Source organism: Sphingobacterium micropteri (assembly GCF_014692515.1).
Lineage (GTDB): Bacteria > Bacteroidota > Bacteroidia > Sphingobacteriales > Sphingobacteriaceae > Sphingobacterium > Sphingobacterium micropteri.
The window spans coordinates 346,028-403,698 of record NZ_JACOIK010000001.1; the positions used below are offsets into that span (position 1 = coordinate 346,028).

Annotated in this window: 57 protein-coding genes and 1 tRNA gene (2 of these 58 running past the window's edge); 32 read left to right on the forward strand and 26 right to left on the reverse strand. The window is 40.4% G+C overall.

Annotation, left to right across the window (positions count from 1 at the left end):
- The 9 genes from H8B06_RS01455 to H8B06_RS01495 form a co-directional block, all read left to right on the forward strand.
- Positions 1–41 carry the 3' end of a sigma-70 family RNA polymerase sigma factor gene (locus H8B06_RS01455; protein WP_190992494.1) on the forward strand. 808 nt of this gene lie to the left of the window's left edge, so only the last 41 of its 849 coding nucleotides appear in the window; its start codon lies off the left edge, out of view; it ends in the stop codon at positions 39–41.
- Positions 42–71: 30 nt separating this feature from the next.
- The gene (locus H8B06_RS01460; protein WP_190992495.1) at positions 72–653 is read left to right on the forward strand and encodes an FMN-dependent NADH-azoreductase; all 582 of its coding nucleotides are present in this window, start codon (positions 72–74) and stop codon (positions 651–653) included.
- A gap of 2 nt (positions 654–655) precedes the next feature.
- Positions 656–1,012: a nuclear transport factor 2 family protein gene (locus H8B06_RS01465; RefSeq protein WP_190992496.1), complete on the forward strand. Its 357-nt coding sequence runs from the start codon at positions 656–658 to the stop codon at positions 1,010–1,012.
- A 251-nt stretch (positions 1,013–1,263) separates the two neighbouring features.
- Complete coding sequence (locus H8B06_RS01470) at positions 1,264–1,626, forward strand: hypothetical protein (RefSeq protein ID WP_190992497.1); 363 nt, start codon at positions 1,264–1,266, stop codon at positions 1,624–1,626.
- An 82-nt stretch (positions 1,627–1,708) separates the two neighbouring features.
- Entirely contained in the window at positions 1,709–2,083 is a 375-nt protein-coding gene (locus H8B06_RS01475; RefSeq protein ID WP_190992498.1) for a VOC family protein, read from the forward strand.
- Positions 2,084–2,105: 22 nt separating this feature from the next.
- Entirely contained in the window at positions 2,106–2,513 is a 408-nt protein-coding gene (locus H8B06_RS01480) for a VOC family protein (RefSeq protein WP_190992499.1), read from the forward strand.
- 10 nt (positions 2,514–2,523) lie between these two features.
- Positions 2,524–2,829, forward strand: a complete 306-nt coding sequence (locus H8B06_RS01485; RefSeq protein ID WP_190992500.1) for a hypothetical protein — start codon at positions 2,524–2,526, stop codon at positions 2,827–2,829.
- 98 nt (positions 2,830–2,927) lie between these two features.
- Positions 2,928–3,734, forward strand: a complete 807-nt coding sequence (locus H8B06_RS01490; RefSeq protein ID WP_223857406.1) for an alpha/beta fold hydrolase — start codon at positions 2,928–2,930, stop codon at positions 3,732–3,734.
- 42 nt (positions 3,735–3,776) lie between these two features.
- Positions 3,777–4,439, forward strand: a complete 663-nt coding sequence (locus tag H8B06_RS01495; RefSeq protein ID WP_190992502.1) for a DUF998 domain-containing protein — start codon at positions 3,777–3,779, stop codon at positions 4,437–4,439.
- Positions 4,440–4,625: 186 nt separating this feature from the next.
- On the opposite strand, the gene H8B06_RS01500 is transcribed toward H8B06_RS01495, so the two are convergent.
- Together H8B06_RS01500 and prmC are read right to left on the reverse strand one after the other, a co-directional pair.
- Positions 4,626–4,698, reverse strand: a tRNA-Lys gene (locus H8B06_RS01500).
- A 103-nt stretch (positions 4,699–4,801) separates the two neighbouring features.
- Entirely contained in the window at positions 4,802–5,674 is an 873-nt protein-coding gene (gene prmC, locus H8B06_RS01505; protein WP_190992503.1) for a peptide chain release factor N(5)-glutamine methyltransferase, read from the reverse strand.
- 98 nt (positions 5,675–5,772) lie between these two features.
- Here prmC and ribD point away from each other — a divergent pair, with 98 nt between their 5' ends.
- On the forward strand, positions 5,773–6,834 hold the full coding sequence (gene ribD, locus H8B06_RS01510) for a bifunctional diaminohydroxyphosphoribosylaminopyrimidine deaminase/5-amino-6-(5-phosphoribosylamino)uracil reductase RibD (protein WP_190992504.1): 1,062 nt from the start codon (positions 5,773–5,775) through the stop codon (positions 6,832–6,834).
- Here the strand turns inward: ribD and H8B06_RS01515 are convergent.
- Positions 6,831–7,211, reverse strand: coding sequence for a hypothetical protein (locus H8B06_RS01515; RefSeq protein ID WP_190992505.1), 381 nt, complete (start codon positions 7,209–7,211; stop codon positions 6,831–6,833). The two genes, ribD and H8B06_RS01515, sit on opposite strands and share 4 nt — an antisense overlap.
- 120 nt (positions 7,212–7,331) lie before the next feature.
- On the opposite strand from H8B06_RS01515, the gene H8B06_RS01520 reads away from it, so the two are divergent.
- Complete coding sequence (locus H8B06_RS01520) at positions 7,332–8,609, forward strand: DUF2851 family protein (protein WP_190992506.1); 1,278 nt, start codon at positions 7,332–7,334, stop codon at positions 8,607–8,609.
- Here the strand turns inward: H8B06_RS01520 and H8B06_RS01525 are convergent.
- The 4 genes from H8B06_RS01525 to H8B06_RS01540 form a co-directional block, all read right to left on the reverse strand.
- Positions 8,606–9,259 (reverse strand): ankyrin repeat domain-containing protein, encoded by a 654-nt coding sequence (locus H8B06_RS01525; RefSeq protein ID WP_190992507.1) that lies wholly within the window; start codon positions 9,257–9,259, stop codon positions 8,606–8,608. The two genes, H8B06_RS01520 and H8B06_RS01525, sit on opposite strands and share 4 nt — an antisense overlap.
- 291 nt (positions 9,260–9,550) lie before the next feature.
- Positions 9,551–10,144, reverse strand: coding sequence for a Crp/Fnr family transcriptional regulator (locus H8B06_RS01530; RefSeq protein WP_190992508.1), 594 nt, complete (start codon positions 10,142–10,144; stop codon positions 9,551–9,553).
- Between the two features lie 52 nt (positions 10,145–10,196).
- The gene (locus H8B06_RS01535) at positions 10,197–12,800 is read right to left on the reverse strand and encodes a DUF5686 and carboxypeptidase-like regulatory domain-containing protein (protein ID WP_190992509.1); all 2,604 of its coding nucleotides are present in this window, start codon (positions 12,798–12,800) and stop codon (positions 10,197–10,199) included.
- Between the two features lie 167 nt (positions 12,801–12,967).
- Positions 12,968–14,653: an RluA family pseudouridine synthase gene (locus H8B06_RS01540; RefSeq protein WP_190992510.1), complete on the reverse strand. Its 1,686-nt coding sequence runs from the start codon at positions 14,651–14,653 to the stop codon at positions 12,968–12,970.
- A 104-nt stretch (positions 14,654–14,757) separates the two neighbouring features.
- On the opposite strand from H8B06_RS01540, the gene H8B06_RS01545 reads away from it, so the two are divergent.
- The gene (locus H8B06_RS01545; RefSeq protein ID WP_190992511.1) at positions 14,758–15,285 is read left to right on the forward strand and encodes a Dps family protein; all 528 of its coding nucleotides are present in this window, start codon (positions 14,758–14,760) and stop codon (positions 15,283–15,285) included.
- Between the two features lie 96 nt (positions 15,286–15,381).
- Complete coding sequence (locus tag H8B06_RS01550; protein WP_190992512.1) at positions 15,382–15,801, forward strand: DoxX family protein; 420 nt, start codon at positions 15,382–15,384, stop codon at positions 15,799–15,801.
- Positions 15,802–15,834: 33 nt separating this feature from the next.
- Here H8B06_RS01550 and H8B06_RS01555 read toward each other — a convergent pair whose 3' ends face one another.
- The 3 genes from H8B06_RS01555 to H8B06_RS01565 form a co-directional block, all read right to left on the reverse strand.
- Positions 15,835–17,064, reverse strand: coding sequence for a DEAD/DEAH box helicase (locus H8B06_RS01555; RefSeq protein ID WP_190992513.1), 1,230 nt, complete (start codon positions 17,062–17,064; stop codon positions 15,835–15,837).
- Positions 17,065–17,438: 374 nt separating this feature from the next.
- Positions 17,439–17,753 (reverse strand): hypothetical protein, encoded by a 315-nt coding sequence (locus tag H8B06_RS01560; protein WP_190992514.1) that lies wholly within the window; start codon positions 17,751–17,753, stop codon positions 17,439–17,441.
- A 53-nt stretch (positions 17,754–17,806) separates the two neighbouring features.
- On the reverse strand, positions 17,807–18,925 hold the full coding sequence (locus tag H8B06_RS01565) for a Gfo/Idh/MocA family protein (RefSeq protein ID WP_190992515.1): 1,119 nt from the start codon (positions 18,923–18,925) through the stop codon (positions 17,807–17,809).
- A gap of 198 nt (positions 18,926–19,123) precedes the next feature.
- On the opposite strand from H8B06_RS01565, the gene H8B06_RS01570 reads away from it, so the two are divergent.
- The 5 genes from H8B06_RS01570 to H8B06_RS01590 all read left to right on the forward strand — a co-directional run bounded on the left by H8B06_RS01570 (position 19,124) and on the right by H8B06_RS01590 (position 25,970).
- Positions 19,124–20,842, forward strand: a complete 1,719-nt coding sequence (locus H8B06_RS01570; RefSeq protein WP_223857407.1) for an AsmA family protein — start codon at positions 19,124–19,126, stop codon at positions 20,840–20,842.
- A gap of 45 nt (positions 20,843–20,887) precedes the next feature.
- Positions 20,888–22,048, forward strand: coding sequence for a BaiN/RdsA family NAD(P)/FAD-dependent oxidoreductase (locus tag H8B06_RS01575; protein ID WP_190992517.1), 1,161 nt, complete (start codon positions 20,888–20,890; stop codon positions 22,046–22,048).
- A gap of 56 nt (positions 22,049–22,104) precedes the next feature.
- Positions 22,105–22,611 carry a pyridoxamine 5'-phosphate oxidase family protein gene (locus tag H8B06_RS01580; RefSeq protein ID WP_190992518.1) on the forward strand — a complete coding sequence of 169 codons (507 nt, stop codon included), beginning with the start codon at positions 22,105–22,107 and terminating at the stop codon, positions 22,609–22,611.
- An 87-nt stretch (positions 22,612–22,698) separates the two neighbouring features.
- Positions 22,699–23,814 carry a glycosyltransferase family 4 protein gene (locus tag H8B06_RS01585; RefSeq protein WP_190992519.1) on the forward strand — a complete coding sequence of 372 codons (1,116 nt, stop codon included), beginning with the start codon at positions 22,699–22,701 and terminating at the stop codon, positions 23,812–23,814.
- Positions 23,811–25,970 (forward strand): amylo-alpha-1,6-glucosidase, encoded by a 2,160-nt coding sequence (locus tag H8B06_RS01590; protein WP_190992520.1) that lies wholly within the window; start codon positions 23,811–23,813, stop codon positions 25,968–25,970. Before H8B06_RS01585 ends, H8B06_RS01590 begins: the two co-directional genes overlap by 4 nt.
- Positions 25,971–25,983: 13 nt before the next feature.
- Here H8B06_RS01590 and H8B06_RS01595 read toward each other — a convergent pair whose 3' ends face one another.
- The 4 genes from H8B06_RS01595 to H8B06_RS01610 all read right to left on the reverse strand — a co-directional run bounded on the left by H8B06_RS01595 (position 25,984) and on the right by H8B06_RS01610 (position 29,311).
- On the reverse strand, positions 25,984–27,126 hold the full coding sequence (locus H8B06_RS01595; RefSeq protein WP_190992521.1) for a glutathionylspermidine synthase family protein: 1,143 nt from the start codon (positions 27,124–27,126) through the stop codon (positions 25,984–25,986).
- Entirely contained in the window at positions 27,126–27,497 is a 372-nt protein-coding gene (locus tag H8B06_RS01600; RefSeq protein WP_190992522.1) for a hypothetical protein, read from the reverse strand. The genes H8B06_RS01595 and H8B06_RS01600 overlap by 1 nt, the downstream gene beginning before the upstream one ends.
- Positions 27,497–27,790: a hypothetical protein gene (locus tag H8B06_RS01605; protein WP_190992523.1), complete on the reverse strand. Its 294-nt coding sequence runs from the start codon at positions 27,788–27,790 to the stop codon at positions 27,497–27,499. Before H8B06_RS01605 ends, H8B06_RS01600 begins: the two co-directional genes overlap by 1 nt.
- A gap of 153 nt (positions 27,791–27,943) precedes the next feature.
- Positions 27,944–29,311: a PQQ-dependent sugar dehydrogenase gene (locus tag H8B06_RS01610; protein ID WP_223857408.1), complete on the reverse strand. Its 1,368-nt coding sequence runs from the start codon at positions 29,309–29,311 to the stop codon at positions 27,944–27,946.
- Between the two features lie 198 nt (positions 29,312–29,509).
- Between H8B06_RS01610 and H8B06_RS01615 the strand changes: the two genes are divergently transcribed.
- Positions 29,510–30,418, forward strand: a complete 909-nt coding sequence (locus H8B06_RS01615; RefSeq protein WP_190992524.1) for an NAD(P)/FAD-dependent oxidoreductase — start codon at positions 29,510–29,512, stop codon at positions 30,416–30,418.
- Between the two features lie 85 nt (positions 30,419–30,503).
- On the opposite strand, the gene H8B06_RS01620 is transcribed toward H8B06_RS01615, so the two are convergent.
- Positions 30,504–30,965, reverse strand: a complete 462-nt coding sequence (locus H8B06_RS01620; RefSeq protein ID WP_130140840.1) for an Lrp/AsnC family transcriptional regulator — start codon at positions 30,963–30,965, stop codon at positions 30,504–30,506.
- Positions 30,966–31,168: 203 nt separating this feature from the next.
- Between H8B06_RS01620 and H8B06_RS01625 the strand changes: the two genes are divergently transcribed.
- Both H8B06_RS01625 and H8B06_RS01630 read left to right on the forward strand, forming a co-directional pair.
- Positions 31,169–32,182, forward strand: coding sequence for an NAD-dependent epimerase/dehydratase family protein (locus H8B06_RS01625; protein WP_190992525.1), 1,014 nt, complete (start codon positions 31,169–31,171; stop codon positions 32,180–32,182).
- Between the two features lie 50 nt (positions 32,183–32,232).
- Positions 32,233–33,222 (forward strand): cobalamin-independent methionine synthase II family protein, encoded by a 990-nt coding sequence (locus tag H8B06_RS01630; RefSeq protein ID WP_190992526.1) that lies wholly within the window; start codon positions 32,233–32,235, stop codon positions 33,220–33,222.
- A 38-nt stretch (positions 33,223–33,260) separates the two neighbouring features.
- Here the strand turns inward: H8B06_RS01630 and H8B06_RS01635 are convergent, their stop codons facing one another.
- Together H8B06_RS01635 and H8B06_RS01640 are read right to left on the reverse strand one after the other, a co-directional pair.
- Positions 33,261–33,875, reverse strand: coding sequence for an alpha/beta hydrolase (locus tag H8B06_RS01635; protein ID WP_190992527.1), 615 nt, complete (start codon positions 33,873–33,875; stop codon positions 33,261–33,263).
- Positions 33,876–33,905: 30 nt separating this feature from the next.
- Positions 33,906–34,838: a ring-cleaving dioxygenase gene (locus H8B06_RS01640; RefSeq protein WP_190992528.1), complete on the reverse strand. Its 933-nt coding sequence runs from the start codon at positions 34,836–34,838 to the stop codon at positions 33,906–33,908.
- Between the two features lie 215 nt (positions 34,839–35,053).
- On the opposite strand from H8B06_RS01640, the gene H8B06_RS01645 reads away from it, so the two are divergent.
- From H8B06_RS01645 to H8B06_RS20775, 3 genes are all read left to right on the forward strand, one after another.
- The gene (locus H8B06_RS01645; protein ID WP_223857409.1) at positions 35,054–35,518 is read left to right on the forward strand and encodes a PPC domain-containing DNA-binding protein; all 465 of its coding nucleotides are present in this window, start codon (positions 35,054–35,056) and stop codon (positions 35,516–35,518) included.
- Positions 35,519–35,599: 81 nt separating this feature from the next.
- Positions 35,600–36,199, forward strand: coding sequence for a class I SAM-dependent methyltransferase (locus H8B06_RS01650; RefSeq protein WP_190992529.1), 600 nt, complete (start codon positions 35,600–35,602; stop codon positions 36,197–36,199).
- A gap of 60 nt (positions 36,200–36,259) precedes the next feature.
- Positions 36,260–36,442 (forward strand): SMP-30/gluconolactonase/LRE family protein, encoded by a 183-nt coding sequence (locus tag H8B06_RS20775; protein WP_190992717.1) that lies wholly within the window; start codon positions 36,260–36,262, stop codon positions 36,440–36,442.
- Position 36,443: 1 nt separating this feature from the next.
- On the opposite strand, the gene H8B06_RS01660 is transcribed toward H8B06_RS20775, so the two are convergent.
- Positions 36,444–37,673, reverse strand: a complete 1,230-nt coding sequence (locus H8B06_RS01660) for a DEAD/DEAH box helicase (RefSeq protein ID WP_223857410.1) — start codon at positions 37,671–37,673, stop codon at positions 36,444–36,446.
- Positions 37,674–37,810: 137 nt separating this feature from the next.
- Here H8B06_RS01660 and pepF point away from each other — a divergent pair, with 137 nt between their 5' ends.
- Positions 37,811–39,685, forward strand: coding sequence for an oligoendopeptidase F (gene pepF, locus H8B06_RS01665; RefSeq protein ID WP_190992531.1), 1,875 nt, complete (start codon positions 37,811–37,813; stop codon positions 39,683–39,685).
- Positions 39,686–39,717: 32 nt separating this feature from the next.
- Here the strand turns inward: pepF and H8B06_RS01670 are convergent, their stop codons facing one another.
- Entirely contained in the window at positions 39,718–40,761 is a 1,044-nt protein-coding gene (locus H8B06_RS01670) for a Gfo/Idh/MocA family oxidoreductase (RefSeq protein WP_190992532.1), read from the reverse strand.
- Positions 40,762–40,966: 205 nt separating this feature from the next.
- Between H8B06_RS01670 and H8B06_RS01675 the strand changes: the two genes are divergently transcribed.
- Both H8B06_RS01675 and H8B06_RS01680 read left to right on the forward strand, forming a co-directional pair.
- Entirely contained in the window at positions 40,967–43,093 is a 2,127-nt protein-coding gene (locus H8B06_RS01675) for a catalase (protein WP_190992533.1), read from the forward strand.
- Between the two features lie 125 nt (positions 43,094–43,218).
- Positions 43,219–44,397, forward strand: coding sequence for a sialidase family protein (locus H8B06_RS01680; protein ID WP_190992534.1), 1,179 nt, complete (start codon positions 43,219–43,221; stop codon positions 44,395–44,397).
- A 12-nt stretch (positions 44,398–44,409) separates the two neighbouring features.
- On the opposite strand, the gene H8B06_RS01685 is transcribed toward H8B06_RS01680, so the two are convergent.
- The gene (locus H8B06_RS01685; RefSeq protein WP_317170821.1) at positions 44,410–45,132 is read right to left on the reverse strand and encodes an SDR family NAD(P)-dependent oxidoreductase; all 723 of its coding nucleotides are present in this window, start codon (positions 45,130–45,132) and stop codon (positions 44,410–44,412) included.
- Positions 45,133–45,190: 58 nt separating this feature from the next.
- A complete protein-coding gene (locus H8B06_RS01690; RefSeq protein ID WP_190992536.1) occupies positions 45,191–46,264 on the reverse strand; it encodes a mandelate racemase/muconate lactonizing enzyme family protein in 1,074 nt (357 codons plus the stop codon).
- Positions 46,265–46,441: 177 nt separating this feature from the next.
- Here H8B06_RS01690 and H8B06_RS01695 point away from each other — a divergent pair, with 177 nt between their 5' ends.
- A complete protein-coding gene (locus tag H8B06_RS01695) occupies positions 46,442–47,116 on the forward strand; it encodes a DUF2490 domain-containing protein (RefSeq protein WP_190992537.1) in 675 nt (224 codons plus the stop codon).
- Between the two features lie 126 nt (positions 47,117–47,242).
- On the opposite strand, the gene H8B06_RS01700 is transcribed toward H8B06_RS01695, so the two are convergent.
- The 4 genes from H8B06_RS01700 to H8B06_RS01715 all read right to left on the reverse strand — a co-directional run bounded on the left by H8B06_RS01700 (position 47,243) and on the right by H8B06_RS01715 (position 53,902).
- Positions 47,243–48,661, reverse strand: a complete 1,419-nt coding sequence (locus H8B06_RS01700) for an efflux transporter outer membrane subunit (protein WP_190992538.1) — start codon at positions 48,659–48,661, stop codon at positions 47,243–47,245.
- Between the two features lie 54 nt (positions 48,662–48,715).
- Entirely contained in the window at positions 48,716–51,913 is a 3,198-nt protein-coding gene (locus H8B06_RS01705) for an efflux RND transporter permease subunit (RefSeq protein ID WP_190992539.1), read from the reverse strand.
- Positions 51,914–51,934: 21 nt separating this feature from the next.
- The gene (locus H8B06_RS01710) at positions 51,935–53,023 is read right to left on the reverse strand and encodes an efflux RND transporter periplasmic adaptor subunit (RefSeq protein ID WP_317170822.1); all 1,089 of its coding nucleotides are present in this window, start codon (positions 53,021–53,023) and stop codon (positions 51,935–51,937) included.
- A gap of 279 nt (positions 53,024–53,302) precedes the next feature.
- Entirely contained in the window at positions 53,303–53,902 is a 600-nt protein-coding gene (locus tag H8B06_RS01715) for a TetR/AcrR family transcriptional regulator (RefSeq protein ID WP_130140822.1), read from the reverse strand.
- A 385-nt stretch (positions 53,903–54,287) separates the two neighbouring features.
- On the opposite strand from H8B06_RS01715, the gene H8B06_RS01720 reads away from it, so the two are divergent.
- Entirely contained in the window at positions 54,288–54,695 is a 408-nt protein-coding gene (locus H8B06_RS01720) for a VOC family protein (protein WP_190992541.1), read from the forward strand.
- 61 nt (positions 54,696–54,756) lie between these two features.
- On the opposite strand, the gene H8B06_RS01725 is transcribed toward H8B06_RS01720, so the two are convergent.
- Positions 54,757–56,292 carry a family 43 glycosylhydrolase gene (locus H8B06_RS01725; RefSeq protein WP_190992542.1) on the reverse strand — a complete coding sequence of 512 codons (1,536 nt, stop codon included), beginning with the start codon at positions 56,290–56,292 and terminating at the stop codon, positions 54,757–54,759.
- Between the two features lie 164 nt (positions 56,293–56,456).
- Between H8B06_RS01725 and H8B06_RS01730 the strand changes: the two genes are divergently transcribed.
- From H8B06_RS01730 to H8B06_RS01740, 3 genes are all read left to right on the forward strand, one after another.
- On the forward strand, positions 56,457–56,909 hold the full coding sequence (locus H8B06_RS01730) for a GNAT family N-acetyltransferase (RefSeq protein ID WP_190992543.1): 453 nt from the start codon (positions 56,457–56,459) through the stop codon (positions 56,907–56,909).
- An 86-nt stretch (positions 56,910–56,995) separates the two neighbouring features.
- On the forward strand, positions 56,996–57,307 hold the full coding sequence (locus tag H8B06_RS01735) for a hypothetical protein (RefSeq protein WP_130140818.1): 312 nt from the start codon (positions 56,996–56,998) through the stop codon (positions 57,305–57,307).
- A protein-coding gene (locus H8B06_RS01740) for an ATP-binding cassette domain-containing protein (protein ID WP_190992544.1) crosses the window boundary here: on the forward strand, positions 57,295–57,671 show its 5' portion. The gene runs 307 nt beyond the window's last position; the window shows 377 of its 684 coding nt (coding positions 1–377); its start codon is at positions 57,295–57,297; its stop codon lies off the right edge, out of view. The genes H8B06_RS01735 and H8B06_RS01740 overlap by 13 nt, the downstream gene beginning before the upstream one ends.

Genomic DNA, 57,671 nt, shown 5'->3' on the forward strand with positions numbered 1-57,671 from the left:
CCGAAAAACTAAAAAATATTAGCAAGCTGTCACATATTTAATGTTGAAAGTGTCTTCCATAAAAAGAATAAATGAAGACACTATTGAGAATTGACAGCAGCTTTCGCCTTAACAATTCCTATTCCCGAATAGCCGGTGATACCTTTGTGAAGGAATGGGAAATTCTAAATCCTATCGGAATAATCAAAAACCGAGAAATAGGTTTCTTTCACGTCCCGCATCTCGACCAAGCATTATATGACGAATTCTATCAGACTCAAAACCCCTCAGATGGATTAAGGCTTTCTGATGAGCTGATAGCAGAGCTCATTGACTGTGATGAAATCCTTATTACGGTTCCTATGTACAATTTTGGTATCCCTTCATCACTGAAAGCTTATTTTGACTTGGTGGTACGAACAGGTAAGACCTTTGTATATCAGGATCAACCTATCGGCTTGCTGCAAAATAAAAAAGCATACATTCTGTCATCGATGGGCGATTTTAAATCAGACTCACCGAATCTCGTAGAAATGCATCTGCAGCGAATATTAAATTTTATGGGCGTTACGGATATTTCCTATTATTCGTTAGATGGTACAGCAGATAAGAATCATGTAAATCAACAATTAAGAAATCAAAAAAAATCGATTAGAAACATTTTAAATCAGTAACCATGGAACAGGTAAAAGCAGCCATTGAGGCATTTGTAAAAGCAGGCGACAACCGGGATATAGTAGCTCTGGAAGAGATCTTACATACTAACTTTCAAAACATACAAGATGTGTTCTTTGATGAGGATAGAATTTGTGTGTTCTCGAAGGATGACTATATCGAACTCATCCGTACAGAGAAGTTTGGAGGAAGTCCAAGAAGCATTGACTTCCATTCTATCGAACACACGGGTAATATTGCTATTGTACGGGCCAAATTAGAAAGTCAGTATTTAATCTTCCATTCATTGATTGTATGTGTGCATGATAATGGGCATTGGAAAATAATAAATAACACACCTGCGATAGAAGCAAAATAACAGGCGTTGGTGGCGGATTTTTCTTCCGCCATCTTAAATCATTATGGAAGATTTTTTTTCAAATCATGAAAGTCTTATAGTGTTGCAAATTGATTTACTACAACACATGTATAAAAATGAGATGATGCGACTGCTTTGATAGATAGAGGGCGTGATTGCAGGAAAGCGTAAAAATACTAATTTGCCTTTGCCCGTGAAAATGAACAGGATACCTACTTTCTAACAAAATAGTTGAAGACGGCAACGACAATGTGAAGCAGATAGTTGAAGCTAATTACAGGCAGATTAAGGCAGACGTTGTTCAGATTGTTGAAAGCGAAATGGAGGGTTCATCAATTATTTGGAAAGATACGGAGGGTAATCTTGGTGCGAACGGAATTATAGAAATTCATCAGCCCCAAGAATATTTGCAATTGCATTATTACGATGATCTGGAGCCAAAACCCGAAGCTACGTTAGGTGATTACTACGAAAAAATCAGGCTGGTACCTGATGATAACGAAAACATACTTTCCATTGAAATTGGCAAAATAGCGAAAAGCGATATACCTATGTTTGAAGAAATGTGGGATAAGGCAATAAACATCATCAAGGAACGCTCAGAAAAAGAATAAAATAAAAATTCAAATCTTGCCATAGGGTAAGTATCTTGATTCACCGATTTAATTACTTTGTATGTCTTATTGAAAGACAAATATGAACCAAAAATTTAAAGCAGGCATTAACATCGCTATCAAGATTCCCAGGAGTAAATATGATGAAACAATAGCATTTTATAGGGATATTTTAAAGTTGGATGTGGAAGAAAAACCAATAAATAACCCAACTGTTTCCCGAACCCATGAAGTAAAGTTTGGTAACAATATTATTTGGCTAGACTGTGTGGACAATTATACCCATTCCGAAACCTGGTTGCAGCTTACCGTTCCTGATGTGGAAGAAGCGACGAAATATTTGCAGTCAAACGGTGTGGAAACCTGTGATGAATTAGAAGAACTGCCCGAAAATATGCATTGGATTACCGATCCTGCCGGAACGGTATTTAACCTGCAACAGAGAGCACCCGATTGATCCAAATTTAAATGCACTGAACATGAATATAAGAACCACAATAGTTTGTTTGCCAATTCAGGATCTGGAAAAAACACTGACATTTTACAACAACGTATTTGGACTTCCCGATATTCAGATTGAAGGAGGAATGATTACGATTGAACTTCCAAATCTTTCTTTATTTCTTATGGAAAAAGATGCTTTTGAACCTTACAGCAGAAAAGCTGGTCGCAGCGTAGCATTTCCAAATGACAATATTGGAACAATTATCAGTTGTGCCTTGATGTCCAAAGAGGATGTGGATACAGCTTTGGAAAATACACCAAACTACGGAGGCGTTGTATCGGGCAAAGCTATGATTGATGAAACCTACGGTGGGTATATCGGATATATTTCTGACCCTGACGGTCATTTGTGGGAATTGGTATATCCACCACAGCAAGGATAAAATAATGAATATGGCGACAGAAAAGACATTAAGAATTTGTAACAAAGGACATAAATACTACAAAAGCAGTCGGCTGACAAACGGTACTTTGCTTGACTTGCAACCAAAACGACTAATAAAACATAATTTGTTTGAACCAAATAGCGAGACCGTTATGGCAGTTCTTACTTATGAATTTCAGGAAAAAGACGGCATTACATTGCTGACAGGTAAAGAAGAACTACCCCAACCATTGGACACAGCAGCTTTTGATGACGCTTCCGCAGGTTGGAAATCTGCATTGGATTTAGTGAAACAAATTGCCGAAACATTATGACATATTACCTAACAGAAATGAAAAGAGTAATTGTAATTTTCGGCTTGACACTTTTCATATTGACATCGTGCAACAAAAACAAGACAGACACTAAAACAATGACAACAACAACGACAAACAAAGTAACTTTTGATAGCGGATATTCCGAAGTGAACGGACTGAAAATGTATTACGAAATTTACGGACAAGGCAAACCGCTAGTTCTCATTCACGGTGGTGGCTCAACAATTCAATCTAATTTTGAAAAAATTATTCCTTTGTTCGCAAAAAACAGAAAAGTAATTGCTGTTGAATTACAAGCACACGGACGGACAAGCGACAGAAACGCAGACTTGACATTTGAGCAAGATGCTGACGACATTGCAACGCTACTCAAAAACTTAAACATGGACAAAGCCGACTTTTTCGGTTTCAGCAATGGCGGGACAACAACTTTGCAAATTGCCATTCGCCATCCCGAAATCGTTGATAAATTAGTTTTAGGCTCTGCACTTGCCAAACGAAAAGGAATTCCCGAATGGTTTTGGGATTTTATGAAACAAGCGAAATTGGAAAATATGCCTGAACAACTGAAAACGGCATACAAACAAGTTGCTCCTGACACAAGCGGTTTACAAATAATGCACGACAGAGATGCAAAACGAATGGTAAACTTCAAAGACATTCCAGACGAACAAATAAAATCCATTAAAGCACCGACTTTAATCATCATTGGCGACAAAGACGTAATAACACCCGAACACGCCATTGAATTGCACAGACAGATTGCCAACGCTGAATTAGCGATAATTCCGGGTGGACATGGAGAATATATTGGCGAAATGACGACACTAAGACCCGACACAAAAGAAAGTGAATTTGTTGTGCCGTTAATTGAAAAGTTTTTGAACAAACAAAAAGAATAAGGATTTTATATGTATTCGCAACCGATTTAAAAAAATAGTCCAATGAAAAGTCTATATGTATTCGCAAACAGCACAATTTTATTTGGGGTTGTATCCATTATATGCCTCTTAATCCTGCATTTTGTCAGCGCGGAATTCAAGCCGAATTTCAGGATGGTAAGTGAATATGCTTTAGGAAAACACAAATGGTTGCTGACCATTTTCTTTATTTGCTGGGGGCTTTGCTCAATATCATCAGGGTTCATGTTGTGGAATGTTGTTACTTCAGGTTGGGCAAAGTTTGGAGTCGTATTATTATTTGTCACCGGCATGGGAGCCATTATGGGGGGCTTGTTTGATGTCCAGCACAAACTGCACGGACTTTCTTCTATTATCGGCATTCCTTTTTTGCCAATTGGTGCATTACTTATATCGTATCACTTAATAAAAAAAGAAGAATGGCAAAACCATTGCACACCACTAATAATTTCATCGCATTCTACTTGGATAAGTTTGATATTTATGGCTGGTTCAATGTTCCTGTTGTTTTCGAGTCTGAAATCAGCAGGTATAGAATTTGGACAGAACTCGAAACCTTTTGTGGAACTGCCAAAAGGAGTTATTGGAATAAACGGCTGGGCAAATAGGTTATTGGTCTTGTGTTATATCTTGTATCCTGTATTAGCTGCAAAAATATTAATAACGATACTAGAATTAAAAGAATAATAAAATGCTATGATGCCACGGCAGTGCCAAAGAGGGAGTTGCTTTTGTTTGTGATCCCGCTGGGATTTGTTCCGTCACACTATCCCGCACTCATTCCGGAACGAGATAGTTCGAACCCATCCCAACCCTTCTGTTCTCATCCCAGCTAACAAAAAAAGCCCAATCTTTCGATTGAGCTTTTGTTTGTGATCCCGCTGGGATTCGAACCCAGGACCCATACATTAAAAGTGTATTGCTCTACCAGCTGAGCTACGGAATCGTACTTCATTTGTGTTTGAAGTGTTGCAAAGGTAGAAAAAATGTTCACTTTTGCCAAATGACTGCTTGTTTATTTTTTGTGCAAGCCTTTAACGGACTGTTTTTCATGAAAATAATTTTTTAAAATTCGCTTTTATCATTCGATCTACTTGGTTTAGATCCTGACGTAATGTGACGTGCTCATACCCTTTCTTTAATAGGAGATCATATGTCTCTCGACCCAAATATTGGTTGATTTCAAAATAAAGACTACCGTTAGGTGATAAATGTTTCTTCCCCATTTCAGCGATGACATCATAAAAAAGAAGAGGAGCCTGTTCTTCCACAAAAAGCGCGCTATGTGGCTCGTAAAGTAAAACATTCTGGTGCATGTCTTTTTGTTCACTTGGCGTAATATAGGGAGGATTACTGACGATAATATCATATTGCTGGTTTTCTTGTAGAAAGCTATCCCATTCCAAAATATCCGCTTCGATAAAGTTTACAGAAAGATTTAGGTTTGTGGCATTTGTACGAGCAACCGTTATAGCCGGACTTTGCAGATCAATAGCATCAACTTGCGCATGGGGTAATAGCTTTTTAAGTGCTAGCGCGATGCAGCCCGACCCTGTACCGATATCGAGTATGGACATCTGTTCATTATTTTGATGTTCCCTAACAATCCATTCCACTAACTCTTCGGTTTCCGGACGGGGAATTAGTGTATGTTCGTTTACGGAAAGACAAAGGCCATAGAAATCTGCTTTCCCCAGGATATGTTGTATCGGACGCCCCGTCTGCAGTTCCTCAAGTATATTTAAAAATTGGGGCAATACCGTTTCTTTAACTTCGCTTGTACTGTTTAACATATAGTGCGTACTGTTTTTTTTCATTACAAAAGCGTAGGTCATCAAAAACAGTTGTTTAATTTCGGCGGGAGAATATAGTGGTAATAAAGCTTCTCGATAAATTTCCGCTATATCTTTGAAATTTTTCATCTTAATAAATTGTCTTTTAAAGGTGGTAATAAACTACAAACTTACAAAAGCTGATTACACTTTTGATATTCTTTGGTAAATGCTAAGTTTGTAATAATATGGTACAAGACGAGAGATATATGCATCGTTGCCTCGATTTAGCTATTCTGGGAGCAGGTTCGGTTAGTCCAAATCCCATGGTTGGCGCTGTCATTTTGCACGAAGGACGCATCATTGGTGAAGGCTATACATCGCCCTATGGAGGGCCTCATGCTGAAGTGAACGCCATACAGGACGCCTATCAGAAGTTAGGTGAAGCAGAAGCCCAAATCCGTTTTCGTACATCCACGATGTATGTCAGCTTAGAGCCCTGTTCGCACTTCGGAAAGACCCCACCCTGTGCCGATAAGTTGGTCGAATTGCAATTCAAGCGTGTAGTTATTGGTTGTCTGGATCCCTTTGCAAAAGTTAATGGGCAAGGAGTTAAAAAATTACAATATGCAGGTATGGATACTACGGTAGGCGTGCTAAGAGATGCTTGTACGTTTATGAACAGACGATTCTTTACCCGTATTCAACAACAACGTCCCTATGTTATTTTAAAATGGGCGCAAACCGACGATGGCTTTTTTTCGCCAGAGGATGCGGCACAGCAGTGGATAAGTAATAATGCCAGTAAACAACTTGTGCATAAGTGGAGAGGGGAGGAGGATGCAATATTGATCGGTACATCGACTGCCTTGATCGATAACCCGGGATTGAAGACACGTTTGTGGAATGGAAAAAATCCCAAACGTATATTGATCGACAAATCCTTAAAAGTACCCGCAGATGCTGCTATTTTCGACGAAGAGGCTGATACTATTGTCTTCAATGCAAACCAAACAGATTGGCAGAAAAATAAAAAATTAATCGCATTAGAACATTTTGATCTCTATCTGCCGCAGCAGATGCTCTATCAGCTTTATCTGATGGATGTGCAATCCTTAATAGTAGAAGGTGGGGCGAAAACATTACAGTCGTTTATTGACGCAGGAATATGGGACGAAGCCCGTGTTTTTGTTTCTCGGCAACGTTGGGGACGGGGTAAACCTGCGCCTCTGTTAAAAAAATCAGCAGCTACTGTGCAAAAGGTGGGTAATGACGACTTGAACATTTATCTTAACGGGAGGAACAGTTAGTGGACCTTTGGTGTATCCAGAAGATCCGTTACATAACCTAATACTTCCTGCTCGGTATGGCCATCTTCCAACATGGAAAAGGTGAGATATGCAGCATATATCTCTGCACTGAATACAACGTGTTTATCCGAAACTATTTTATCGATTACGTCTTCATTGACATCGATCCCAATATGATGTAATTCGTTGTGCAGATTGGTAGAAATAGCGCAGTGATCTTCTCCTGATGCAAAAGCCGCAATGATATGTAATACCAACTTGTCCAAAATTTCAGGGCTGATTTCGGTCGCTTTTTCGCCGTAACTACTTAAATCTATTCTTTTCTTAGCACTATTGACAATTTTATCCCAAATAAGGTATTCCGTTTTCGTGTGCATAGCTGTTGAAGTTTATAATCTACTTTAAAGATAATAAAAAGAAAAATATACCCCAAAATAATGGTTGTATTTTTTGAGATTTCAAATGGAATTTATAAAATCATTTCGTACCTTTAAGGCATGATTGCAGAAGAATTATTACACTTCGTCTGGCAATTTAGGCTTTTTAACCAATTAGAACTTTATAGCACAGATGATGAACAAATCAAGATTATTCAGGTTGGACAATGTAACGACAACGCCGGGCCCGATTTTTTATTCAGTCAAATATCAATTGATGGTCGAGAATGGAGAGGGCATGTAGAAATCCATGTGGATGGTGCCGATTGGTTTAAACACCAACACCATCTGGACGCAGTTTACAATAGTGTTGTACTTCATGTTGTTTACCAAAACCCTGTTCCCGCATTTCGGGAAGACGGCACGGTTATTCCCTGTTTCGAACTTGCTTCCCTGATAGATACTGGTTTGCTGGAGCGCTATAGGAGCATTATGCAGAATCTACACTGGATTCCTTGCGAAAAACACCTGCATGAGGTAGATATCTTACATAAAACGCAAACTATGCAGCGCATGGCCGCAATGCGTTTAGAACAGCGATATGGACAGATACAAGAGCTTTTGACCGAAACATTGGATGATTGGGAAAAAGTGTTGTTTTTGCAGCTTTGCCGTAGCTTTGGAATGAAAGTTAATACCCATCCATTTTTACAATTGGGGAAATTGGTCGATTTATCCTTAATACGAAAATATCGAAATGATATTTTCAAAATGGAAGCAATGATATTTGGTCAGGCTGGTTTTCTTACGGATGTACCGAACGAAGGCTACACGAAGAAGCTGGCTGAGGAGTATCGCTATTTGAAAGCTATCCATGGTCTAAAAGAGTTGAAAGTGTTGGAATGGAAGTTTATGCGTATGCGTCCATATAATTTCCCTACATTTCGTTTGGCGCAACTACTGGCTTTGTATGGTCGGGCTCCTTTTCTTTTTGAGGAGCTTATACACTGTAAAAACATGACGGATTTAAATCAAATATTGGCCAATGTATCATTGTCGTCTTTTTGGAAGACCCACTTTATATTGGGGAAAACAACGCCCGCACACGGCACTGACCTGTCACCGCGTTTTATAGAACATATTGCTATAAATGCGGTGATACCCATGCTGTTTTCTTATGGAAAGTGTATGGGGATAGACGAATTGCAAACAAGGGCATTGGAGTGGTTAGCGGAACTAAACGCAGAGCAAAATAAAATTACACAAAAATTCAGTGAATTGACGTTGTCCGCAATGTCTGCCGCGGATTCACAAGGATTGTTGCAGTTGAAACAAAATTATTGTGATCAGAAGAAATGCTTGCAATGCAATATCGGACTTTCTTTGCTCAAGAGCTAAGCTACCCGCAATATTTCGGCAAGTTCTTTATGTCCCTTTTCGAGCGCAAGATCAGAAGCAGTCATGCCCATTTCTGTTTTTACGGAAACATCTGCTCCGTTTTCCAGTAAGACGATAATCAGATCGATATTGCCTTGTTGTGCTGCAATGTGTAACGGAGTGATACGGGCGTGTTGAGCTACGTTTACGTTTGCACCACCTTCAATTAACATTTTACTGATTTGGTCATATCCCCCGGTAAGTGCCGTATGCAATGGATATACATAGTAACCATTTTGTGAACATATATTTGGGTCTGCACCTTTTGCTAAGAGTGTTTGAACCACTTTTTCCTGCCCGAAATGTGTCGCAATGCCTAACGGTGTAAAGCCATGTGTAGAAATCTCATCGAGAACTTCGGGTTTTTGTTTAAGCATATTCTCGATCTGTTGGGCAAGACCAATGGCGCAGGATTCATGGATCGTAATAGCCGTTAAGTGATTCAGTATCGTTTTGATCACTTGGTCTTTATGGTAATAACAGGCGAGTAATAATGGAGATATATCATGGCTTGTCTGCTCTCTCAATAATTCCGGTTGCGTTCTCAACAATATCTCCAAATCATGGTGGTTCCCGGTCTCTATATATTCTTCTAACTTATATAAGCTCATTACATATCTTTTGAAGTTTACGAATTAAATAAAATTTTGTGAAAAATGGATGAAATGTGAATAAGATTTGATGTGTTTATAAAAATAAGCATATCATACCGAATAACCTTTTATGCTATTCGGCATGTAGTCATACTTCGACATTTCCTAATAAACTCGTTAAAATGCTGCGGTATTGTTAATTTAAAATTTACTTTTGTACTAGCCCTCCCAAAGGGCATGTTTTTCATAGGTAGATGTAGGGCCGAATTTCATAGTTCGGCCCTTACTTTTTTCCTGAAAATCGTGAAGTTATTTCGATAGGTCTCTTTTCCCCACCAGTTCCTTCCGAATGCGGCTAAGAGATGTATCGGTAATGCCTAAAAAAGTGGCGATATGCTTTAATGGTGCTTGTTGAAAGATAAGTGGTTTCTCTGCCAGCAGTTGTTTATAACGGTCTATTGCGGATAGACTAATAATATCTATGGCTCTTTTTTTAGTGATAAGTAATTGATAAGCCATCCAAGCACGACCCCATTCCGCCAGCGCCGGAATGGTCTCAAACAGCCCCTGAAATTGTTCAAGTTTTATTTTCCACAATGTACAATCCGTTATGCATACCATATTCTCTTGTGTAGGAATATGATGGAATATAGAAGCTACTTCGATAACGACGTCATCGGGGCAAAAAAAGTTAGTACTGATATCATTACCTTCGTAATCATGGACGAAAGCACGAACGATACCGTCCTCAAGTATATAGTAGCAATCACTAATCTGCCCTTCGTGTAATAGAAGATCGCCTTTCTTGAAAGAGACTTTTTCATGTTGTTCTATAATGCGCTCTATATCCGTATAGGACATGGAAGGATATTGGTAAACTAAGTGAAGTTTATCTGGGTACATAGCAGCTTTTTGTTTTAAAAATAGAGTTTTTTTAAAACAAAATACATACCATTTAAAAATCAAACTTCACTCTGACCCGAATCCCGTGTTTGGGTACGTCGGGTTGATCAAGATAGTTTAGTCGTTTTACGTAATCGACCCGGATAAATTTAAAGATATTCGTCAAGCCTACACTAGCTTCTACATAAGGCTTGTCACTAAATCCATATGTGATCGGTTCATTGTCATCATTCTTTTGAAATTGGAATACGTCGTTGGTATAAGCCGGATTGTTTTCGTCGCGCAGACCTCCATAAATAACTTTAGCACTGAATACTTCACGCCATTTGAGTTTTTTTATCAACGGTATCTTATTCAGCAAAAATCCATTCATATAATATTGTACATTTGCAGATACGGAGTGATCGCTCACAAATTCCAAAAAGTTCATGAGATTATAAGATCGTAACTGATAAGCATACGTTTGGTTTGCGCGATGGATATTTAAAAACGGGAAAGGAATATGGTCTCCCAAAATATAATTTCCTTCTATATTTACATCAGCATAGCCTAACTGTGAAAAATAAAATCGTTTATCTGCACCCAACGTAAAATTGTGATAATCATACTCTCCGCTTAACACATTTTTAAGGCCAGCAACATAGTTAAGATAAAAGATAGGATATTTATTGTATATCGGTGTTCGGTAAAGTTTACCTTGATAGAATTCTTCATGAGGCGCATACCGCAAACTTACCGAAAGTTCGGTTGTGTTTAATGCATTAAATAGTCTATTGTTGCCTTGATCGTCCAACATCTGATAGGTTAATATACCGGCAGGCTGTTGTCTCCATTTCGATAAACCAATGAGGTAGGAGAAATTGTTTTCAAATTCACGTTTGTACTCCAATCGGTAAATATCATTGTAGAGATAACGCTCATTTTCCCCTCGTTTAAACGATAACAAAAAATTATCCTCTTGAACAAACTCTAAATTTTGGCCAGGAATTTTGGTGTCTCGCATAACGGATGCCCGTAAGTAATGCTGTGGAAATGTATATACCGATTTATTGTTGAGCGCATACGTTCCGCTCAAGAAATATTTCCATTTTTCGTCCTTAAATCCATAAGCGGTATAAGCTTCCGCGTAAAATCGTTTGCTTAATCTGTCCGTAGTGCGTCCACCTAGGCGCAACCTAAAGCCTTCTACTGGATTAAAGCTATAGAAAGTATTGACAGGGCCAATCTCAACCGGGCCAGCTTGTTTGTAACCAGAAAGAACCAGGGCGCTGATATCCATAAACCGCTGAAAAGAGGGGATAAGCTGTAGCGTATCAATATTACGATATATGTTTTGTTCATTAGGTTTCAGTGCAATGGGACGATGGGTTGCCCAATAGGTTTCATCCAATGTAGTATCATTCTCTTGGACAATCTTTACAACAGATGGACCTGCATAAATACTATCCGGTTGGACGATGTCTGTTTTGAAGCCATCAAAAGTTACGGTACGGTTTCCCTTAATGCCTGTACCTTTATCCGTTAACGAAAAATCCAGACCTAATGAACTTGTTTTTAGGTAGTAGCGGTTATTGCTATCCTGCTCAAAATCTAGCTTTACATCGAGATCGCGAACGAAATTCAGATTAATATCATCGGCTACACTGAGATCAGCACGCTTGACTGCATATTTCCCGTCTAAGGTGATATATAATTTTCCTTGAAAAAGAAGATCGGCTTTATTACGTGGAAAGAAACTCAATTCTACCAAATATGGGGTTTCTGTTTTAACCGTATCTGTAATGTAGAACCTATAAAACGTAGGCGATGAGCCGGCAATTGGACTTAAAAACTGATTCGTTACCAATTCGATATTACTTTCATAAATGTCAATATCTTGGTATAGTTTATTAAAGTATGCACTTAAACCGTCGTTATCTACAAATTTTGGGTCGAATTGCGCCCGCTGTTCCGCTAGAATAAGCTGTTTTGTCGTGTTTGGCTTTTTACGTGTATATATTTGCGATAATCGTTCCTCTATATAAGCAGGAAGCATGTAACCTCTAGTACGACCTCCCGTTTCTACGTCCTCTTTTTCAAACAAGAATTGGTAGTTTTTGAATACTTTTCTGTTTTTAAATTTCTCCGATAAATTGCTCAATCCTAAAGAAACTTTCTCATACTGGCGATACTCGGCATATTCATAGGATGCCATTCGGTTTTCATCTTTATGTGCGATAACCTTACGGATAAGTTCGACCGCCGGGTTGTTCTTGTTCGAATATCTTGCACGTCTCGGAGCAGTAATTTCTATTGTTTCAATGGTATGTTCTTCCGGGACTAAATAAACGGTTAATTCTTGATAGGTTTCATTATTGATGCTCACATCTTGGGACTCGTATCCCACAAAGGATATACGGACTTTAGAGAAACCCGGATCAACTTTTAATATAAAATTTCCGTCGTCATCAGTAGATGAAGCGTTAGTGGATCCTATAGCCGCGACAGTGGCATAGCCAATCGGTGCTTTATTCGTGACATCCATTACTTTCCCTTTTAAATGAAGGGACTGTGCGAATGATAACCTTGAAAATAAGAAAAGTAAGCTAAATATTCCAAACGTTAATCCGTATGCTAACAGCCCGTTATTAGTTGATGTTGTGCGATAACTTGACATAGTGTCTCTCTCTTTATAAACTCATTTGACTTTTGAACCAACTTAGTCAGTTTATGAGGTCGGACAAAAGTAATAATACTTTAACTGATTTTGAAGAGAGAAATTGGCTGCAGATAGAATGTGACGTTTTCTTGATAAAATGGGGAGTATGTTACTTACTGTCGTTATCAAAAAGGGTCTTCTGCCGTAAAGGCTATATGTTTTCCCGTTCTGGGATGGACGAATTGAATATACCCGGCGTGGAGGTGTAGTCTATCCGCCCGTTGACCATATAAATCGTCACCCAGTATAGGGATATGAAGGCCTTGGTGATGAGCTGCATGCACACGAAGCTGATGTGTCCGCCCGGTCAATGGAAAAAGATGTATACGCGTATATCCATCTTCATATCCAAGTACATCAAACTTCGTTTTTGCAGGTTTGCCATATTGATAACATACTACTTGTCGCGGGCGATCATCTAAGTCGACACGAAGGGGCAAATCGATAATTCCAGTTTGTGGTGTTAATATTCCATCCAATATAGCGGTGTACCGTTTTACAACGGTATGTTGAATAAATTGTTTTTGAATAAACTGATGAGCCGTTTTGTGCTTCGCTAATATCAAAAGGCCGGAAGTCGACATATCTAGTCGGTGAATAATAACGGGGCCGGAAATCTCGGGATATTGTGCCAATATTCTAGTGTAGACGGAATCATGTACGTGGATGCCCGGCACAGAAAGAAACTCTGCGGGCTTGTTAATGACAATAATATCTTCATCTTCATGAATAATGTCAAATGTACGCCCCTGTGCTGGGTTTATGCGCATGGGATCTGGAGCAACATGGAGCCCCTTTAGCATATGTGATAAAATGGGTTCGCATTTGCTTTTGCAGGCAGGATAGAAATTTTTATGCTTTCTGATCTCTGAAGCTGGTGAAACTCCCCACCAGAATTCAGCCATGCAGATAGGCTTCAGTTTGTGTTGATAGGCATATTGGAGCAATTTCGGGGCTGCACATTCACCGGCACCAGCGGGGGGGATAGTTTGCTTGCTTTCTGCAAAGATAGCTAATAAACTTTTCGTTTCTGCTCGCGCATTTAAAAATTGATATCGCTCAAATAAGCGTTGTTGGAGTACCGCGGATTTTAGCTTTCGCGTATTCTTTAAATCTTCTATTTCTTGCTGTTTATGTTGAATCAGTTCTTCGATAGATTGGAGCTGTGTTTTCCATTTATCTTTAAGAACAGCATATTCATGTTGGTCACGATAACTTTGTTTGATAAGATCCGTTTCCAATAACTGATAATCCGTTTCGGACAAGATATCGCTGTGCTCAGCTCTTATCTTTTTCCGTTTTGCTTTTTCGGTTTTCATATGGAGACGATAAACCTTTAACGCTTCGTCGGCCTGTTGTTGTATTTCCTTAAGTTGCTGGATGAGCTTGGGAAGATCTGGTGCGTTTTCGAGGTTTTCAATTTGTCGGTTCAATGCGTTGATTTGTTCTTCCTCTTGGAGGAAGAAACTTTCTTTCGTTAGCATATCAAAAATAGGCGGGACAAAATAGGTGTGTTGATTGGTACCCGCAAGCTTTCCTGAACAGGCTGCCAGATACCCCAATTGACCATTTTCGCTTTCCACTACCAGTACCCCAAACATCTTGCCGAGGGCGAAACCTTCTCGGTTTTGTAAACCGAAATTATGAACAAAGTCTTGTTGTTCCTCGAGATATTTCTGTAATTCTATAACGGCTATTTTACTTAGCGCATCAGCTTCATAACAAAAAGGAAAAGTGAAGGCTTCGGGTTTCGGTATCCCAGCAATATCCGATTGAAAGTGATGAAAAAAGAGGGGATTGTTGACAACCATGTGAATGATAAACTTTGTGCGACAAAAATAGAAAAAACGAACAAAAACTCGTAAATTGTGTTAATCTCAATAACACATAATTTTTACTTTTAAATTTTTATAATATGAAAACGGATATAGAAGAAACAGACGCAACTGTGCTTGAAAAAGCTTTAGCAAGCTCATCCAGCATAGGTATCAAAGAAAAAGACACACATGCTATCGCTGTTATTTTGAATAAACTATTGGCCGATGAACATGTGCTGTATGTGAAAGTTCGCAACGCACACTGGAATGTGGAAGGGCCTGATTTTCATGCACAGCATCTGTTTTTTGAAGGTTTATATGGTGAATTAGCAGAAACTATTGATGAAATTGCAGAACGTGTTCGTTCAATCGGCCATTACGCGGTGGGTACCATGAAAGAATTCTTAAAATTGACGCAATTGACAGAGATGCATTATCAAAAAAATGATAGCAAAGGTTTTATCAAAGAGCTGTTGTCAGATTATGAAGCCATCATCGTATCCATTCGCGAGCAGCTGGATACGGTTGCTGAAAAGCACAATGATGCCGGAACAGAGGATTTCTTAGTCGGTATCATGGAAGCACACGAAAAGACAGCATGGATGCTGCGTGCTCATTTACGTTAATCCTTGCGGTCATTTTTTATAGGGACGCAAATTTATCTTGGATGAATTTGCGTCCCTATTTTTTTATATTTGTCTATATACACAACCGTATTTTATATGAAAAAATTTTTTCTAACTGTTCAGAAAGGAACAAAATCCAGCAACTTTGCAGCCTTAATACTGCGGATAGGTTTTGGTGTTTTGATGATTCCGTATCATGGTTATGTAAAGTTGGTCGAGTTTAATGAGCGCAAAGATGGATTTGTTGACTTATTGGGAGTAGGCAGTACCGTATCATTGAGCTTAGCGATATTTGCAGAATTTTTCTGTTCGATACTGTTAATTCTCGGATTATTTACCCGATTGGCTACTATTCCTTTATTGATAACGATGTTGGTTATCTTCTCTGTACATAATTGGGAATTATTTGGGAAATATGAATTAGCCACAGCTTTTTTTATCGGTTACCTTTCGATTTTAATATTGGGGCCGGGTAAATTTAGTATGGATTACTTGGTTTTTAAGCGTAGAAGATAATAAGTAATGAGGAGTACGCTTGCTCCTCATTATTTATTCTTTCTCTTTACCTTTTATACGTTTAAAATTTCGAAAAGGTTTTTTTCGATTCGTATTTTTCTTTTTTGCTCCCGTACGGGGCTGATATGATGGCCCTTCTGCAAAACTGGCCGGTAAAGGCATTTTGGGTATTTCTTTTTCAATTAGTCGCTCAATGCGGGAAAATCGATTCTGATCCTTTTCGTTGATGAATGTAATCGCAGTACCCGTCGTTGCCGCTCTCGCCGTCCGTCCAATTCGGTGTACGTAATCTTCCGGATCTGGAGGTACATCATAATTGACAACTAAGCTAATTCCAACAATATCAATACCTCGAGAAATAACATCAGTTCCTACCAGTACTCTTATTCTCCTTGCTTTAAAGCGCTGCATGATATCTTCCCGTTGCACCTGCTCTAAATCCGAATGAAAACCTTCTGCAACAATCCCTTTTTTTATCAATTCTTTTGTAAGCCTTTTGACGATATCTTTTTTTGAAGCAAAAATAATAATGCTTTCATAGACTGGATTATCCAATATATGTTTGATGAGCTCCATTTTATGTTCATCGTAGACCAAATAGGCCTGTTGGTCAATGCCCTCAGAGGGTTTGGAAATAGCTACATTGATTTCTAGGGGTTGATAGAGTATTTTCTTCGCTAATGTTCGAATTTTAGGAGGCATTGTAGCAGAAAACAATAAGCTTTGTCTCTTTTTGGGTAACGCGCTGATAATACGCATAATATCATCATGAAATCCCATGTCCAGCATACGATCTGCTTCATCCAGCACGAGATGCTCTAAATGGCTATAATCTACTTTTCCGGATCCCATGTGGGCGATAAGTCGACCAGGAGTTGCAACAATAATGTTTACGCCCTCTTGAATTGCTCTTCTTTGTTGTTCATAACCTGCTCCGTCTCCACCACCATACACGCATATAGAAGTAGCCCCCGTAAAATACCCAAATCCCATAATTTGCTGGTCGATTTGTACAGCAAGTTCTCGGGTGGGAACCAGGATAAGGCTATTAATCCTTTCTTGAGGATTCTCGGCAATTTTGTTCAATATCGGCAGGAGATAAGAAGCTGTTTTTCCTGTGCCTGTTTGTGCACAAGCGATAATGTCTTTTCCGTTTAAAATAACCGGAATTGTTTTTTCTTGGATAGGGGTAGCCTCTTCAAACCCCATACTATCAAGTCCTTCCTCTAAGGTGGGAGAGAAACCAAATTCAATAAATTTCAATATCTTAATTATTCATTTTTGCTAAAATTAGCGTAATAATTCGGATGAAACAAATTTTATATTATATAACGCACACGTATATGGGCACCTCGATCGACCGGTTTAATTTGTCATTCATTAACGATATGTCTTTTTTTTAAGTTTTGTGTTAAAAAAAATACGTTTTTTTTGGAAAAATGATAATTTGTTTGTATGTTTATATGCTTGTTTGTTGCCAAGTAAGCTACCCTATGTTGTAAATAAAAAAATTGGTCAACGATATCTCGATCCGCTTTTTCTGGCGGATATAAGTTTGTTTCATTTTGTTGTTTAGTAATCGAGTGATCGCTCAGAAGCCCCGCGGAAATCGCGGGGTGGATGAGCGTTTGTTTTGTTTAGCCGCCGGTACAATCCATGCAGGAGTTTCCATATGCGTCATATTCATCGTAAGCTGCACCTACTTTGCCAAACAATGTAATAACCCGATCCAACCTTATTTTAATTCCATTGTCTAATAATAGAAAAACACCTTCCGCTTTTTTTTCTTCCAGTTTGATAACGCTACCCAATACCTCATCGACTTGGTTATCCTGATTAAAAAAGAATATTTTGCCTCGACGCGCTTTTTCAATTTCCTCTTCCGCAACCTCCCGGTATTCCCATGCCACGGGAAGATAGGAGTCGTTTGAAGATATGTTCTTGTTATTCATAATGTGCACTAATTTGTTTTTTTGTGTATTATCGAAATGCGACAGCTATCTCTTTAGAGATTTAGATTAAGTTTATCACCTGTTTTACAGGATTTATAAATAGCGTCTATTATTTTTAAATCTTTTAAGCCTTCTTTCCCATCAACAGGTATAATAGCCTCTTTTCCTTCCAGGATAATAGAGGCCATTTCTTCCATTTGTATGGTTTGATGGGTAATGTGCGGTTGTGTAAGTTTGCCTTTATGCGTCCGACCTGCTATCGGTCCATAGCCTGTTGAGGGTTGCATCTCGGCAAAACCTTTTTCACCATTTAAAAAAAAGCGGTCGAGGTGATTCATGTTGTAGGTGGATAGGCAGGATGCTACGGCGCCACTTGGAAAACCAAGCTGAAATAAAATGGTCTCATCTACACCCTCCTTAAATTTAACGGGATCGGTCTTTGTCTCTTGTGCAGTCACCCATATGGGTTCTTCGCCGACCATATAGCGGGCACCATTGATCGCATAAATACCGATATCCATCAGCGCACCGCCACCTGCTAGGGGCTTATCCAACCGCCATTGATTAGGATCTCCTATCCGGAAACCACATTGCCCTTGAAAAAAGAGAATCTTCCCAAAATCACCATGCTGGCGCATGCGGACGACTTCCAACGTGTTTGGCTCAAAATGCATACGATACCCCACTAATAACTTAACGTTAGCTTCTTCGCATGCGCGAACCATTTCTTCCCCCTCTTTAGCATTCAATCCCATTGGCTTTTCACAAATGACATGCTTTCCAGCTTTTGCAGCCCGAATGACCTGATCGTGATGAAGGGCATTCGGTGTGATCACGTAAACGGCATCAATATCCGGATTGTCCTTTAATGCATCAAAATTCTCATAGTTGTAACAGTTTTTTTCCGGAATTTGATATTTCGACTGCCAATCTTTGATTTTTGCTGGTGTGCCACTGATCACACCGACTAATTTAGCTTTTTTACAAGCCTGCATTGCCTCCGCAACACGTGTTCCATATCCACCAAGTCCCATAATAGCGACGCGCAAGACTGGGCCGTCATAGGGCCTGTTGTCGAAAGAGGCTAAATCAAAATGCCATTTGGAAGGCAAGAAGGGCAGTGCCATGGCCGAATAAGTAATCTTTTGAAGAAAATCTCTTCTCGTATTCATAGGCTCAATTTTAGTGTTTCATCGTCTTTAAAGTTAACAATAAAACATTTTACTATCCCAAAATGTTCATTTAAAAATAGATAAGTTTATGGTATTACCGATAATATTTGCAGTTCTATTTATTGCGCTAGGAATTTTCCTCGTAATTAGGAGCCAAAAGAAAAAAGAAACACGTAACCCAAAATGAGGAAAGACGGGATGATGAAAAATATACGTTCGATACCCCGCAAATGGAAATGGATAGGAGGCATCCTGTTATTAGTCTTGCTCATCGTATCGACATTAAGCGCCTATTACGTGCGTAACTGGAAGCCTAAAATCAAAGCGAAATTGGAAGAAGTGGTTCAGCAAAAGAGCAACGGTCTTTACACGTTGAAGTATGACGATATGGAACTGCATATCCTTACAGGAACTGTCCGTGTCAAAAATGCTGAACTGATTTCTGATTCCGCAGTTTACCGTGAGCAGGTTGCTGGGAAGACTGCGCCTGATACCCGCTTTAATATCAAATTAAAATCTTTAGAAGTGACAGGCGTAAGTATTTGGTCAGCGTTGGTACGTAAAAAATTATCTATCAAACGTATTTTACTAGACGGAGCTGATTTGCATGTGCTGAATGAATTTCATGCTTATAACGATACGGTCAAAAATGATAATGCAACCTCGCTGTATGATCGAATTAAAGATAGATTCAAGTCCGTGCAAATAGGGGAGATTAGTCTAGATCATTTCGATATCAAATATTCAAAAATGGAAAGCGGTAATACAAATGAAATAAAAGTGGATAGTACACATTTCCGATTTTACGATATTCTGATAGATGAAAACGCAGCGCATGATTCTACACGTCTCTATTATTTTAAAGCGCTACAAGTAGATGTTCCGAAGTTTCAATACGAGATTCCAAACAGCCCCTATAAGGTAGGTTTTGATCGACTGAAGGTAGATAGCCGGGCGGATTTGTTGTTGTTAACGGATGTTGCCCTTTCGCCTAAAATACGCAAAATAGATTACTTCCGTAACGATAAGGAAAATAAGGCGTTGATTTATCTGAACTTTGACACATTAAGGTTGGAGAAGATGCGTCTTCGAGAGCTGTTTGATCGGCAGCGGATTTCTTCAGGATATGCCTATATAGATGGAGGTAAAACTTCTTTTCATAAAGATAAACGTTTTCAGAAGGATAATGTAAATAAGCTCGGTGAGGCTCCGCACCAAAAAATAATGGCGGTTAAACAACTCTTCTGTTTTGATACCGTTTTTGTCAAGGACGTAGATATTTCCTATCAGGAGATGAGTGGGAAATACCTTCGCCAAGGCGTTATTACTTTTGAGCAGGCACAGGGCAATCTCACCAATGTGACCAATGACACCATTCAACTTAAAAGTGATAAATTCATGCGAGCTGATTTGCAGGCAAACCTAATGGGGTCTGGGAAACTACACGCGCTCTTTGGTTTCGATATGTTGAGTAAAAACGGTGGCCACTCCTATAGCGGGACACTGGGATCTATGCAAATATCGGCATTCAACCGGATCCTTACACCGTTGTTGAACCTCGAGTTTGCTTCCGGAAATATACACCGTATACGCTTTGACATGCAGGGCAATGACTACCGGAATTGGGGTAAGCTCAATTTTGATTACGATCAACTTAAAGTGAATCTTTTATACCCTCCCGATGAGGAAACAAATAAAAGAGGAAAGCGCGGTATTCTCACGTTTTTAATCAACCAGCTTTTGGTCAATGACAGTAATCCGGATGCAAATGAAGTGTACCACATTGGGGAAGTAGACTATAAGCGGAATCCTGAATATTCTCATTTTAAAACCCTTTGGAAGAGTCTGCAAGAGGGTTTGCAACAGACCATCGGCTTGAGCGAAAGCAGCAAACGGAAACTGCAGGAAAGGGAGTAGTGGCTGCCGGCTGGAGGATTATCGCGAATTGCTTATTTTTGTGGCATGTCAAAACCACCTATCGTTATCGTTGGAGCGGGGCCTGCTGGATTAATAGCTGCGCAACAGCTGGCGGTAAGGGGTTTCAATGTGCACATCTACGAACAGAATAAAGCTGCTGCACGTAAATTTTTAGTGGCTGGCCACGGTGGGTTTAACCTGACGCATAATGAAGACATCGATACGTTTATCGAAAATTATGATAAGATCGAGATACAACGTATCGTGAAACATTTCAATAACAAAGCGACCATTGATTGGCTCGGTAAACTGGGAGTTCCGACATTTATTGGTAGCTCGGGTAAAATTTTTCCAGCCAAAGGTATAAAGCCTATACAGGTATTACAAACGATACTCACTGCATTAGCAGATGCCGGTGTAAAAATTCACTACGGCTATCGCATGGTTGATTTTAACGAAAGGGTCGCCACCTTTATTTATCAGGGAGAATGCATAAAAACTCCTTATTATAAACTGATTTTGGGTCTAGGCGGTGGATCTTGGTCTAAAACAGGATCAGATGCGAAATGGGTAGATCTTTTTAAAACGAAAGGCATTCAAATTAATGTAATTCAACCGGCTAACTCGGGACTGAATACAAAAGATGATGTTTCCACGCTTGCCGGCCAGGTATTGAAAAATATTCAGCTAAAATTTGAAACATACAAGAAATTCGGCGAAATAGTATTCACGTCATACGGTATCGAGGGTACGCCTGTCTATTATCTAAATCGCTTTCTTCGTAAGTCGTCGTTTCCAACCCGGTTGTTTTTAGATTTAAAACCTATTTATACGGTAGCTTTTATCGAAAAAGTGCTGGAAAATAAAGGGAATGTAACGTCTATTCTCCGAGATAAATTAAAGTTCTCGCAGGCAACAATACAGCTATTGCGATTTTTGGATAAGGAAACGTATACCAATTCCAGCAAATTAGCATCTGCAATCAAGAATTTCCCGATTGAGGTTGTTTCCTTTAGGCCTATTGATGAAGTCATTTCTACTGCTGGAGGCGTTTCTTTTACGGAGTTATCGACTTCTTTAGAACTGCTAAAGTATCCCCATGTTTTTTGTGTTGGTGAAATGCTTGATTGGGAGGCACCTACGGGAGGTTATTTATTGCAAGCCTGCTTTAGTACCGGTGTATGGGTCTCGGATAATATAAAGTAAAAAAAGCCTTAACAAAAGAGACTCTTCATTGTTATATCCTATATAAACAATATAATATGAGTACAGAAAATCTTTATAATCAAGAAGCGATAGAGAAGTTAAAGAAAATTGTTGATCAGATCGATATTGGTATGTTAGGAACATACCCAAAAGACAGCGATTATATTCATGCTATTCCGATGAGCCGGCAGGAAGTCGACGAGGAGGGGAATATATGGTTTCTGTTTTCTTCAGAAAGTGAGACACATCAACATTTACAGGAGACAACCAACGTTAGTTTGTTGTATTCGGATGTTCGCAATTACAGTTTTTTGAGTATCAATGGTACGGCCGAAATTAGCCAAGATAAAGCTCGGATAGAAAAATATTGGAATAAGATGGTCGAAGGTTGGTTCGACCGTGGAAAAGAGGATCCTCGTATACGTGTGCTAAAAGTTGTTCCGGATGAGGCGCACTATTGGGACACAAAATCAAGTAAATTGATAACCTTTTTTAAGGTGGCGGCACGAGCTATTACCGGAAAAAATATCGAAACGGGCGAACAAGGCGATTTGAATCTATAGCATTTTAATTGCTTCGCAAAACGTAAATAGTTCATTGAACTATTTACGTTTTGCTAGGTTATCTATAAAGAAAGGATAACCATCGTGATGGAGAAATATAGGAACGACAAGGCAAAAAAAAGATTTCTACGAATTGCGCAAATTGCACCGTTGTATGAATCGCTGCCTCCAAAGTTATACGGCGGAACGGAGAGGATTGTACATTATTTAACAGAAGAATTAGTTAGACAGGGACACGATGTAACTTTATTTGCTTCTGGAGATTCTATTACAGAAGCTAAACTGATTGCCTGTGTTGATGAAGGCTTACGGCTAAAACAAAATTGTATTGATCCGTTATCCTATCATATTATTCAAATGCAAAAGTTGAGTACGTGGGTAAATGAATTTGATATTTTACATTTTCATACCGACTATCTTCATTTTCCATTTAGCAATATGTTAGAAATACCTTCTGTAACAACACTCCATGGGCGATTGGATATTCCGGAACTACAGGATGTTTATAATGTCTTTCCTTACCAAAACTTAATATCCATTTCCCAGAACCAACGTTTGCCGATTCCTCAAGGAAACTTCATTAAAACGGTTTATCACGGACTTCCTGAAAATCTTCATCATCAAGGGGATGGAGAGGGTGGATATTTAGCCTTTCTAGGCCGAATTTCTCCGGAAAAAGGCGTTGAAAGAGCAATCGAAATAGCATTAGCTACGAATACAAAGCTAAAAATTGCTGCAAAAATCGATAAGGCTGACTTTGCCTATTATGAGAAGGACATAAAACTTTTGCTGGATCACCCTTTAATAGAATATATTGGAGAGATAAACGAACAACAGAAGACAACGTTTTTAGGTAAAGCCAAAGCTTTGTTGTTTCCTATTGCTTGGCCCGAACCTTTTGGATTAGTTATGATCGAAGCGATGGCATGTGGTACACCGGTGATTGCATTTCACAATGGGTCTGTACCAGAAATCATGGAAAATAATGTTACAGGTTTTGTGGTAAATTCTGTGGCAGAGGCTATCGATGCCGTAAGTCGGTTGAAATATTTATCAAGAGGAGGAATACGTCGTGTTTTTGAAAGACGTTTCACGGCTGCCCACATGGCTGAAAACTATGTTAATGTGTATCATACCTTAATTGACGACACGTTCAAAAACGTCCCCCGAAGTAGTATACCGATATTAAATAAACCAGCATGAAAGAAGAAATTGCACAAGAAGAGGAATATCACATTTCATCTGATGCCGTCAATTCAGATGAGGTCAATATGGTTTTAAACTATTCGAATACGTTTGCAGTTTTTGACCGATCGGGAAACATTCATCCTCATGGAAAAATGGTTCAGGGAATATACCATCAAGGTACTCGTTTTATTAATACGTTAATATTGCATGTTAATGGAGAAAAACCACTTTTATTGAGTGGTTCCATTAAAGAGGGAAACGCTATCTATTCAGCAGACCTTACAAACCCGATATTAAAAAAATGTAACATACAGGAAAATTCAGTCCATATTGAAAGACATCAATTTGTAAGGGAAGGTGCTTTTTATGAGGAAATTAAGGTGCTGCAATATGAACCCAAAAGCTGTTCGTTTGATCTGAGTCTAGATTTTGACGGTGATTTTAGAGATATTTTTGAAATTCGTGGAATGGAGAGAAAGGTAGAGACAAATAATGTATATCCTGTTTATCACCATGAATATTTTGAAACTACCTACTTGGGATTAGATGGTGTCGAACGTTCTTTTGAAGTCTATTTCCAATCTGATGTAGAATATACATTGGAGAGAAACCGGGCTGTCTTTTTTATTAATTTAACGCCAAAAAAAGTAATAACAATTCAGTATTGTATTCATTTTTTGACGGGGAAAGAAAAAAAAGAAACTATTTCTTATGCCGAGGCCAGTGAACTAAACAAGTTTGAATTAAATCAAAGTAAAACCCTGTTTGCTGATATTAAAACATCTAATGCTCAATTTAATCACTGGCTATATCGATCGGAGAAGGATTTTATATCGCTCCTGTCCCAGACTGATCATGGAAAATATCCGTATGCAGGTGTTCCTTGGTATAATACGCCCTTTGGCAGGGATGGAATCATTGCGGCGATGGAAACCTTATGGATCAATCCGGAAATTACGAAAGGCGTATTATTATTTTTAGCAGCAAACCAAGCTAATGATCTAATTCCGGAAAAGGATGCGGAACCCGGAAAAATACTCCACGAAGCTCGCAATGGAGAGATGGCAAATACGGGTGAAATTCCTTTTAAACAATATTACGGGACAATCGATGCCACGCCACTATTCATCATGTTGGCGGGAATGTATTACGATCGTACAGCTGATTTGAACTTGATTAAACAAATCTGGTTAAATATTATTGCCGCGATCGATTGGATCGATAACTACGGGGATATCGATGGTGATGGTTTTGTAGAATATATACATAAGTCTAAAAATGGACTGACGAATCAAGGCTGGAAAGATTCCTTTGATTCCATCATGCATGAAAACAATCAACTTGCTGAACCACCCATTGCGCTATGTGAAGTCCAAAGTTATGTATACGGCGCCAAAAATCATGCTGCGAAATTAGCCTTAGAACTTGGTGAACAACATTTGTCATCAAAATTGTTCAATGAAGCTGCGGTGTTAAAAAAGAATTTCAATACACGTTTTTGGGATGAGGAACTATCCACTTTCGTTTTGGCGCTCGATGGCCAAAAAAGACCTTGCAGAGTGAAATCTTCTAATGCTGGACACTGTTTATTTACAGGCATTGCTGACAAAGACAAGGCCATTATACTTGCAGACACGCTACTCCATTCGGATATGTTTAGTGGGTGGGGAGTCAGAACCCTGTCATCATTAGCAGGAAGATATAATCCGATGTCCTATCATAACGGCTCGATTTGGCCCCACGACAATGCGTTAATAGCTTACGGACTATCGAAGTATGGCTTGCAAAAACATGTTTTAAGAATTATGGAATCCATATTTGATGCCTCGTTATATATAGAGTTGCAAAGAGTGCCGGAACTATATTGCGGTTTTGATAAAAGACAAGGTATAGGGCCTACAGCTTATCCCGTTGCCTGCTCACCACAAGCTTGGGCGGTGGGAACTGTATTTATGCTGCTACAGTCGTGTCTGCGGGTCGATATAAATGCCATAAATAAGACGATAGCTTTTGATCGAATTATACTTCCAGATTATCTTCATGAAATTCATCTCCATGATTTAAGATTGGGAAATGGAAAATGTAGCCTAATCATTAATCGTTCGAAATATGGTAACGTAGGTTTTCATATTCTCCATAAACCAGATGATTGGGAAATTGTGATAAACTAATTATATGGGTTGTCTAATGTCTAATTATATGCGGTATAAAGCGGCTTTTGTCCGTGGTAATTGGCATATCAGATTCTCTAAAGGAGATGCCACAAGCCTCCTGTCCTATAATCCAGCTGCCGATAATCGAAAAACCAGTATCTTCACGGTGTAAGTTAGCCAGCTCCTGGTAGATGTATCCCTCTTCTCCATATTCGCCATCGGTGTGATAGATCATCTGCTTGTCGTAATACATCTCTATATTGGCACCCTCACGAGACAGGATAGGTTTTTTGACAAAATGCTTCAAGTGTGCTGGTTCCTTAAAATAAGCAGCTAGAAGATAAGGATGATTAGGAAATAATTCCCAGAGTATAGGAAGTATCGCTTTGTTGGATAATAGCATCTTCCAAGATGGCTCTATCCATTGTGCCTCGTTGGGGTCGTTTACAATATGCACACCAAACTCTTCCTGTGCCATCCATTCCCAAGGGTATAATTTAAAAATAGAGAGAATGGGTTCGCCTTCCAGATCGACAAAACTATTGCCACTCCACCCGATATCATCGATATAGATAAGTTTAGTGTCAATACCTGCCTGAAGAGCGGTGTCGCGGAGATATTCGACATTTGTCAAGTCTTCCAAGGTTTCTTTGGCACAAGAAAAATGTAGAACATTTCCTTTAAGGTAGGGTTTTAGTTCTGTCCAGCTCCGAATCAATTGCTCGTGGATACTATTGAATTGGTCCGTAAGTTCGGGAAAATAGTGGTTCTTCCAATACCATTGTACGATACCCGTCTCAAAGAGTGAAGTCGGTGTATCGGCATTGAATTCCAGCATCTTTAATGTGCCCCGTTCGGCATTATAGGCAAAATCAAAGCGCCCATATATCGCCGGATCGTCATTCTCCCAGGTCCGCTCCATATGGGGAATCATAAAAGGCGGTATATGAAAATGCTGATACTGCTTGTTCCTGATAATGTATTCAACGGCATCTAGACACATCTGCCATAGCTCGTTGGTCGCTTTATAGATCAGATCAGCATCTCGATTACGGATTTCATAATAATAATCGTCGATCCAGTATGGTATCTCATCGAGTGTATGGTAACCATATCCGATAGATTCCAAACGGGACTGCCATTGCGGATCGATCCGCAGTTTTTTGATTTGCATCAGGAACCGTAGGAAGAACGCGTATTAGAAGTTGCACTACGACCAAAACCGCCGCGCTGAGACTGATAAGCAGCTGCCTTCGCAGCATTGGTGCCAGCCACCGATTGCGGATGCAAACTGTTATTAGCGTAGCCGAAACCTCCTCCTAAGTGTCTAAAAGCCATAAACCAGAGTAGGGCAGAACCCATGCCATTTCCCGAACGTTCTTGTGAATAGCTATCGGTGACTTCTGTATAAGCGGCTGTCGTGTCTGCCCGCATAAATATCCGCTGTTTGCCCTCCGCAGTTTGCGAGTCTTTGGGCTGTGCACAAGAAGCTAATACCGAAGTGATTAAAACTAATTTTATACTTTTTGATGCTGTTTTTCTCATTATTGTACAGTTACATAGATAGGTACCTTACTCAATGTGGCAGATGAATCCGTGGTATTCCAAGTGCCTGGTGCTATAGCGGTCACCATGGTATCGCTCTTCGAGGTAATTTGCTCGCCATTGTACCAGATATGCTGTGTGGTAATATGTAATACAGAATCTCCTTTAGTCACCGTTTTTAAAGTGACTTCCCGGGCTGATTTTTTATCCAGGTGTTCCAATGCTTGCTCGCTTTGCCCATTGTTACAAGACATAAAGCCGATGAAGCAAAGTGCCGATAATAAATATTTCATCTATTTATTTTTTCTTGTCGCTGATAAGAGCCCGAGCAAATAACCAAGCTTGCGAACTCATCGAAGATAATCATCAAGTTGCACCCATGATTATTTACGCCTCAGTCCCATGTACTGATTTTTTTACAAAATTAACGAAAATACATTACATTCTTATTTGTTTTCCGGTATTACGGCCCAAATAACATTGGCGGCGTCATCCGTAACAAGCATATAATGCGAAGTAAATACAACAGCGACAGGGCGTCCATAGACCTCCGACTTTTTTTCGTCAGCAACAAAGCCAGTTAGGAAATCCTGCGGCTCACCTATAGGTTTTCCATGCTCGAACGGTACGAAAACTACTTTATACCCGACGAGATGCGACCGGTTCCAAGACCCATGTTGGCCTATATATGCTCCTGCTTGGAAAGCAGACGTTCTACTAAATGCTAAACCTAGCGAAGCCGTATGCGAACCAAGTGCATAGTTAGGTGTAAGCGATTTTGCGGTTAATGAATCTGGAGCCACACCTAGGCTTTCAGGATGTTCTGTACGCCATCGCGGGTCGACATGCTTCCCCCAGTAGGTATAGGGCCATCCATACCAACCGCCCGATTTTACGGCGGTAATATAATCGGGAACAATCTCATCACCAAGTTCATCCCGTTCATTGACAGCAGTCCACAATTGACGCGTAGTCGGTTCCCAGTCCATACCTACAGGGTTTCGGAGACCTGCTGCATATATTTTCTTATCCGAACCATCAGGATTGATTTCTAAAATCAACGCTCTGCCGACCTCCTTGTCCATCCCATTCTCTCCAACATTGCTACCCGAACCGACGGATATATATATTTTTGATTGATCGTCATTTGTACTTAAGTTACGGGTCCAGTGATTATTGTAGCCTCCGGCCGGTAGGGAAAGAATCTTTTCGGGCTTGTTTGTAATCTGCCCACGAGAAGGATCATAGGGAAAGCGTGTTAACGCATCGGTGTTTGCTACATAAAAATAATTGCCAATGATCAGCATGCCATAAGGCTGCGACAGACCACTTAAAACAATATCTTTTTTTTCGGCTATGCCGTCGTTATCGTCGTCTCGAAAGCGCAGTATTTCATTGGGACTTTTATCGCGGAAAAGATTGCGTGAGTTTTCCTTCTCGGGATCTTCTTTTTCTTTCTCTGTGCGTGACTGCGCAACAAAAATATCCCCATTCTCCGCCACGTAGATGTTTCGTGGACTATTAAGGTCACCGGCAAAAGCAACAACCTTATATCCTGACGGTGCAATTGGCATACGGTTATCTTTCCAGCCAATTACTTTTGCAAACTTGTTCTGCGAGGGCGTATCAAAGGGTGCTTTTAAGTCGATTTCAGCACCATATTCTGCCGTAATAGAACTTGTATCACTATTTTTAGTTAATGTGTCTTTGTTGTCTGAGGAGCCGTTGCCGGATCCGCTGCAGGAGATGATCAACATAATAATGGGCAAAAGTGCTATTATCTGTCTTACTTGCCGTATGTTCTTCTGTTTCATATGATTGTTATATTTTGCTATATCAATAGTTTTATAACAATCTTTTTGAAGGATAGTTCCTTCTTCATAACAGTTTCTCTTCTGGCTGTCATAAAAAGCATAAAAGTGATTCTCCATTTTCAGAGCCCCAAAAAGTGTATTAACTTTAAATTGTTCATCTGGTAAATTGACTTAGTGGCAGATTAATGGATATACACTATGGGAAAACAAACAAACTTTGAAGTCATCATTATCGGTGGTAGTTACGCCGGTCTCTCTGCGGCGATGTCTTTGGGTCGTTCTTTACGCTCGGTATTGGTTATTGACAGCGGATTGCCTTGCAACCGGCAGACGCCACATTCACAAAACTTCTTGACACACGACGGACAGACACCTGGCCAGATTATCGCAGAAGCTAGGGGTGGACTTATGAAATATGGTACCATAAAGTTTCACAATGGTCTTGCAGTCCGTGCGGAGAAAACAGGCCAAGGTTTTACCGTGACTACCCGCACTGGGGAGACATTCAACGGACAAAAGCTCATATTTGCCACCGGTATAAAAGATATTATGCCTGCTATTCCCGGTTTTTCAGCGTGTTGGGGCATATCCGTCATTCACTGTCCATACTGTCATGGTTACGAATATCGTAACGAAAAAACAGCTATTCTCGCCAACGGCGCAAAAGCCTACCACTTAGCATCTTTGATTAACAACCTGACGGACGACCTTACACTTCTTACAAACGGCAGGGTTGAGTTTGATTTTCCAGCTGCCGAAAAGTTGAAGGCAAACGGTATAGGTATTACCGAGAAAGAGGTTGTGGAGATCACCCATGAAGATGGTTATGTTAAAGAGGTTGTTTTTGCTGATGGCAGCCGCGAGGCTTTTACAGCGGTATACGCTGCTTTGCCTTTTGAGCAACATTCAGATATTCCTGCAGCTTTGGGCTGCGCGTTCACCGAACACGGTTATATTCAAGTCGATACGATGCAGAAAACCACGGTTGAAGGTATTTTTGCTTGCGGCGACAACGCCGTTATGATGCGCTCGGTGGCAAATGCTGTCGCTTCCGGAAATGTTACGGGTGCTATCGTCAATAAAGAGCTTGTGGACGAGCGTTTCTGACCTGCTATAAAAACTATGTTTCCTTACGAAAACGACGTACGTTGTAACAATCGATCTCGGATCGTCGTATCTGGAGTATAGTGGCTCAAAAACTAATATTGTGTGAATTCTTGATTTCTGCCATCACAAAAGTGCTATGTGTGCTTCCAATACTTTCGACGGTACCTAACTTGTTAAAAACAAACTCTTGATAATGTTTCATATCTTTAGCAAAGACTTTCAAGATAAAATCGTAGTCGCCGGAAATATTGTAGCATTCTACCACCTCATCGATCTTCATAATGTCCGCTACAAAACGATGGCCAATCTTGCGATCATGCTGTTTCAATTTGATATTACAAAAAACAATAAAACCTTGGCTGAATTTTTCGGGATTGAGTAAAGCAATGTACTTTTTAATATATCCTTCATTCTCCAATCTTCTTACCCGTTGTAATACCGGTGTTGGCGACAAATTTACCTGTTTAGCCAATTCCTTAATCGTATGATTAGAATCATTTCCCAATATTTTCAATAGTAATAAATCCGTCTTATCAAGTTCTTCCATAGCATAAAACTCTTTTGTGGGGACAAATTTAGATAACAAAAAGTTAATTATGCTAAAATATCTTGTTGAAAAAGTGATATCCTCTGATTATTTAAAAATTTATGGTTATTAATGCGTACGAATTAACTTTGCGTAGCGTAAAACTGATGAAAAAAAATATCTAATTTTACGGAACTGTTCAGCATAAATACAGTGATTATTTTATGAAATTTTTAGTTACCGGAGGTACCGGATTTATTGGAGCACGTGTGGTGGTTAACCTATGGGAGCGTAAAATACCGGTAGTCGTTGCCGATTTGAATTTGAATATCGCGTGGACAAAGCAGATCGCGCTTTTAAAATATCGGGAGGATCCGCTTAAACTTGCCGAACTTCAGGAGCAAATAGATCAAACTTCATTTATACACCTCGATGTTTCAAACAGAGAACAGGTTAATGAGGTGTTTCTTAAATTCCCCGATATTACACATGTTATTCATTTGGCTTACCTAATGAGTGCGGAAGTAGAAGCCGATCAGTATCGCGGAGCTGCCGTCAATATCCAAGGTATGATTAATATGTTTGATATGACGGTCGATCATAAACTGACACGCCTTGTGTTTGCTAGTAGTGAAACCATTTATGGGGCGAAGCACAGCGCATATGGTGACGAAGATTATGCCGTGAGGGAGGAAGACTTCTGTTCCCTTGATGATCATTTTTATACCTACGGCGTAATGAAGATGCTCAATGAGTTCACAGCGCAAAAGTATATCAAAACCAAGGGGGTCAGCATTGCCGCTATGCGCCCACCGGTGGTATATGGGGATGGACGGATGCGTGGATCGGTTCTCTGGGCCTGTGAGTTTGCCACAAATCCGGCACTTGGTCAGCCGGTTAAATTACCGTTCTCGAAAGACGCCCGCGACTGCTGGATTTATGTTGATGATGTGGCGGAGCAGTTTGTCCGACTTTCTTTAAAATCAAAACTCAACCATTTCGCCTACAATAATGGCGGGCATTCCGTAACGGCGGAGGAACTGATGCTGACGGTTCAACGTATTGTTCCGGATGCACAGTACGAATTTGACGAAAATGTGTCGCGTACGGCGTTAATAGATCGTTGTGACAGCTCCCGGTTGGAACAAGAAATTGAGTTTATTCCCCGATCACTGGAGGATGGTGTGCGAACACAAATTGAGGAAGCGCGTTGCAGACAGCTGCAGATCAGTTATTAAAAAAGTTCTATATTTATTGCCAATTAAGTGCGATATTAAAAGTAAGATATATGTCAGGATTTCGTAATACAGTTGTAGGTAGTTATCCCCGTCCAGAAAAATTAGCGGATACGATGAAACGGCCGGTGATGAATCGGGATGAAGTGGATGATTACATTAAGTGGGCGGCAAAAGATCAGGCTAGTTTGGGCTTGGATACGATCACCGACGGTGAAGGATATCGGGAGAATATGTATTATTTCTATCAAAAACGTATTGATGGTATTACTTTCGAGGATATGCCTAAGGTTTCTTTTGGTACGGCTGGTTTTGGAATTGAGTGTCCCAGAGTGATTGGAGAGCTTAAGAATCCACGCTTTGATATTGCCCGCAACTGGAAAATCGCCCGTGATGCTGCTCCCAACGGCGTAGAGGTTAAATTGACCGTAACCGGGCCGCATGTGTTGTATCGTTTCAGTGTGAATGAACGTAAAGATCTTTATCCTGATGCACAGGCATTATGCCGTGCGTGGGCAAATGTTTTGAGAGATGAAATTGTGGAAGCTATCGCTTTGGGATGTGAGCATGTACAGTTTGATGAACCCATGTGGACAGAATCTCCCGAAGAAAGTCTTTGGGCAGCCGAGATCTTGGCCGAGCTGATCGAATCACTGCCTAAAAAAGTACGGGTGGGTCTACATGTATGTGGGGGTAATCCGAGAAGAAAGCGAGTTTATTTTACGAAGTATACAGATCTGGTAGAGGCTTTTAAAGCCGTTCCGGTAGATGAGCTTTTGCTAGAACATTGTACGTTGAGCTATAATATGTTGGAATTGTTTGATGAATGGGATTTTAAAGGAGATTTAGCCATAGGTGTGATAGATCAACGCAGTGACGCGCTAGAATCTATTGAGGAAATACGAGAGCGTTTAAAGCCTGCGTTGGATTATTTTCCTGCGGATCGTTTGATTTTAACGAGCGAATGCGGGTTTGGACATGTGCCCATTGACGTCACCCATGCCAAATTAAAGCGCTTAGTAGAGGCTTCTAAAGTGTTATAAAATTTGGCGGATGGTTTTTTTTATGGGGAGCGTTTGGGTTAGAAGATTTTATTAGCCCATTCGATCTCTTCTTGATTAATCGCGTGTCCAAAATTCTCGTAAACTTTTAGCGTGACATCTGCATTCATTTCATTCAGTATTTTTTCGGTAGCATATACCCGCTCTATAGGTACATGAAAATCTGGGTTGCTCGTTCCTATAAAAATGGGTGTTTGCTGAAAGTCGCCTTGGTAGTTCCGTCTATTGATTTTCTCGCCGATGATGCCGCCGATGATCGCAACCGCACCGCCATACTGCTGGGCGTTTCTAGCGATATACTCTAAGGTTAAACAGGCACCTTGTGAGAACCCAAAGAAGTAGATGTTTTTCGGCGTTATGCCAGCATCGGTAGCTGTTTTCACGCTCTGGTCAACAATGTCTATCGCCGATGTTAGCCACGGTTCATTTTGTTCGATAGGCGCGATAAAGGAGTGCGGATACCACGTGTGATTTGTAGCTTGGGGCGCTAAGATGGCATAGCTGCCCACATTCAAGTGTGTCGCAAGCCCCAAAATATCTTCTGCATTGCCGCCCCGCCCATGAACCATAATTAAGGCCTTTTCTGCGTTGTTTAAAGCTTTACCAGCAGTGTTTAGTGCGAAATGATGTGTCATTATTCAAATATTTACGTTGTTTTATACCTTTTATGATAGTGCCGGTAACACCTGTTCAATTTCTGAACGCATCCCTTCAAACTGTTTGGGGAGTTTAAGCGCCGTCCCCAATTCTACTAAAGGTTCGTCGACGGTAAAACCCGGATTGTCTGTTGCAATCTCGAAAAGTACGCCTCCTGGTTCCCTAAAATATAAAGAGTAGAAATAATCCCTGTCAATTTTAGGCGTGATATGAAGACCTGCAGATACCACCTTTTCTCTAAACGCCATTAGTACATTATCATCTTTAACACGAAAAGCAATGTGATGGTTTGTTCCGGCCGCTTGGTGACCACGCGTGGCCGATGGAGTTTCGATAAGGTCAATAAAATTGGCCGTGTCTATCGCGTCGGTGATAAAGCGATAACGATTGTCTTCTTGTTTTTGAAGTTCATAGCCCAATATGTCTGTGAGTACCTTCGCGGTCGCGTCCTTATTTTGTAAGGTGAGCGTCGTATTATGAAATCCTTTCAAAGCGAAATCTTCCGTGATCTCATCAGTTGTCCATACTATCCGGCTGTCCGTTGCTGCTGGTTCGATAAACTGTAGCTGCAAGCCATCTGGATCTTCGAAGGAAATCAGTTTTTCACCGAAGATTTCGCCTTCTGCATAAGGGATATGGTAGTGCTTCAATCTTTCTTTCCAAAAATCCAAGGCGCCTTGAGGTACGGAATATCCGATATGTGTCGCCATTCCTGCTCCGTTTCTACCTCTTCCGATTCCTTCCCAAGGAAAGAACGTTAATATGGTACCGGCTTCACCGCTTTTATTTCCGAAATAAAAGTGGTAAGTGCCCGGATCGTCAAAGTTAACGGTCTTTTTTACGAGACGAACACCTAAAACCTTGGTATAGAAATCCAAATTCCTTTTTGCTTCATTGGCAATTGCCGTGATATGATGCAAACCTAATATTCTATTTTCCATGACATATCTGTTTTATTGATGATTAACGCTACGGAAAGCATGTTTTACAGGTTGCTCCAATAGCATTTACTTTTATAACCTTTACCGTTTATGGATAGTACAAAGATAATGTACCACTTTTTTGGCTACATTGATCTAGGTTAAGAAAACCTATTCATAAAACTAAAACATAACTTTTATTGTTTTTGAATAAAACAGTAAACAAAGGAAAGAGAATGATGGACACACAAAATTTAAAAGGAAAAAACTGGGCGGCCAGAAAAATAAACCAAACTTATATCCTAAGTATCGACGATAAGAGTAGTATTGTGGACACATTAACCGATTTTGTGGCATCGCAGAAAATTGTTGCCGGGGAAATTACGGGAATCGGGGCTACCAATGAAGCTACTTTACGTTTTTTTGACCCGGATACAAAAGAGTATGTGGATAAAACCTTTACAGAACAAATGGAGATCAGTAACCTTTCGGGTAATATTGCTGAGGTTGACGGGAAGCTCATGCTACATTTGCACGTGACATTGGGCAAAAGCGATTATTCAGCCTTAGCAGGACATCTTTCTGACGCAAAAATACGTGGCGCAGGTGAATTTTTCATTAACGCCATTCATACGAAAGTGATAAAAATAAAAAATGAAGATATAGGGTTGAATTTTTATGATTTCGAAGGCGGCCTTTAACTTTTTCTATACACTTCCTGTATTGCATCATGGTTGCAATAAATGAAATCTTTCCTATCTTTGATGAAAGTTACGAACACAATGACAGAATTTTGGGAAGAAGCATTTCGGGATAAACAGGAGATGTGGGGCTTTAAGCCTGCCCAATCCGCTATACTTACAAAAGATTTTTTTGTAGAAAAAGGCATAGCGAATATACTTATTCCCGGTATGGGTTACGGACGAAACGCACAGCTTTTCATAGAAAGTGAAATGGACGTAACAGGAATTGAAATTTCAAAAACGGCAATTGCATTAGCGCGAAAACATTACGGTACGGATATGGTTATTCATCACGGTTCCGTAACAGATATGCCCTTTGATAATAACCAATATACCGGTATTTTTTGCTATGCGTTAATTCACTTATTAGATAGTGACGAAAGAGCAAAGCTGATAAGCGACTGCTATAACCAATTAACCGAAAACGGCTATATGGTTTTTACAGCTATCACAAAGCAGGCCCAAACTTACGGACAGGGAAAACAAATAGGCAAAGACCGTTTTGAAATGTACGGCGGCGTGAAGATGTTCTTTTATGATAACCAAGCTGTACAGGAAGAGTTCGGTAAATACGGATTGATCGAAGTTACAGCGGTAAACGAAAACTATCCTTTCTATTTGATAAAATGTCGGAAATAAATGCTGTCGTACATCCAATATCTCGCTCTTTCCTAAAATGGTCCAAACTTTGCGTACGAAATACAAGGGCAGCTTCATGTACCTAACCCGACTTCGTGTACCTTTGGAGGAAGAGATATGAATACTCTTTTTATAACAACCGCGTCGATGGGGGAGGAAAGAGGAGCAGGGTTATATGCTATCGAGCTGGAAGATGAAGGTTTCGTTGAAAATAAAGTAAATTGGCCCGTGGCAATAATTTAAACTATCTTTTCTTATTCTTCATTGTCATTTTAGCCTTTACGCCACTACCATAGTTGTATGTTTTGCTATTGCTTTCTTTCTTTTTATGAAAAGCTCCATCTTGCGATTCTTCCCCTTCATTCTTTTCTTTAGGGTTATCGGATGGGCGATAAATAATAAGATCATCCGGAAGAGGCACGATAGGGATTTTCTTTCCTAAAGATTGTTCTATTTTTTTGAGTTCAGGAAGTTCAATGTCTGTAGCAAATGTGATAGCTAAGGTTTCATCATTTGAAGTTTTTAAAACATGTTGTACAAAAACATCGCTATTTTCTGGTATTTCAAAATGAAATATAAATGGAATCCCACTTAGATCTAAATTACTATTGCCTTCATTTGCAATAACGAGTATTCGACATGCTGAGGTTTGCTTAAAATCATGGATATCATCAAAACCTAAATCATCATGAAAAAATGGTTGTAATACAGCAGCTTCTCCTTTCGGAACATGTAGTCTTTCCATTAGATTGTGTGCTGTAAGTCGACTGTTTACAAATACCACAACTTTGTCAAACACATCATCGTCACGCATCAACGCATTTAGCAAATTGATTTTGGTTGTAAAATTAGGCACTTGATACAACAGGAGCTCGTGTGTGTTAGCTGTTTCTTCGGCGAGCTCTTCCACTTCAATAATTGTCGCAAAAGGCATAAAATCGTCAATCATCAAATGTAATTTTTCATGTTCAACGGTGCTGAATGCTAAATACTGTACTTTTCCACAACTTTGTGCCAGCTCTCTTACCGTTGTTTGCATTCCCTGTTTCACTATTTCTTCCGCATCATCAATGATGAATGTCTGAATACGATTTAAATTAAGCCCTAGTTTCAGATACACGGCACGAGCACGGTTTGGTGTAGCAACCACAATATCTACTCCGCGCACAAGATCTTCAATCTCCTTCTCCATACTTCCACTCGTTTTGAGCCCCATGATATGGAGATCCTTATTCTGGCTAATAGTCAGAAAACGATCAATTATTTCAGCAATTCTATCTTCGTTAGGGGCTAAAATTAAGACTTTAGGCGCTTCATCTTGTGTGTATTTTAAACGCATCAATACACCAAGCACATAGGTGGTGGTTTTTCCGGCACCTTCCGGCGCAATGCCAACGATACTATGCCCACCGACTATTCGGGAAAGTGATTTCAATTGGATTTCTTTTGCTGTAAAATAACCCAAATCGTTCATAGATGTATGAAGACGTTTACTAAGCTTTAATTTATCTAAAGACACGGCTGAATAATTAAATGAATACGAAAGGACAAAGTTAACTAAAATATAATTGGTGTTTTTTGTAAATTGTGCCACTATCTATATTATTAATTATGCGAAAAAAAACACAAATAATCGCCGCCGTGATGCTATTTTCTACGACGGTTGCTGTTAGTCAGATGAAAGTTCGGGAAGAATTGCCTGAAAAATATAAGTGGAACCTTGCTGATCTCTATGCTACAGACGCGGTTTGGAAAGAAGAAAAGGAGCGGATACAACAACAAATGCAGGAAGTAATTTCGTATAAGGGCAAGCTTACGCAGTCTGCAACTTTTCTTTTGGAAGCATTGGAGTTGAATAGTAAGTTGGTCAAGGACATGGCCAGATTATTCTCTTATGCGGCGATGAAATCTGATCAAGATACCAGAGTAACAAAATACGCGGGTATGAAGCAAGAACTGCAACAGCTTTTTTCAGAATATGGTGCATTAACTTCGTTCATCGAACCAGAATTATTAACATTGGGGGAAGAGCAACTCAACACTTTTTTGACGAAAGAGAAAGAACTGGCAACATACAAATTCTACCTAATGGATTTACTTCGGAAGCGGGCTCACAGAGGTTCCGAAGAAGTCGAGAAAGTAATGGCCTACTCCGCATTAATGTCTGAAAATGCCGCAAATATCTTCAATACTTTTTTTAATGCGGAGTTTCCCTACCCAGAAATTGAATTAAACGGAGAGCGCTTAAAGCTCAATACAGCAAATTTTGCATTGTACAGAGCGAGCGAAGATAGGGAAGTTAGGCGTAAGGTATTTGCCTCTTATTTTGGTAAATTGAACGAATTTCAACGCACTTTTGGAGCTCAGCTATATGGAAATATCAATGCGGCGTTGTTTACGACAAAAGCTAGGAATTACGGGAGTACATTAGAAAGGGCATTGGATAGCGACAATATCCCCACAACGGTTTTTCAGAATCTGGTCAAAAATGTAAATGGAAACCTTGAAACCTTTCACCGCTATCTGAACCTTCGGAAACGCATGATGGGAGTAGATACACTGCATTATTATGATCTTTATGCACCTTTGGTTGAAGAAGTTGATTTAGCCTATACGGTGGAAGAGGCTGTTGAAAATATTCTGCAATCTTTGCAACCTTTAGGCACTGATTACGTAGAGGTGTCAAAAAAAGCATTCCAGGAAAGATGGATTGACATGTATCCCAACGAGGGAAAAAGATCCGGCGCGTATTCCAATGGTTCTGCGTACGACGTACATCCGTATATACTCATGAACTACAATGGGCAATATAATGATATGTCCACATTGACCCATGAATTGGGGCATACGATGCACAGCTACCTAACCAATAATAAGCAACATTTCGCCAACGCAAACTATTCGATTTTTGTTGCCGAAGTGGCATCCACATTAAATGAAGAGTTGCTGAACGATTATATGTTACAACAAATTAAAGACGATAAGATCCGGCTCGCTATTCTCGGAAACTATCTCGAAGGTGCTAAAGGAACATTGTTCCGGCAAACGCAGTTTGCTGAATTCGAGTCGATGATCCATGATAAAGTCGCCGCCGGCGAAGCGCTCACCGGCGAAGATTTCGATAACATGTATCTCGACCTAACCAAGCGTTACTACGGTCATGATAAAAATATTTGTATAGTGGATGACTACGTCAAATCCGAGTGGTCTTACATTCCACATTTTTATTATAATTTCTACGTTTACCAATACGCAACATCGTTCACCGCCTCTACTGCTCTCTCGGAAAAGGTACTAAAAGGTACAGATGAAGACCGAAAAAAATACCTCGATTTTTTAGCCTCTGGAAGTACCAAATACCCTGTGGATTTGCTTGTTGATGCTGGCGTAGATATGAATACTTCAGAACCATTTGATCTGACTATTGCGAAGATTAACGCTGTCATGGCAGAGATGGAGACCATTCTGACAAGAATTGGGAAATAATGGATTTCCAAGCCATAGCCTACTTTCGTAAGCTATGGCTCTATAATGCTAAAATCTGGTGCCTGTAAAGATTCAATTTGCCATTTTATGTGATCAATCGTTATAGGATACGCTGCGTGATCGCGTAAGCTCTCATGTACTGCGTTAAATAAGCGATTATAATCTCCTTTTCGTGCGGCAAGTAATGACGTCTGTTTTTCACCATTACCATCCACAACCGTTAGCTTCCCTTCGCTTCCTTCTGGTTCAATCCCATATCCTGGTGCAGTTGGGAGCATACCATCAATTAACTGCTGTTCTTGGACATCGGCCATTTTTTTAATAAAAGATCCTTTTGATCCATGAACGACGAAGGCTGACTGTGGATCGGCTACCAAGAGATTTCCAGTCAAAAATACCTGTAGGTTATGGGGATAGATTAAATGAAAATTAAAGTAATCAGGTACTTGTGATTCTGGTCTGTTAATAGCCGTTGTTTTGATTATTTTACTAGGCTTTCCAAACAGGGAGAAAGCTTGATCCAGCAGGTGTGGACCTAAATCATACGCGACGCCGCTTGAAACATATTGGCTGTTTTCTTTGAATTTTTTAGGTCCCAAGGCCATATTGTAGCGGTCAAAACGCATGTGTACTTCGATGAGTTTTCCGAGTTGACCACTTTCGATAATCTCTTTCATTTGCATAAAGTGGCTATCGTAACGTCTATTTTGGTAGAAAAAAATCTTCTTGCCTGTCTTTTCGCTTATCGCAGATAATTTATCCAGTTGATCGAGATTGTCTACAGCAGGTTTTTCCAACAGCACATGTTTTCCCGCTTCTAGCGACTCTTTTGCGAACTCGAAATGCGTATAATTGGGTGTATTAACAATAACAAGTTCTATACTATCATCGGCCAACAGATCAGTAACACTGTCGTAACTTTTAACGTCGGGATAGATGTCCTTTGCCGTTTTCGTTGTTCTTTCAACGACTGCCGTGAAATTAAAATGATCGTTAGTATAGATAAAAGGGGCGTGGAAAACACGTCCTGACATTCCAAAACTTAGTATGCCTGTATTAATTTTTGGTTTTTCCATTGTGTTTGGTAGCTGTTCCATCCTGTAAAAATACAAAAAATATGATAGCTCTATCTCGCGAGCCCAGCATTCTAAAAAGCGAGCGTGTAGATGTCGCGATCGTTGCCAATTCAACTATTTAAATTTTCGAAAACTTTTGCATGTACCGGACGTTCTTCTGTATAAGCAACCAAGTGGAGTAGAGAACTATTAAAGTAAAATTATCATGGCAAATGGACATAAAAATAAAGTCGGCGACCTAGGGAAGAACACGGTAGCAAGTGAGGGTAAACCGATGACCACCGATCAAGGCGTAAAAATTAATGACGATGCAAACTCCTTAAAAGCTGGTGAGCGAGGTGCGTCTTTACTAGAAGATTTTATACTTCGTGAGAAAATAACGCATTTTGATCACGAACGTATTCCGGAGCGGATTGTACATGCCCGCGGTTCCGGAGCACACGGTTATTTTGAATTATATGAAGATATGCGTAAATATACGCGTGCTCGAATATTCACAGATACCGAAAATCGCACGCCGGTATTTGTCCGGTTTTCTACCGTGGCTGGAAGCAAAGGTTCAGGGGATCTAGCACGCGATATCCGGGGCTTTGCTGTTAAGTTTTACACACAGGAAGGCGTGTTTGACCTTGTCGGAAATAATACACCGGTATTCTTTATTCAGGACGCCATGAAGTTTCCAGATATTATACACTCGGTGAAACCGGAGCCTGATTGGGAGATTCCGCAAGCAGCGTCCGCACACGACACGTTTTATGATTTTATTTCGCTAGCAACCGAATCGCTGCATAACCATATGTGGGCAATGAGCGACAGAGGAATTCCAAGAAGTTATCGGATGATGGAAGGTTTTGGTATCCACACGTTTCGGCTGGTGAATGAACAGGGAGAATCGCATTTTGTTAAATTTCACTGGAAGCCGAAGCTGGGTGTGCACTCTGTTACATGGGATGAAGCTGTAAAGATAAATGGAGCAGATCCTGATTTCCATCGTCGTGATCTATGGGAGGCTATAGAAGCTGGACATTTTCCGGAATGGGAACTTGGGTTGCAGATTATTCCGGCAGAAGACGAGCACAAATATGAATTTGATCTTTTGGATGCAACGAAATTTGTACCAGAAGAGCTCGTTCCGGTAAAAATTATTGGGAAGATGACCTTGGATCGTAACCCAGATAATTTTTTCGCAGAAACCGAACAGGTCGCTTTTCACCCGGGACATATCGTGCCAGGCATCGATTTTACCAATGATCCACTACTGCAAGGTCGTCTTTTCTCTTATACAGACACGCAGTTATCCCGTTTAGGAGGCCCTAACTTTCGGGAAATCCCCATTAACCGAACTGTCAACGAAGTACATAACAACCATCGTGATGCGCAGATGCGTATGACGATCAACCAAGGTAAAGCAGCTTATTTTCCGAATACCATAGGCGGCGGCTGTCCACATTTAGCGAAGATGGCAGAGGGAGGATTTACCTCCTTTGAGGAACGGATAGATGGCAAAAAGATACGAGACCGAAGCGCAAGTTTCAATGATCATTTCTCGCAACCGGCCTTGTTTTTTAGAAGTCTAACAGAATGGGAGCAGACCCATTTAATTAATGCTTATGTTTTTGAACTGGGTAAGTGTAATCGAGATGCCATTAAAGAACGTATGTTGTGGCTTTTGTCACAGATAGACGATCGATTGGCCACGGCTGTTGCCAGTAAGCTCGGAATGCAAATACCGATGGATATCGAAAGGCCGATAAATCAAAACATAGGAGCAGATGCAGATCCACATAAGCATGAGCCTTCTGCCGTTAAACATTATCTGGAAAAATCGGAGGCACTCAGCCAGGAACCGCTGCCAACGACAATTATAGAAGGAAGAAAAATCGCCGTTCTGGTGGCAGACGGGTTTGATATGGCTGCATTGCAAAAAATGAAGGCCTATCTCGAAGAATTAAAACATGCAAATTTTCAGCTTATAGCACCTCATGGAGGCACAATACGTTGTACGGAAAACATGGAGCATCGGGTAGATGCGTCATTAATGACAACGGAAAGTGTACTTTTTGATGCATTATACATTCCCGGAGGAATCCAAAGTATACAAGCGCTTAAGAGCGAAGGAAAGGTATTCAAATTTATACACGAAATGTTAAAACATTGTAAGGTCATTGCTTTTGACGGAGAAGCAGAAGAGCTTTATAAGCTTTCGGCAGCAAAAGACTTTGTTCACGACGAGGCAATCTTGTTAAACGGATCGCCGGAACACTTTGCGGGCGCACTGGCTAAGCATCGTAACTGGCAGCGAGAGCCGCATACGCTACATATTGCCGTATAGCCGAAGCTAACGCGATTTTGCATGCAAAGATGTTGTCGATATGCGCAAATTTTCTACAGAAAATCACGTATTTTAGTTGCTATGTTTGTGATTATTATAAATCGTGATCAGAAAAATCATATCGTATGAGCCCAAATAAGTTCACCAGTATACAGCATCTTCGCGTGATGGTTATCACACTTCTCCTTTTTAACGGAATTTTAAATGCGCAGATACAACCAGAAAAGGCCGTAAAGCATCAAGCAGGTATTCTTTTAGAAGAGTTTTTGTTTATAGAAGCGGATTTTCCGTCTTGTCATTCGGCAACGATTGTGGAGTTAGCTAACAAGGAATTGCTTTGTACGTATTTTGGTGGAACGTATGAGCGACATCCAGATGTGGAGATTCGTTTACAACGTAAGAAGTTGGATGGTACGTGGACTCCTCCGATATCTGTTGCACATGGTATTCAGCCAGATGGAGAGCGGTTCCCAACGTGGAATCCGGTATTGTTTCAGCCCAAAGGGGAAGATCTTATGTTGTATTATAAAGTCGGACCTAATCCAAGGGAGTGGTGGGGTGAATTTATAACATCTAAAGATAATGGTCATACCTGGAGTAAGCCGCAGCGGCTGAAAGATAAACTCCTAGGACCGATTAAAAATAAACCGATACAGTTGTCGGATGGGACTATTCTATCGGGATCCAGCGACGAGAATGATGGATGGAAGGCGCATGTGGAGCGAAGTACGGATGGCGGTAAAAGTTGGTCGTTTATTGGTCCATTGAATGACGGCAAGAAAATGGCCGCGATACAGCCTGCTTTGTTGACCCATGAAAACGGTAGTATTCAGATGCTTAGCCGTACGAATACCAGTGGCGCGGAACGGATCACCGAGACTTGGTCTACGGATGGGGGCTTAACGTGGTCGGAAATGACCTGGACGACGTTACCTAATAACAATTCGGGTTTGGATGCGGTTACGTTGAAAGATGGTAGGCACCTATTGATTTATAACCACTCGACGCGTGATCAAGAAGGTATGGGACATAAAGGAAGAGGGGTGTTAAACTTGGCGGTAAGTAAGGACGGTAAGGTGTGGGAGGCCGCTTTGATGTTGGATTATATCGATGAACCGGAGAAACAATATTCGTATCCCTCAATCATCCAGACATCGGATGGCCTCGTGCATATCGTATATACTTGGCATCGGGAACGTATCAAGCATGTGGTAGTGGATCCCAACCAGCTGGTGACGTTTCCGATTATTGATGGGCAATGGCCGCTTGAGGATATTCCCTTGGTCATCAGTACAGAAAAATAATGAATTAACTATTTAGAATCCAAGCGCTAATGCGCCACCATCAACGCTAAAGTCTTGTCCTGTTATATAAGTTGCAGCAGGTGACGCCAAAAAGCATGTCATCGCAGACAACTCCTCTGGACGGCCAAAGCGATGTAGCGGCATTCTATTTAATATTTTTGATTTTCTATCTGCGTCCATCACCTGTTGATTCATCAGGGAAGGAAACCATCCCGGTGAAATCGAATTGACAAGAATATTGTCACTACTCCATTCCACTGCTAATCCTCTGGTAATACCTAACACCGCAGATTTGGAAGAGGAATAAGGGACCACTTCGGAAAAACCAAGATAGGATGCCATAGAGGCAATATTGATGATCCTCCCCGTATGGTTAGATTTTTTTAAAAACGGATACGCCGCTTGAGAACATCTGAAAACGCCATCTACATTTACATCGTGAATAGCTCGCCATTGTTCTTCACTGATTTCCTCCGCCCTTAGTCGCTGTGTTATACCAGCGTTGTTTACCAACACATCGATTCCACCAGACGCACCGATTTCGTCGAATTTGTGACGGATATCTACTAAAGAAGAAACGTCAAGGCTATCAAAATGGATGTTCTCGGGAATAGTTGTTTCTACTTCAACTTTTGGTTTTCCTGTCCGACTTAATGCAAAGACAGTTGCACCACAGTTGGCTAATGCGATTGCTTGATGCAATCCCAAACCACTGGAAGCACCTGTAACAATCACTCGTAACCCGTTTAATGAATAAATTTTTTCAAGATAATTCATGACTTTGTTCGGATTATTATAATTCAACTAAATATTTATCTTTAAAGGAAAAACCCCATCCAGGTCGATTATGAGGGCGTGCCATTCCGTTGTCAATTTTTAACGGATGATCTATTAGCGGATCTATCCAGTCAAATGATTCGGCTCCCCTGCCATTACTGATAGTACATAATAGCGGTACGTCGTAATCCTTATAATAATGGGGGAGTACCGGAATATGATTGCTTTTTGCCAACGCTGCACTGTCACGCCATGCTTCTACGCCACCCAAGCGTAAGATATCCGGTTGCCATATATCGATGGCATTTAGTCTGATAAGTTCCCGAAGAGGCAGGGTGCTATATTCCCGTTCACCCATCGCAATTGATATTCCGGCCTGGTTGCGAAGCAATTGATATCCATGGAAATCATTATGGTCAATTGGTTCTTCGAACCAGTTAATATCCAATTGCCGAGCTGCCCTCGCTAAGGATAGTGCCTCCGGTACTTTCATGCCTTGGTTTGCATCCATCATAATCGCGATGTTGTTTCCTACTGCTTCCCGAACGTATCTTAATCGCTCCAAATCCTCCTTCCAATCCGGTTTGCCAACTTTAATTTTTACGGCTGTAAAACCTCGCTTTTTGTAATCGCTGACTTCTGCAACAAGTTCCTCAATGGTGTAAGAACTCCAACCCCCGCTTCCATAGATAGGAACAAGCTGTGCTGATCCTCCCAAGATTTTCCAAATGGGTTGTTGCAATATTTTGCTCCATGCATCCCACATCGCTATATTGAAAGCAGATTGTGCCCACCTGTTAATGCCTTCTATCCCGAAGTATTCATTATGCTGATTTATCCGTTCAAAACAATCGACGGTATGGTGTACATCTTCTCCGATTAACATTTCACCGACATCTTTCAAAGCGCCAACGATAGCTCTCGGACTGTATTGAAAGCTTAGAAGATAAGATTCTCCTATTATCCCCGAGACGGTCTCCACCCGTAGCACGATAAATGAGATTTCTGTCAATTTGTGTGTGGCATCGGATATCGGTTTGTTTAAGGCAGCCGCTGCTTTGAATATCGTGTAATGTTTAATCTTAGTCATGGAAAAATATTTACCTAATTCCCAAAATTATCAAAAAACGCTATTTACAGCAAATACGCAAAATATCTTTTTTTCCGCTATCTTCAAAAAGTTTGACATCAAGCGGGTTAAAAAAATACACATTTTTGTTACAAGAAATTGGATAGGATTTTTGAATCTATCTATTATTTTTAAGGAATGAGAATATTTTTCGGAACGTTAATCGGCATTTTTATCACATCGCTCTCTTTTGCACAAAAGGATCCACAGGGCTGGTTGATATACTTCGGGCAGACTAAAATCAAAACAAGTAAATTTGCAATCCATCATGAACTTCAGCTGCGAGATCATCAGTTGATGGGGGATCACAATCAGACTCTTCTTCGTATTGGACTTCAATATCAAGCTAAACCGTATCTATGGACAACGGTGGGTTATGGTTTTATATATAACGAGCAGGCAGGAAGTCCTAATAGACCTTTCCATGAAAATAGAATATACCAGGAATTGCTTTTTTCGCATAAGGCGTCGCGTGCTAGTATACGACATCGGGTTCGTCTGGAGGAACGCTTTATAGAAGATAGGGACTTTTCAGGCCGTTTTCGCTATTGCCTTTTCGCGGATATTCCATTTACACCCCATGGATTGGGTGCCAAAGGATGGTATGCCGCTATGTATGATGAAATCTTCTTAAACCTATCGAATGATGATGACATGCACGTTTTTGACAGAAACCGTGCTTACCTAGGTTTAGGTTATAAAATATCTGATGGTTTAGGAATACAATTGGGGTATATGTATCAAAATGTAGGAACGGCAAAGGGAACCAATCATGCGCTGTTATCGGTGCATCATCAGGTCAAATGGAAATAAGGAAAGATAGACAATAAATTGACAGCTCAAGGTTCTATATTGCCCTATTTGGATGAGATAGAATAAATCCCCATGGGATCAATTTTTGAGACAGGCCTTCTTTTTAAACCTGTCTCATTTTAATGTTTAATTAGACCAACCTCCTCCGAGCGATCGATATAGATCTACAACAGCGACAAGTTCTGCCTTATGGATCTGTATCAATTCCAATTCACTCTGTAATGCGTTACTTTGTGCAGTGATGACTTCCAGATAGGTGGCGCTACCGGTTTCGAAAAGTAAATCAGCATGCTTAACAGCCTTTTTTAATCGACTTGTTTTGTCCTGTACGATCTCCTGTCTTTCTTTTAGTTTTTGTATAGAGATCAAAGCATCCGACACTTCACTTACCGCGTTGACAACAGACTGCCGGAACCGAATGACACTATTTTCATATTCAACGCGTGCGATTTCGTATTGCGTCTTTAACTCTTTTCGTTGAAAAACAGGCTGTGTCACGCTCCCTGCTACAGCTCCAAAAAGAGACGCCGGAATATTAAACCAGTTGCTGACTTTAAAAGCATTGACACCGGCTTGCGCGGTAATGGATAAAGAAGGGTATAGCTGTGCTTTAGCGACCTGATGATAAGCCTGTGACGCCGTTACCGATAATTCAGCTTGTTTAACATCAGGACGCTTGCTCAATAATTCGGCAGGAACACCTACAGCTAGGTCTGTGGGAAGATTGACAGCATTCAATGTCGTCACGGTACGTATTCCTTTAGGAAACTCACCGCTGAGTGAGCGCAAAGCGTTTTCCTGAAGCAAGATCTGTTGCTGAAAATCGGGAATCAGCGAAGCCGCAGCCTGTCGTTGTGCAGCAACCTGCTCTAAGGCCAATAGGCTGATATCACCGACTTCATATTGGTACTGTGCCACTTGAAGTGTGCTGTCGCTCAACTGTAAACTCTGTTGGGCGATTTCTTGGAGTCGGTAGAGCATAAGTAGCTGATAATATCCCTTCGCGACCTGATTAACCAGTTGCGTCTGAATTGCTTTTCTAGCCTCTTCGGTTTGTAAATATGATGCAAGTGCAACCGTCTTTTTGCTCTTAATCTTACCCCATATGTCAGCCTCCCATGATAAACCTAATCCAATGGTGTAGTCTTCGATATGGTTTTGTCCCAAAAACTGGCCTAAACTTAACCCGTTTAGGCTATTGTTGGAGGGATTGGTACTATTAGCCTGCACTTGTAATTGTAAACTGGGCAGATGTCCTGCTTTAGCCTGGGTGAACATCAGCTGTGCAGATTCGATATTCTGGAGCGCGAGCTGCATATCCATGTTCTGTTGTAGAGCGGTATCGATTAGCTGCTGTAACACCGTATCTTGAAAGAATTCCCACCAAGGAACATTACCTATACTGCTATCTGCATCCACTAATTGCTCGCTACGAAAGGAAATAGGAGGCGAGAGTGTGATGTCTTTGCTGAGCTTTTTGGTTTGGCACGCCCACAATGAAGCGGAAATAGCCAAGGAAAAGAGAAAACTGCTTTTTATTTTCATCTGTATATGATTTTTTTAATGGTGATGAAGCTATGAGATTTATTCATTTTAAAATTAAGCGTGTACGGATGTTGTATCAGCAAGGGCAAGTTCTGCGTGATGAGAAGACAATGAATTTTTGCTAGCTCCAGATTCACTGATACGCTCTTGAAGATATTGGAATACGATAAATAATATCGGAATAATAAAAAGCCCAAATACTACGCCTGCCATCATACCTCCTGCAGCAGCTATACTGATTGCATGATTTCCTTGTGCAGATGGACCCACAGCACCCATCATAGGGATCATACCGACAATAAAAGCAAGCGATGTCATAATAATGGGACGAAGGCGCAGTTTAGCGGCTGCTAAGGCAGCTTTGACAATAGGCAATCCCCGTTTTCTACCCTGAACAGCAAATTCCACGATAAGGATAGCATTTTTTGCCAATAATCCAATAAGCATCACGAGGGCTACCTGTACGTAAATATTATTGGATATGTCGGTTAATCCAATAGCAGCGAACACGCCGAATATACCGGTAGGGATAGATAAAATTACGGACAAGGGGATAATATAACTCTCATATTGTGCGGCAAGTAAAAAGTAAACGAATACAAGACATAGGATAAAAATGATCGTAGATTGCCCTCCTGAAACCAGTTCTTCTTTGGTCATTCCTGAGAATTCATACGTATAACCTGTAGGCAATTGTTCACGAGCAACTTCCTCAACGGCTCGTATAGCGTCGCCAGAACTATAGCCCGGTTTCGGAATCGCATTAATGCTGATAGAATTAAAAAGATTGTATCGAGATGCCGTTTCGGGACCGTATACCCGTTGCAATTGAACGAGTGTATTCATGGGGACCATATCGCCGTTTTGGTTTTTAACGTATATACCGTCCATGGCGGATGGTTCCGTACGGTTTGTGAAATCAGCCTGTACCATAACGCGATAGTATTTGCCGAAACGATTGAAATCGGAGGCTTGTGCACTACCGAAATAGACCTGCATCGTGTGGAGGATATCACTCGTCCGAACGCCTAGTTGTTCCGCCTTTATGTCGTCAACTAGCAATTCGTACTGCGGATAATCAGCTCTAAAAGTCGTAAAAGCCATTGCAATTTCCGGGCGCTGCATCAGTTGTCCGATGAACCCTTGTCCGATGTCACTAAACTTTTGCAGCTCGCCTCCAGTACGATCTTGTAACACCATATCCAAGCCATCGACATTACTAAATCCCGGTACAGTAGGGAAGGTAAATACAAAGAAATTCGCGCCCTTAATGTTAGACAATTTTTGATTAACATCATCCATAATAGCATCGATATTTTTAATTTCTCCGCGCTCCTCGTGTCGCTTAAGCAGGATAAAGGCTACACCGGCTGAAGGACTTGTGGATTGTGTCAGGATATTAAATCCTGCCATCACGTTGAGTGTTTTGGTAAAGGAAGCATGTTGAAGCTGTTGTTCTGCTTCTTTTAAAGCTTGCGATGTTCTGTCCAATGATGCTCCTGCAGGCATCGATAAGGAGATCGCGATAAAACCCTGATCTTCCGAAGGAATAAAACTTGTTGGTGTTCTCTGTATCATAAAGATGGTCAAAAGGATTAATAAGGCTAATCCCGAAAAGCCCACCCATTTGTGACGGACCAAAAAGCGCAGACTCCCCACGTAATTTCGTGTTAACTTTTCGAAACCTACGTTAAACCCAGCGAAGAACTTATCCTTGAAACCGAGCTGTTTACCGTTTGTATTGCCATGATGTACAGGTTTTAGAAACAGGGCACAAAGTGCAGGACTTAGGGTCAAGGCATTGACAGCTGAGATGACAATAGCGATTGCTAACGTGAAAGCAAATTGTCGATAAAATACCCCCGTAGATCCTTCCATAAAACCAATAGGAAGGAATACGGCTGACATCACCAGTGTAATGGATATAATCGCACCTGTTATTTCTCCCATCGCGGATGTGGTGGCTAACTTGGGCGGCAAATGTGTATGCTCCATTTTACTGTGTACCGCTTCGACAACGACAATGGCATCATCGACAACAATACCAATAGCTAACACGAGCGCAAACAGCGTAAGCAAATTGATGGAGAAACCGAAAAGCTGCATAAAAAAGAACGTTCCGATAATGGCCACTGGCACCGCTATTGCCGGAATTAAGGTGGATCGGAAATCTTGTAAGAACAAGAACACAACCAGAAAGACCAAAATAAATGCTTCTATTAATGTGTGTTTTACCTGATCAATAGATTGATCAAGCGCATCTTTCGTATTATAGAGTACAAGATGCTTGACGCCGTTGGGAAAGTTGAGTGACGCTTTGTCCATAAATTCTTGTATGGCAATCTGGATTTCATTGGCGTTGGAACCTGCCAACTGCATAATGCCGATATTCAATCCAGCCTTACCATCAATGCGTGTGTGGCTGGCGTAGGTGTACGATCCCAATTCAACTCGGGCAACATCCTTTAGCCGTAATACAGATCCATCGGTATTAGAACGGATAATGATATTTTCGTATTCGGCGGGTTGGTCGAGTTTTCCCTTGTATTTAATGATAAACTCAAATGCCTCTTTGCTATTTTCACCAAACCTACCCGGAGCAGCTTCCATATTTTTGTCTTGTATGGCCGCCATTACTTCAGCTGGTGTCAACTTGTATGTCGCCATTCGGTTGGGATCTAACCAAACACGCATCGAATAGTCTTTACTACCGCCGAAGGCGATCGCTTGCCCAACTCCCGGAATTCGTTTGAGCTCTGGAATGATATTAATCTGCGCATAATTTGTAATAAATGTTTGATCATATTTTGTTTCATCTTCGGTATAGAGGTCCAGTACCATGATCAAACTGTTTTGCTGCTTTGCTGTTGTAATACCCGCTTGGACAACTTCGGTAGGCAACTGACTGGTGGCTTGGGAAACACGGTTTTGTACATTCACGGCAGCTTGATCAGGATCCGTGCCTAATTTGAAATATACCGTAATCATTAGAGAACCGTCGTTACTGGCGGTTGAACTCATGTAACTCATGTTTTCGACACCGTTGATGGATTCTTCTAATGATGGAGCTACCGCACGTAATACCGTTTCTGCATTTGCTCCTGGGTATAATGCTGTAACTTGAACAGCGGGTGGAGCAATATCGGGAAACTGCTGTAATGGAAGTTTCAGGATACCTATGATTCCTAAAATGACAAGTATGATAGATATAACCGTAGCGAGGACGGGGCGCTCTATAAATTTTTTGAACATATTGTGTTGAAGTTAACGAGATTAATAAATAATTTCTTTAGTTGTGTTTTGAGGCGTGATAACTTGTCCGTCCTGTAGTAGATCGATACCTTTATATACAATGCGGTCTCCTACCTTTATCCCTTTTTCGACCAAGTAATTTTCGCCACTTTTCCCAACAATTGTAATGGGTTGCTGACTTACTTTATTGTCATCGTTCAACTTGTATACGAAGATTTTATCTTGGATTTCTATCGTTGCTAATTGCGGAATAAGCAATGCCTCTAAGTAATGTTTCTCCAAGCGAATTTTGCCAGTATTACCGTTCCGTAAAACTCCTTCTGGATTAGGGAAGGTAGCACGAAGTGTAATTGCTCCGGTGTTCTTATCGAATTGTCCATCGACCATGTCTATTTTTCCAGTATGCTCATATACACTTCGATCAGATAGCAGCAGCGTGACGGGAGGTAACTGTTGTAATTTTTGTTCTAAAGTTTCTCCCTTTGTATCACTTTTAAAGGCAATGAAATCGTTCTCTCCAAGTGAAAAATAAACATGTAATGTCTGTACATCCGATAGTTGTGTGAGAGGTTCGCTGTCTAATGGACTGACCAAGCTGCCCTGTTTCTTTAGTAATCGACCTATGTAACCTGTCGTGGTAGCTCTAATCTCTGTGTAACCTAAGTTGATTTTTGCGGCTTCGACAATTGATTTTGCCTGTTCTACATTTGCTTTCGCAACTTGATGAGCGCTAACCGCTGTCTTCAACTGAAAATCAGTAAGTACTTTGTTGGCAACAAGACGTGTCTTTTTTTCAACTTCTAGGGCCGTATTTTCTAAAGCCGCTTCAGCTGCCTGTAAATTTGCTTTAGCTTGATTGAGTTGTTCCTGATAAAGACGGTCATTTATCTTGAACAAAAGTTGACCTTTCTGTGCTTTAGCACCCTCATCTATATAAATCCGATCGAGTGTTCCTTCTACTTGTGGTCGAACTTCAATTATAGAAGCTCCTTCGATAGACGCCGGATATTCTTGATAAACGATCTGATCTTCACTGTCTAAAGTAACTACTGGCAGTTCAGGCGGGGCTGATATAACGGGCTTGCTGGTACCTGTAGTACAGCTGTACAAAAAAAGTACGCTTAAAATATATAGGCTTTTTACGAGGTTAAATTGTCTAACAGTGTTAAGTAATAGAGCCTTTACGTACTGAAAATGGATGGATACTTGCTTTTTCATTTAATAAATATTGTTTTTTTTAATTGTATGGGCTAGATGGGTATTAACGATCGCAGATTTACATATTCTTACAATGGGACCGTTATATTTTATCTATTTAAGATTTTATTATGTTTATTTTATTTAACAGTGTTAAATTTTATAACGTTGTATGTTTTTGTGTAAAAAAAATTAATCGTTCAGTGAACGGGTGATGCCATAGATAGCATCCTTGAGTACCTGTTGATTGGTCGCATCTCCATTTCCTTTGTTAACCAAATTAATGGAAATCAACCCATGGATAACAGACCAGTATGTGAAATATTTTCGACAAATTAGATCCTCCGAAGGCTGTTGCTCGGCCATAACTTCACGGATTACCCCCGCGATAAGGTCACCAAAAGAAGGAGACCTTTTTTCGCTTTTGTCTGCGCCGCAGCAAGCTGTTCCCACGCCAAACATTAATTGGTAAAGTTCCCGTTCTTCAAAAGCAAAGTCCCAATAACTAAACCACATTGCTTCCAGCTGTTTTTCTAATGTGCTCTCGTTAGCCTGGGCTTGTTTGACTCTTTTTGCCAATAAAAGATGACCTTGCTTTGTTAGCTCATTTAAAATAGCTTCTTTATTTGCAAAGTATTCATAAATCATGGGCGCGGTATATTCGATAATATCCGCGATTTTGCGCATACTTAGTGCTTGCCATCCCTCTTCTTTGACAATTTGAAGGGACGCTTCCAAAATGGAATTTCGATTCTCGTCTTTAAGTCGCTGAATACGCTCTTTGCTACCCATGTTTTAATTGCATAAAATTATTTAACACTGTTAGACAAAATTGCATATTTTTATTTTTCACAGTGACATACGAATGTCATTAAATCAACACGACATGCTTTTGGGTATTCGTTTGTAAAACTTCCTGCAATCTATGCTTTGTTATGCAAAAAAGGAAAAGATAGAATGTCGCTTTATTCGTGTCAAAATTTGTAATTAATAAAGTCTCGCAGAGTGGATATCAATGGATAAGAAAACCGCGGTAAAGAATGATTTCTTGCCATAAGACAAGCTGACAAAATCTGAAATATAATAACTTGTGAAAAACTTAGGTGGTTTAATTTGGAACAGACAGTCCCTAGAAAGCTAGCTTACAATATACCATTAACAATTAAATAGCAATAAAATGGCAAAACAAGTTTTTATCAACTTAGCAGTAAAAGACTTACAAAAGTCAGTGGAATTTTATACGGCGTTAGGTTTTACAAATAACCCTCAATTTTCGGACGAAAGTGGAAAATGTATGGTATGGAGTGACCATATTTTTGTTATGCTTTTGACACACGAAAAATTTGCAACATTTGCGACCAAACCAATTGCAGATACAAAAAACAACGTTGCCGGACTTTTTTCTTTATCGGTTGACAACATTGACGAGGTGAATAAGATCGTGACAAGTGGATTGAACGCAGGAGGAACCGAGCCCAACGAAATGAAAGATTATGGTTTTATGCAACAGCGTACCATCGAAGACGTTGACGGACACACCTGGGAGATTTTTTATATGGATATGTCAAAAATCCCAGCAGAATAATCAGCTGGACAATAAAATCCACCGCAGGAATGATCGCTCTGTATTTAATCGACCGCAGCTTTTAACCACCTGCGGGCTTGGTATCTATATAAAAACTGGTAAACAGGGCGGATTCTGTTGTTTTACCGTTAAAGAACAAACCTGGTCTCGGACTGCGGTCCCATGGAGCGATGCCTTCGATGCTGAGGGGTCTATCGGGGCTTTCTATTGGGATCCAATGATCAGATTGCCCGAAGAAAGCACGGCACTCAAGTGAGGAGGCTATCGTGATTTTCAATGCCAATTTTTTATAATCTGCAGGTAGTTCCTGTTCCGCAATCACCGTTCGGTTGTTGGGAGCCATTGTCCAAAGCTGTATTTTCTTACCCGCTACGCTAAGCCCGATAGCGCGTTCATGGTCGCCGTATAATATCAGTCCTTTGGTTGCAGTCTCGCTACTGCCCGATAGGTCAATCTCGGTACCCAAGGTATAAGCTAGCTGTGTGGGACGCTTAGTCAACGCAACACCCAGTTTATTGTTTCTTTTTGTCGTTCCCGATATGCGCAAACCTTTGTCAGATGTGGTAAAAGAAGGAGCCGCATACTGAAAATCCCATTGCCAGAAAGGTTTATACTGACCTGTAGCAATCAGGTCAAACGAGGAATCGTGACGCTGTGGTACGTCTTGGTACTCTACCAGATCAAACCGCGGCTCGTCTTTGTTCGTCCACTCGAGTTTAGCAAGTAGTCCTTCACGTCCAGTATAAACGCCACCTACTTTATTATAAGCATGCAATAGATAATAAAGCTCTTTTTCCGGATTATGCACAAAAGTACCGTGCCCCATACATTTCCAATTTTCGTTTTCACTAAGAAGGAAGTCTGTACCAACGCGTTCATAAGGACCCATTACGGATTTGGACCGTACGGCTTGTACATGATAATCACAGGAAACGCCACAACAAGCACCCGCGGAATAAAACATATAATAATAACCGTTGTGCTTGATAAAACTTTGTCCTTCTATACCTACACGTGCGGTATCCTGTAATAAGGAGAAAGGTTCGCCTTCTAATTTGAGCCCGTCATCAGAAAGCTTAGCGCCAACCAGTTCAATAGGGCGGGTGTCCAATCCGTAAGCCTTCCAAGTCATATACAGCTGATTGTCCTCCTGGACAACAAAAGCATCTATAGACTCTGTTCCATACGCCACGACAATGCCTTGATCTACAAAATCACGGTCGGGATAACGGGAGGTGGCTACGCCGATGCAAGATACACCGTCGTCTTTACGTTTGGCAGAATAATACAGATAATATGTTCCCTTGTGGTAAAAGTACTCGGGTGCCCAGAAGGAAGACGCAGTCCACTCCGGTGCCGAAGAAAACACAAACCCTACCTGTTGCCAATCCAACAGATCTTTAGAGGTATAAATTGGGAAATGCGGCGCCCATTCACTAGAAGTACCCACAGCGTAATATTGGCCGTTTGCACGTATAACCGTGGGGTCGGGAAAATCGCCGGAAATTGTCGCTGGCTGCGCACGCAAAGGTGTGATGAATGATAGGTTGAGTACATAATAAAAGACGATAAGAAAAGTCGTTTTGTAGATATTCATTATTGTTTATTATTGGGTGCAGTGAATTATATTTTTTTAAGCAGCATAAAGATAATAATTCTGGAGATAATGGTAAAATGTACCTGTCGATTATGAAGATATGATTGTGTAATTCGTAGATTTGCACTGTTATTAAAACAATAGACCGTATTTCTTAGAATTAAATGCAAAACATAACGATAAGACAAGCGAATCGAGAAGATTGTCCCCGAATTTTAGAATTGATTAAAGAGCTCGCTTTATACGAAAAGGCACCCGAAAAAGTGATCGTCACATTAGCAGAGATGGTAGAATGTGGATTCGGAAATAAACCGGTTTGGGGCGCATTAGTAGCTGAGGTAAATGGAATAATAGTCGGGATTGCCTTACACTATGACCGCTATTCAACCTGGAGTGGACGTCGTCTGTATCTAGAAGATTTAATAGTAACCGAAGGGATGCGTGGAATGGGAATAGGAAAAATGCTCTTGGACGCACTAATTGCATATGGCAAAGCCGAAGGATATAATGGAATGATATGGCAGGTATTAGACTGGAATAAACCGGCAATCGAGTTCTACAAAAAATACAATGCAGACTTCGATGCCGAATGGATAAATGTATCGGTTGAATTTTGACAACGTTATATCTGTAAAAGCTGGCGATAACCGTGTTGTATCGATAGATCCGCTATACACAGGGCGGGTTTCCAAACCGTAATTTAATGAGACTATATATTTACTATCTTAAGAATATTTTTGGGGTTAACTTTGCTCTTTCGATATTATTTGCAGCATTTGTTCCTGAATTAGTTTCCTATTCTAAAATTCCCTTCTTTTCTGCTTTTTCTTTAATATTCACAACTGTAGGATATATTGTTTCGATTTTTGCATTTGATTATTTTGGAAAGAAAACAAAATATATGTATTTTAACTTGGGAATTTCTCTTTTTCGTGTATACATATATGGTTTCTTTTTTAATTTATTATTTGTGTTAGCCCTCTATCTAGTAATAGAAAAATTATGGATGATGTAAAGGAGCTATATATCGACTCTGTTGAGTTTAGTTATGTAAATAATCGTCCGATCCTTACAGGAGCCTATTTGAAATGTAGGACAGGTGATATAATTGGATTATTAGGACGTAACGGTTGCGGTAAGTCTACGTTAATGAGAATAATTTTTGGCACCTTAAAAGCTCAACATAGTTATATTCTATTGAATGGTAAAAAAATTGAAAAACCCTATCTAACATCTAAAATTGGCTACCTTCCTCAGCATTCCTTCCTTCCAACACATGAAAGAGTCTCCTATTTAATTTGGCTCTTGGTTAAAAGTGCGACCTTAAGACAGCGGTTACTAGACGATAATCGGATTCAAACACTAAAAGATAAAAAGGT

Excerpts from the sequence above, each read along its gene's own strand:
- H8B06_RS01460 (WP_190992495.1), top strand. The coding sequence starts at position 72 with ATGAAGACACTATTGAGAATTGACAGCAGCTTTCGCCTTAACAATTCC.
- H8B06_RS01465 (WP_190992496.1), top strand. The coding sequence starts at position 656 with ATGGAACAGGTAAAAGCAGCCATTGAGGCATTTGTAAAAGCAGGCGAC.
- H8B06_RS01475 (WP_190992498.1), top strand. The coding sequence starts at position 1,709 with ATGAACCAAAAATTTAAAGCAGGCATTAACATCGCTATCAAGATTCCC.
- H8B06_RS01480 (WP_190992499.1), top strand. The coding sequence starts at position 2,106 with ATGAATATAAGAACCACAATAGTTTGTTTGCCAATTCAGGATCTGGAA.
- H8B06_RS01485 (WP_190992500.1), top strand. The coding sequence starts at position 2,524 with ATGGCGACAGAAAAGACATTAAGAATTTGTAACAAAGGACATAAATAC.
- H8B06_RS01490 (WP_223857406.1), top strand. The coding sequence starts at position 2,928 with ATGACAACAACAACGACAAACAAAGTAACTTTTGATAGCGGATATTCC.
- H8B06_RS01495 (WP_190992502.1), top strand. The coding sequence starts at position 3,777 with ATGAAAAGTCTATATGTATTCGCAAACAGCACAATTTTATTTGGGGTT.
- prmC (WP_190992503.1), bottom strand. The coding sequence starts at position 5,674 with ATGAAAAATTTCAAAGATATAGCGGAAATTTATCGAGAAGCTTTATTA.
- ribD (WP_190992504.1), top strand. The coding sequence starts at position 5,773 with ATGGTACAAGACGAGAGATATATGCATCGTTGCCTCGATTTAGCTATT.
- H8B06_RS01515 (WP_190992505.1), bottom strand. The coding sequence starts at position 7,211 with ATGCACACGAAAACGGAATACCTTATTTGGGATAAAATTGTCAATAGT.
- H8B06_RS01520 (WP_190992506.1), top strand. The coding sequence starts at position 7,332 with ATGATTGCAGAAGAATTATTACACTTCGTCTGGCAATTTAGGCTTTTT.
- H8B06_RS01525 (WP_190992507.1), bottom strand. The coding sequence starts at position 9,259 with ATGAGCTTATATAAGTTAGAAGAATATATAGAGACCGGGAACCACCAT.
- H8B06_RS01530 (WP_190992508.1), bottom strand. The coding sequence starts at position 10,144 with ATGTACCCAGATAAACTTCACTTAGTTTACCAATATCCTTCCATGTCC.
- H8B06_RS01535 (WP_190992509.1), bottom strand. The coding sequence starts at position 12,800 with ATGTCAAGTTATCGCACAACATCAACTAATAACGGGCTGTTAGCATAC.
- H8B06_RS01540 (WP_190992510.1), bottom strand. The coding sequence starts at position 14,653 with ATGGTTGTCAACAATCCCCTCTTTTTTCATCACTTTCAATCGGATATT.
- H8B06_RS01545 (WP_190992511.1), top strand. The coding sequence starts at position 14,758 with ATGAAAACGGATATAGAAGAAACAGACGCAACTGTGCTTGAAAAAGCT.
- H8B06_RS01550 (WP_190992512.1), top strand. The coding sequence starts at position 15,382 with ATGAAAAAATTTTTTCTAACTGTTCAGAAAGGAACAAAATCCAGCAAC.
- H8B06_RS01560 (WP_190992514.1), bottom strand. The coding sequence starts at position 17,753 with ATGAATAACAAGAACATATCTTCAAACGACTCCTATCTTCCCGTGGCA.
- H8B06_RS01565 (WP_190992515.1), bottom strand. The coding sequence starts at position 18,925 with ATGAATACGAGAAGAGATTTTCTTCAAAAGATTACTTATTCGGCCATG.
- H8B06_RS01570 (WP_223857407.1), top strand. The coding sequence starts at position 19,124 with ATGATGAAAAATATACGTTCGATACCCCGCAAATGGAAATGGATAGGA.
- H8B06_RS01575 (WP_190992517.1), top strand. The coding sequence starts at position 20,888 with ATGTCAAAACCACCTATCGTTATCGTTGGAGCGGGGCCTGCTGGATTA.
- H8B06_RS01580 (WP_190992518.1), top strand. The coding sequence starts at position 22,105 with ATGAGTACAGAAAATCTTTATAATCAAGAAGCGATAGAGAAGTTAAAG.
- H8B06_RS01585 (WP_190992519.1), top strand. The coding sequence starts at position 22,699 with ATGGAGAAATATAGGAACGACAAGGCAAAAAAAAGATTTCTACGAATT.
- H8B06_RS01590 (WP_190992520.1), top strand. The coding sequence starts at position 23,811 with ATGAAAGAAGAAATTGCACAAGAAGAGGAATATCACATTTCATCTGAT.
- H8B06_RS01595 (WP_190992521.1), bottom strand. The coding sequence starts at position 27,126 with ATGCAAATCAAAAAACTGCGGATCGATCCGCAATGGCAGTCCCGTTTG.
- H8B06_RS01600 (WP_190992522.1), bottom strand. The coding sequence starts at position 27,497 with ATGAGAAAAACAGCATCAAAAAGTATAAAATTAGTTTTAATCACTTCG.
- H8B06_RS01605 (WP_190992523.1), bottom strand. The coding sequence starts at position 27,790 with ATGAAATATTTATTATCGGCACTTTGCTTCATCGGCTTTATGTCTTGT.
- H8B06_RS01610 (WP_223857408.1), bottom strand. The coding sequence starts at position 29,311 with ATGAAACAGAAGAACATACGGCAAGTAAGACAGATAATAGCACTTTTG.
- H8B06_RS01615 (WP_190992524.1), top strand. The coding sequence starts at position 29,510 with ATGGGAAAACAAACAAACTTTGAAGTCATCATTATCGGTGGTAGTTAC.
- H8B06_RS01620 (WP_130140840.1), bottom strand. The coding sequence starts at position 30,965 with ATGGAAGAACTTGATAAGACGGATTTATTACTATTGAAAATATTGGGA.
- H8B06_RS01625 (WP_190992525.1), top strand. The coding sequence starts at position 31,169 with ATGAAATTTTTAGTTACCGGAGGTACCGGATTTATTGGAGCACGTGTG.
- H8B06_RS01630 (WP_190992526.1), top strand. The coding sequence starts at position 32,233 with ATGTCAGGATTTCGTAATACAGTTGTAGGTAGTTATCCCCGTCCAGAA.
- H8B06_RS01635 (WP_190992527.1), bottom strand. The coding sequence starts at position 33,875 with ATGACACATCATTTCGCACTAAACACTGCTGGTAAAGCTTTAAACAAC.
- H8B06_RS01640 (WP_190992528.1), bottom strand. The coding sequence starts at position 34,838 with ATGGAAAATAGAATATTAGGTTTGCATCATATCACGGCAATTGCCAAT.
- H8B06_RS01645 (WP_223857409.1), top strand. The coding sequence starts at position 35,054 with ATGATGGACACACAAAATTTAAAAGGAAAAAACTGGGCGGCCAGAAAA.
- H8B06_RS01650 (WP_190992529.1), top strand. The coding sequence starts at position 35,600 with ATGACAGAATTTTGGGAAGAAGCATTTCGGGATAAACAGGAGATGTGG.
- H8B06_RS01660 (WP_223857410.1), bottom strand. The coding sequence starts at position 37,673 with ATGAACGATTTGGGTTATTTTACAGCAAAAGAAATCCAATTGAAATCA.
- pepF (WP_190992531.1), top strand. The coding sequence starts at position 37,811 with ATGCGAAAAAAAACACAAATAATCGCCGCCGTGATGCTATTTTCTACG.
- H8B06_RS01670 (WP_190992532.1), bottom strand. The coding sequence starts at position 40,761 with ATGGAAAAACCAAAAATTAATACAGGCATACTAAGTTTTGGAATGTCA.
- H8B06_RS01675 (WP_190992533.1), top strand. The coding sequence starts at position 40,967 with ATGGCAAATGGACATAAAAATAAAGTCGGCGACCTAGGGAAGAACACG.
- H8B06_RS01680 (WP_190992534.1), top strand. The coding sequence starts at position 43,219 with ATGAGCCCAAATAAGTTCACCAGTATACAGCATCTTCGCGTGATGGTT.
- H8B06_RS01690 (WP_190992536.1), bottom strand. The coding sequence starts at position 46,264 with ATGACTAAGATTAAACATTACACGATATTCAAAGCAGCGGCTGCCTTA.
- H8B06_RS01695 (WP_190992537.1), top strand. The coding sequence starts at position 46,442 with ATGAGAATATTTTTCGGAACGTTAATCGGCATTTTTATCACATCGCTC.
- H8B06_RS01700 (WP_190992538.1), bottom strand. The coding sequence starts at position 48,661 with ATGAAAATAAAAAGCAGTTTTCTCTTTTCCTTGGCTATTTCCGCTTCA.
- H8B06_RS01705 (WP_190992539.1), bottom strand. The coding sequence starts at position 51,913 with ATGTTCAAAAAATTTATAGAGCGCCCCGTCCTCGCTACGGTTATATCT.
- H8B06_RS01715 (WP_130140822.1), bottom strand. The coding sequence starts at position 53,902 with ATGGGTAGCAAAGAGCGTATTCAGCGACTTAAAGACGAGAATCGAAAT.
- H8B06_RS01720 (WP_190992541.1), top strand. The coding sequence starts at position 54,288 with ATGGCAAAACAAGTTTTTATCAACTTAGCAGTAAAAGACTTACAAAAG.
- H8B06_RS01725 (WP_190992542.1), bottom strand. The coding sequence starts at position 56,292 with ATGAATATCTACAAAACGACTTTTCTTATCGTCTTTTATTATGTACTC.
- H8B06_RS01730 (WP_190992543.1), top strand. The coding sequence starts at position 56,457 with ATGCAAAACATAACGATAAGACAAGCGAATCGAGAAGATTGTCCCCGA.
- H8B06_RS01735 (WP_130140818.1), top strand. The coding sequence starts at position 56,996 with ATGAGACTATATATTTACTATCTTAAGAATATTTTTGGGGTTAACTTT.